This is a genomic window from Polaribacter sp. SA4-12, from assembly GCF_002163675.1.
Taxonomy (GTDB): Bacteria; Bacteroidota; Bacteroidia; order Flavobacteriales; family Flavobacteriaceae; genus Polaribacter.
This window is the reverse complement of sequence record NZ_CP019334.1, coordinates 3,065,586-3,123,256: the sequence shown is the minus strand read 5'-3', so window position 1 is coordinate 3,123,256 and position 57,671 is coordinate 3,065,586. Positions and strand designations below refer to the sequence as shown.

Annotated in this window: 49 protein-coding genes and 1 tRNA gene (2 of these 50 cut by a window edge); 29 read left to right on the top strand and 21 right to left on the bottom strand. The window is 30.1% G+C overall.

Annotated elements, in window-relative coordinates; genetic code table 11:
* The 6 genes from ilvC to BTO07_RS13535 form a co-directional block, all read right to left on the bottom strand.
* A protein-coding gene (gene ilvC / locus BTO07_RS13560) for a ketol-acid reductoisomerase (protein ID WP_087521741.1) crosses the window boundary here: on the bottom strand, positions 1-598 show its beginning. Its footprint begins 878 nt before the window's first position; only the first 598 of its 1,476 coding nucleotides appear in the window; its start codon is at positions 596-598; its stop codon lies off the left edge, out of view.
* 10 nt (positions 599-608) lie between these two features.
* Entirely contained in the window at positions 609-1,139 is a 531-nt protein-coding gene (gene ilvN / locus BTO07_RS13555; protein WP_087521740.1) for an acetolactate synthase small subunit, read from the bottom strand.
* Between the two features lie 102 nt (positions 1,140-1,241).
* A complete protein-coding gene (ilvB, locus tag BTO07_RS13550; protein ID WP_087521739.1) occupies positions 1,242-2,975 on the bottom strand; it encodes a biosynthetic-type acetolactate synthase large subunit in 1,734 nt (577 codons plus the stop codon).
* Between the two features lie 48 nt (positions 2,976-3,023).
* Entirely contained in the window at positions 3,024-4,700 is a 1,677-nt protein-coding gene (gene ilvD / locus BTO07_RS13545) for a dihydroxy-acid dehydratase (protein WP_087521738.1), read from the bottom strand.
* A gap of 563 nt (positions 4,701-5,263) precedes the next feature.
* Positions 5,264-6,385, bottom strand: coding sequence for a 3-isopropylmalate dehydrogenase (leuB, locus tag BTO07_RS13540; RefSeq protein ID WP_087521737.1), 1,122 nt, complete (start codon positions 6,383-6,385; stop codon positions 5,264-5,266).
* A gap of 109 nt (positions 6,386-6,494) precedes the next feature.
* Positions 6,495-7,670, bottom strand: coding sequence for a 2-isopropylmalate synthase (locus BTO07_RS13535; RefSeq protein WP_087521736.1), 1,176 nt, complete (start codon positions 7,668-7,670; stop codon positions 6,495-6,497).
* Between the two features lie 131 nt (positions 7,671-7,801).
* Here BTO07_RS13535 and BTO07_RS13530 point away from each other — a divergent pair, with 131 nt between their 5' ends.
* The 4 genes from BTO07_RS13530 to thrC all read left to right on the top strand — a co-directional run bounded on the left by BTO07_RS13530 (position 7,802) and on the right by thrC (position 14,568).
* Positions 7,802-9,361 (top strand): hypothetical protein, encoded by a 1,560-nt coding sequence (locus tag BTO07_RS13530; protein WP_087521735.1) that lies wholly within the window; start codon positions 7,802-7,804, stop codon positions 9,359-9,361.
* A 318-nt stretch (positions 9,362-9,679) separates the two neighbouring features.
* Positions 9,680-12,118, top strand: a complete 2,439-nt coding sequence (gene thrA, locus BTO07_RS13525; RefSeq protein WP_087521734.1) for a bifunctional aspartate kinase/homoserine dehydrogenase I — start codon at positions 9,680-9,682, stop codon at positions 12,116-12,118.
* Positions 12,119-12,266: 148 nt separating this feature from the next.
* Positions 12,267-13,190, top strand: coding sequence for a homoserine kinase (locus BTO07_RS13520; protein WP_087521733.1), 924 nt, complete (start codon positions 12,267-12,269; stop codon positions 13,188-13,190).
* Between the two features lie 94 nt (positions 13,191-13,284).
* On the top strand, positions 13,285-14,568 hold the full coding sequence (gene thrC, locus BTO07_RS13515) for a threonine synthase (protein ID WP_087522655.1): 1,284 nt from the start codon (positions 13,285-13,287) through the stop codon (positions 14,566-14,568).
* A gap of 65 nt (positions 14,569-14,633) precedes the next feature.
* Here the strand turns inward: thrC and BTO07_RS13510 are convergent.
* Positions 14,634-14,705, bottom strand: a tRNA-Gln gene (locus tag BTO07_RS13510).
* 169 nt (positions 14,706-14,874) lie between these two features.
* Here BTO07_RS13510 and BTO07_RS13505 point away from each other — a divergent pair.
* Both BTO07_RS13505 and BTO07_RS13500 read left to right on the top strand, forming a co-directional pair.
* Entirely contained in the window at positions 14,875-17,952 is a 3,078-nt protein-coding gene (locus tag BTO07_RS13505; RefSeq protein WP_087521732.1) for a glycosyltransferase family 117 protein, read from the top strand.
* 7 nt (positions 17,953-17,959) lie between these two features.
* Positions 17,960-18,601, top strand: coding sequence for a polysaccharide deacetylase family protein (locus BTO07_RS13500; protein ID WP_087521731.1), 642 nt, complete (start codon positions 17,960-17,962; stop codon positions 18,599-18,601).
* A gap of 249 nt (positions 18,602-18,850) precedes the next feature.
* Here the strand turns inward: BTO07_RS13500 and BTO07_RS13495 are convergent, their stop codons facing one another.
* Positions 18,851-19,144, bottom strand: coding sequence for a thioredoxin family protein (locus tag BTO07_RS13495; RefSeq protein ID WP_087521730.1), 294 nt, complete (start codon positions 19,142-19,144; stop codon positions 18,851-18,853).
* A gap of 88 nt (positions 19,145-19,232) precedes the next feature.
* Complete coding sequence (locus BTO07_RS13490) at positions 19,233-20,453, bottom strand: metallophosphoesterase (RefSeq protein ID WP_087521729.1); 1,221 nt, start codon at positions 20,451-20,453, stop codon at positions 19,233-19,235.
* A gap of 143 nt (positions 20,454-20,596) precedes the next feature.
* Here BTO07_RS13490 and polA point away from each other — a divergent pair, with 143 nt between their 5' ends.
* Positions 20,597-23,443 carry a DNA polymerase I gene (gene polA / locus BTO07_RS13485; protein ID WP_087521728.1) on the top strand — a complete coding sequence of 949 codons (2,847 nt, stop codon included), beginning with the start codon at positions 20,597-20,599 and terminating at the stop codon, positions 23,441-23,443.
* 61 nt (positions 23,444-23,504) lie between these two features.
* A complete protein-coding gene (locus BTO07_RS13480; RefSeq protein ID WP_087521727.1) occupies positions 23,505-23,927 on the top strand; it encodes a hypothetical protein in 423 nt (140 codons plus the stop codon).
* Here BTO07_RS13480 and BTO07_RS13475 read toward each other — a convergent pair.
* Complete coding sequence (locus BTO07_RS13475; protein WP_087521726.1) at positions 23,919-25,343, bottom strand: KAP family P-loop NTPase fold protein; 1,425 nt, start codon at positions 25,341-25,343, stop codon at positions 23,919-23,921. The genes BTO07_RS13480 and BTO07_RS13475 overlap by 9 nt on opposite strands.
* A gap of 103 nt (positions 25,344-25,446) precedes the next feature.
* Here BTO07_RS13475 and BTO07_RS13470 point away from each other — a divergent pair, with 103 nt between their 5' ends.
* The 3 genes from BTO07_RS13470 to BTO07_RS13460 all read left to right on the top strand — a co-directional run bounded on the left by BTO07_RS13470 (position 25,447) and on the right by BTO07_RS13460 (position 30,227).
* Positions 25,447-26,172 (top strand): hypothetical protein, encoded by a 726-nt coding sequence (locus tag BTO07_RS13470; RefSeq protein WP_157663352.1) that lies wholly within the window; start codon positions 25,447-25,449, stop codon positions 26,170-26,172.
* Positions 26,173-26,374: 202 nt separating this feature from the next.
* On the top strand, positions 26,375-29,065 hold the full coding sequence (locus BTO07_RS13465) for a chondroitinase-B domain-containing protein (RefSeq protein ID WP_087521724.1): 2,691 nt from the start codon (positions 26,375-26,377) through the stop codon (positions 29,063-29,065).
* A gap of 202 nt (positions 29,066-29,267) precedes the next feature.
* Positions 29,268-30,227, top strand: a complete 960-nt coding sequence (locus tag BTO07_RS13460; RefSeq protein WP_087521723.1) for an L-threonylcarbamoyladenylate synthase — start codon at positions 29,268-29,270, stop codon at positions 30,225-30,227.
* A 91-nt stretch (positions 30,228-30,318) separates the two neighbouring features.
* On the opposite strand, the gene BTO07_RS13455 is transcribed toward BTO07_RS13460, so the two are convergent.
* A complete protein-coding gene (locus BTO07_RS13455) occupies positions 30,319-30,732 on the bottom strand; it encodes a DUF1842 domain-containing protein (protein ID WP_087521722.1) in 414 nt (137 codons plus the stop codon).
* 252 nt (positions 30,733-30,984) lie between these two features.
* Here BTO07_RS13455 and BTO07_RS13450 point away from each other — a divergent pair, with 252 nt between their 5' ends.
* On the top strand, positions 30,985-32,661 hold the full coding sequence (locus BTO07_RS13450) for an RluA family pseudouridine synthase (protein ID WP_087521721.1): 1,677 nt from the start codon (positions 30,985-30,987) through the stop codon (positions 32,659-32,661).
* Here the strand turns inward: BTO07_RS13450 and BTO07_RS13445 are convergent.
* A complete protein-coding gene (locus tag BTO07_RS13445; protein ID WP_087522654.1) occupies positions 32,658-33,197 on the bottom strand; it encodes a hypothetical protein in 540 nt (179 codons plus the stop codon). The genes BTO07_RS13450 and BTO07_RS13445 overlap by 4 nt on opposite strands.
* A gap of 74 nt (positions 33,198-33,271) precedes the next feature.
* Positions 33,272-33,898 (bottom strand): leucyl/phenylalanyl-tRNA--protein transferase, encoded by a 627-nt coding sequence (gene aat / locus BTO07_RS13440; RefSeq protein ID WP_087521720.1) that lies wholly within the window; start codon positions 33,896-33,898, stop codon positions 33,272-33,274.
* 353 nt (positions 33,899-34,251) lie between these two features.
* On the opposite strand from aat, the gene BTO07_RS13435 reads away from it, so the two are divergent.
* Together BTO07_RS13435 and BTO07_RS13430 are read left to right on the top strand one after the other, a co-directional pair.
* Positions 34,252-34,875 carry a YqaA family protein gene (locus BTO07_RS13435; RefSeq protein ID WP_087522653.1) on the top strand — a complete coding sequence of 208 codons (624 nt, stop codon included), beginning with the start codon at positions 34,252-34,254 and terminating at the stop codon, positions 34,873-34,875.
* 30 nt (positions 34,876-34,905) lie between these two features.
* The gene (locus BTO07_RS13430; RefSeq protein WP_087521719.1) at positions 34,906-35,151 is read left to right on the top strand and encodes a DUF1456 family protein; all 246 of its coding nucleotides are present in this window, start codon (positions 34,906-34,908) and stop codon (positions 35,149-35,151) included.
* 110 nt (positions 35,152-35,261) lie between these two features.
* Here BTO07_RS13430 and BTO07_RS13425 read toward each other — a convergent pair whose 3' ends face one another.
* Both BTO07_RS13425 and BTO07_RS13420 read right to left on the bottom strand, forming a co-directional pair.
* The gene (locus BTO07_RS13425) at positions 35,262-35,633 is read right to left on the bottom strand and encodes a DUF3127 domain-containing protein (protein ID WP_087522652.1); all 372 of its coding nucleotides are present in this window, start codon (positions 35,631-35,633) and stop codon (positions 35,262-35,264) included.
* Positions 35,634-35,638: 5 nt separating this feature from the next.
* Positions 35,639-36,499, bottom strand: coding sequence for a flavin reductase family protein (locus BTO07_RS13420; protein WP_087521718.1), 861 nt, complete (start codon positions 36,497-36,499; stop codon positions 35,639-35,641).
* Between the two features lie 78 nt (positions 36,500-36,577).
* On the opposite strand from BTO07_RS13420, the gene BTO07_RS13415 reads away from it, so the two are divergent.
* On the top strand, positions 36,578-37,729 hold the full coding sequence (locus BTO07_RS13415; RefSeq protein WP_087521717.1) for a sensor histidine kinase: 1,152 nt from the start codon (positions 36,578-36,580) through the stop codon (positions 37,727-37,729).
* Positions 37,730-37,901: 172 nt separating this feature from the next.
* Here the strand turns inward: BTO07_RS13415 and BTO07_RS13410 are convergent, their stop codons facing one another.
* The 3 genes from BTO07_RS13410 to greA form a co-directional block, all read right to left on the bottom strand.
* Positions 37,902-38,147 carry a hypothetical protein gene (locus BTO07_RS13410; RefSeq protein ID WP_087521716.1) on the bottom strand — a complete coding sequence of 82 codons (246 nt, stop codon included), beginning with the start codon at positions 38,145-38,147 and terminating at the stop codon, positions 37,902-37,904.
* Positions 38,148-38,171: 24 nt separating this feature from the next.
* Entirely contained in the window at positions 38,172-38,561 is a 390-nt protein-coding gene (locus tag BTO07_RS13405; protein ID WP_087521715.1) for an HIT family protein, read from the bottom strand.
* Between the two features lie 222 nt (positions 38,562-38,783).
* Positions 38,784-39,257 (bottom strand): transcription elongation factor GreA, encoded by a 474-nt coding sequence (greA, locus tag BTO07_RS13400; protein ID WP_087522651.1) that lies wholly within the window; start codon positions 39,255-39,257, stop codon positions 38,784-38,786.
* 105 nt (positions 39,258-39,362) lie between these two features.
* Here greA and BTO07_RS13395 point away from each other — a divergent pair, with 105 nt between their 5' ends.
* Genes BTO07_RS13395 through purE form a run of 3 tightly spaced genes read left to right on the top strand, consistent with a single transcriptional unit; the run spans position 39,363 to position 41,517 of the window.
* Entirely contained in the window at positions 39,363-39,782 is a 420-nt protein-coding gene (locus BTO07_RS13395) for a phosphoribosylaminoimidazole carboxylase (protein ID WP_087521714.1), read from the top strand.
* 53 nt (positions 39,783-39,835) lie between these two features.
* Positions 39,836-40,993 carry a 5-(carboxyamino)imidazole ribonucleotide synthase gene (locus BTO07_RS13390; RefSeq protein ID WP_087521713.1) on the top strand — a complete coding sequence of 386 codons (1,158 nt, stop codon included), beginning with the start codon at positions 39,836-39,838 and terminating at the stop codon, positions 40,991-40,993.
* 44 nt (positions 40,994-41,037) lie between these two features.
* Positions 41,038-41,517 carry a 5-(carboxyamino)imidazole ribonucleotide mutase gene (purE, locus tag BTO07_RS13385; RefSeq protein WP_087521712.1) on the top strand — a complete coding sequence of 160 codons (480 nt, stop codon included), beginning with the start codon at positions 41,038-41,040 and terminating at the stop codon, positions 41,515-41,517.
* A 93-nt stretch (positions 41,518-41,610) separates the two neighbouring features.
* Here purE and BTO07_RS13380 read toward each other — a convergent pair whose 3' ends face one another.
* Complete coding sequence (locus tag BTO07_RS13380; RefSeq protein WP_198342471.1) at positions 41,611-44,079, bottom strand: LamG-like jellyroll fold domain-containing protein; 2,469 nt, start codon at positions 44,077-44,079, stop codon at positions 41,611-41,613.
* Between the two features lie 185 nt (positions 44,080-44,264).
* Here BTO07_RS13380 and BTO07_RS13375 point away from each other — a divergent pair, with 185 nt between their 5' ends.
* Both BTO07_RS13375 and BTO07_RS13370 read left to right on the top strand, forming a co-directional pair.
* The gene (locus BTO07_RS13375; protein WP_087521710.1) at positions 44,265-46,280 is read left to right on the top strand and encodes a M3 family metallopeptidase; all 2,016 of its coding nucleotides are present in this window, start codon (positions 44,265-44,267) and stop codon (positions 46,278-46,280) included.
* A gap of 212 nt (positions 46,281-46,492) precedes the next feature.
* Positions 46,493-47,011: a hypothetical protein gene (locus tag BTO07_RS13370; protein WP_087521709.1), complete on the top strand. Its 519-nt coding sequence runs from the start codon at positions 46,493-46,495 to the stop codon at positions 47,009-47,011.
* Here BTO07_RS13370 and BTO07_RS13365 read toward each other — a convergent pair.
* Positions 47,008-48,177 (bottom strand): glycosyltransferase, encoded by a 1,170-nt coding sequence (locus BTO07_RS13365; RefSeq protein ID WP_442956820.1) that lies wholly within the window; start codon positions 48,175-48,177, stop codon positions 47,008-47,010. The two genes, BTO07_RS13370 and BTO07_RS13365, sit on opposite strands and share 4 nt — an antisense overlap.
* Positions 48,178-48,469: 292 nt before the next feature.
* Between BTO07_RS13365 and lpdA the strand changes: the two genes are divergently transcribed.
* The gene (lpdA, locus tag BTO07_RS13360; protein ID WP_087521707.1) at positions 48,470-49,870 is read left to right on the top strand and encodes a dihydrolipoyl dehydrogenase; all 1,401 of its coding nucleotides are present in this window, start codon (positions 48,470-48,472) and stop codon (positions 49,868-49,870) included.
* Positions 49,871-49,910: 40 nt separating this feature from the next.
* On the opposite strand, the gene BTO07_RS13355 is transcribed toward lpdA, so the two are convergent.
* Positions 49,911-50,522, bottom strand: coding sequence for a DUF4230 domain-containing protein (locus BTO07_RS13355; RefSeq protein ID WP_087521706.1), 612 nt, complete (start codon positions 50,520-50,522; stop codon positions 49,911-49,913).
* Between the two features lie 82 nt (positions 50,523-50,604).
* On the opposite strand from BTO07_RS13355, the gene BTO07_RS13350 reads away from it, so the two are divergent.
* From BTO07_RS13350 to BTO07_RS13315, 8 genes are all read left to right on the top strand, one after another.
* On the top strand, positions 50,605-51,825 hold the full coding sequence (locus tag BTO07_RS13350; RefSeq protein WP_087521705.1) for an acyloxyacyl hydrolase: 1,221 nt from the start codon (positions 50,605-50,607) through the stop codon (positions 51,823-51,825).
* Positions 51,826-51,889: 64 nt separating this feature from the next.
* The gene (locus BTO07_RS13345; protein ID WP_087521704.1) at positions 51,890-53,221 is read left to right on the top strand and encodes an anthranilate synthase component I family protein; all 1,332 of its coding nucleotides are present in this window, start codon (positions 51,890-51,892) and stop codon (positions 53,219-53,221) included.
* Positions 53,222-53,254: 33 nt separating this feature from the next.
* Positions 53,255-53,863 (top strand): hypothetical protein, encoded by a 609-nt coding sequence (locus BTO07_RS13340; RefSeq protein ID WP_087521703.1) that lies wholly within the window; start codon positions 53,255-53,257, stop codon positions 53,861-53,863.
* Positions 53,860-54,093, top strand: a complete 234-nt coding sequence (locus tag BTO07_RS13335; protein WP_087521702.1) for a hypothetical protein — start codon at positions 53,860-53,862, stop codon at positions 54,091-54,093. The genes BTO07_RS13340 and BTO07_RS13335 overlap by 4 nt, the downstream gene beginning before the upstream one ends.
* A 5-nt stretch (positions 54,094-54,098) precedes the next feature.
* Positions 54,099-54,560: a type II secretion system protein GspG gene (locus tag BTO07_RS13330; protein ID WP_087521701.1), complete on the top strand. Its 462-nt coding sequence runs from the start codon at positions 54,099-54,101 to the stop codon at positions 54,558-54,560.
* 42 nt (positions 54,561-54,602) lie between these two features.
* Positions 54,603-55,931, top strand: a complete 1,329-nt coding sequence (gene tilS / locus BTO07_RS13325) for a tRNA lysidine(34) synthetase TilS (RefSeq protein WP_087521700.1) — start codon at positions 54,603-54,605, stop codon at positions 55,929-55,931.
* 48 nt (positions 55,932-55,979) lie between these two features.
* Complete coding sequence (locus tag BTO07_RS13320; RefSeq protein WP_087521699.1) at positions 55,980-57,356, top strand: TlpA family protein disulfide reductase; 1,377 nt, start codon at positions 55,980-55,982, stop codon at positions 57,354-57,356.
* Positions 57,357-57,577: 221 nt separating this feature from the next.
* Positions 57,578-57,671: the beginning of a phosphoenolpyruvate carboxylase gene (locus tag BTO07_RS13315; protein WP_087521698.1), read on the top strand. Its footprint extends 2,486 nt past the window's final position; 94 of the gene's 2,580 nt are visible here — the first part of the coding sequence; the start codon lies at positions 57,578-57,580; its stop codon lies beyond the right edge, outside the window.

Below are 57,671 nucleotides of genomic sequence, written 5' to 3'. Positions count from 1 at the left end.
CACCTGTTCCAACTGCATATGCTTTCGCTTCTGCCCAACCTTTTCCTTGTGGATCATTTTCTGGGTGAACCGCAATTAATGTTGGTACACCAAATCCTCTTTTATATTCTTCTCTAACTTCAGATCCCGGAGACTTTGGCGCCACCATAATTACCGTTAAATCTTCACGAACTTTCATTCCTTCTTCTACGATATTAAAACCATGAGAATAAGATAAAGTTGCTCCTTTTTTCATTAAAGGCATTACTGCTTTTACAACATTTGTATGTTGCTTATCTGGAGTTAAATTAATTACTACATCTGCACTTGGTAACATTTCTTCATAAGAACCAACCTCAAAATTATTTGAAGATGCATTGATATAAGACTGTCTCTTTTGATCGATAGCAGCTTGTCTTAATGTATAAGAGATATCTAAACCAGATTCTCTCATATTTAAACCTTGGTTTAAACCTTGTGCACCACAACCTACAATAACAATTTTCTTCCCTACTAATGCTTCTACTCCGTCTTCAAATTCTGAAGCGTCCATAAATCTACATTTTCCTAACTGCTCTAATTTTTCTCTTAATGTTAATGTGTTAAAATAATTTGACATTTTTATTTATTTAGTTGTTGTATGTTTCTAGTAATGTTGATATTTTCATTTCTTCTTTGGTAACAGCAATACGTCCTGAACGTGTGTATTGCATAATTCCAAAAACGCTTAATTTCTCATGTAAATCAACCAATTCTTGTTTTCTTCCTGATTTTTCAAGAACAAAGAAATTAGTGTTTACAGTTACAATTCTAGCGTAACTTTCTTTAATTATATTCTGAATTTGAGGTTCTTCAAATAACAATTCAGATTTAATTTTAAACAAACCAGAAATCTGATAAATTGTTTCATCATCATTATGATAATACGCTTTAATAACCTCTACTTGTTTTTCTATTTGACCAATGATTTTCTTAATATTTACCTCTGTCATACTTACAACAATAGTAAATTTAGAAACACCTTCAATTTCTGATGGAGAAGTATTTAAACTCTCTATGTTTACATGTCTTCTTTGGAAAATTGCTGAAATTCTATTCAACAACCCAATATTATTCTCAGTATAAACTGATATTGTAAAAAATTGTTTTTCTGTACTCATTTTTTTAAAAGATATTAGATGAAAGATTTTAGAAAATAGACTTAAAATGTCTTAGTCTTCAATTAAATCTCTACTCTTTGTTCTCTATTCCTTGTTCTTCTTTTATTCTAATCTTACGTCTGAAACACTTGCTCCTGAAGGAACCATTGGAAATACATTACCCTCTTTTTCTACACAAACTTCTAAGAAATAGGCTTCTTTACTTTCCATCATTTCCTTAACAGCTGCAGCTAATTCTTCACGCTTTGTAACTTTTTTTGCTTTTATATAATACCCTTCTGCAATTGCTACAAAGTTTGGATTCGTCATTTCTGTTGAAGCATAACGCTTATCAAAAAATAGTTGTTGCCATTGACGAACCATTCCTAAAAACTCGTTATTTAAAACTACTACTTTTACAGCTGCTTTTTGCTGAAAAATAGTGCCCAATTCTTGAATTGTCATTTGATAACCTCCATCACCAGAAATAGAAACCACTTCACGATCTGGAGCCGCCATTTTAGCACCAATTGCTGCAGGCAAACCAAATCCCATTGTACCTAATCCACCAGAAGTAATATTACTTTTAGTTTTATTGAACTCAGCATATCTACAAGCAATCATTTGATGTTGACCAACATCTGAAACTATTGCAGCTTCTCCTTTGCTTTCAATATTTATTTGGTTTATAACTTCACCCATTGTTAAACCTTCTTTGGTTGGGTGTATATCATTCTTTATTACTTTCTCGTATTCTATAGCATATAAGTCTGCAAACTTCTGACACCATTCTGTATGAGAATTTTCATTTATTAAAGGAAGTATTGCTTCTAAGCTTGCTTTTGCATCACCTAAAACAGCTACATCCGTTTTTACGTTTTTATCAACTTCTGATGGATCAATTTCAAAATGAATAACTTTTGCTTGTGTTGCATATTCATCTAATTTACCTGTAACACGATCATCAAAACGCATTCCGATTGCAATTAAAACATCACATTCGTTTGTTAAAACATTTGGCGCATAATTACCATGCATACCAACCATACCTACATTTAAAGGATGTTTTGTAGGAATCGCAGAAGCCCCTAGAATTGTCCACGCAGAAGGAATTCCTGCTTTTTCAATTACTGCTTTAAACGCTTCTTCCGCTTCACTCAAAATTACACCTTGCCCCCAAACAACAAATGGTTTTTTAGCTTCATTTATTAATTTTGCAGCAGCTTCGATAGATTTTACATTTGTTTTAGGAACAGGAACATAACTTCTTACTTTAGTACATTTTTCATAAGAAAAATCAAACTCTTCAAACTGAGCATCTTTAGTAATATCAACCAAAACAGGTCCTGGTCTTCCACTTCTTGCAATGTAAAATGCTTTTGCTAAAGCAGCTGGAATATCAGCAGCTTTTGTTACTTGACAATTCCATTTTGTAACTGGCGTTGAAATACCTACAATATCTGTTTCTTGAAAAGCATCACTTCCTAATAAATGAGAAGGAACTTGACCCGTAATACACACCATTGGTGTAGAATCTATTTGTGCATCTGCAATACCAGTAATTAAATTGGTTGCTCCTGGACCAGAAGTTGCAATTGCAACACCTACTTTTCCAGAAATTCTTGCAAATCCTTGTGCAGAATGCGTTGCACCTTGCTCATGACGTGTTAAAACATGATGAATTTTATCTTGATATTTATATAACTCATCGTAAACTGGCATAATTGCTCCTCCAGGATATCCATAAATTATTTTTATATCTTCTTCAATTAAGCATCTTACGATTGCTTCGCTTCCAGAAATTCTTTCTGTAGCTTTTTTTGAAGTTTCTTTGTTTTTTATGGTTTGTGTTTCCATATTATTATGTTTTAGATTCCTACTTATGTAGAATTGATCGTCTTTTTATTATTCGTCAGTGATACATCCTTTAGATGCTGATGCTACCATTTTAGCATATTTGTACAAAATTCCTTTTGAATGTTTTAATGCAGGTGCAACCCATTTAGATTTTCTTTCTGCAATTTCTTCATCAGAAATTAAAACATTTATTGAATTGTCTTCTGCACTAATTCTAATTTTATCACCTGTTTCTAAAATACCAATTGTTCCTCCAGATTGTGCTTCTGGTGTAATATGACCAACTACAAAACCATGAGTTCCTCCAGAAAAACGACCATCAGTAATTAAAGCGACAGATTTACCTAAACCTGCTCCCATAATTAACGAAGTTGGTTTTAACATTTCTGGCATTCCTGGACCACCTTTTGGACCAACATATCTAATAACGACTACATCTCCTCTTTCTACTTCTCCATTTGTAATTCCTGTATTTGCAGCCTGCTCTCCATCATAAACAACCGCTTTTCCTTCGAAAAGTAATCCTTCGTTTCCAGAAATTTTTGCAACAGCTCCTTCAGTAGCAAGATTTCCGTATATTATTTGAATATTTCCTGACGATTTTAATGCTTTATCCTTCGGATAAATTACATCTTGCTCATCAAATTCAATTGCTTCAACATCTTCTAAGTTTTCTGCTAATGTTTTTCCAGTAACCGTCATACAATCTCCATGTAAATATCCATTTTCTAATAAATACTTCATAATTGCAGGTGTACCACCAACTCCATGAACATCTTCCATTAAGTATTTTCCTGATGGTTTTAAATCAGCAATTAATGGAGTTCTATCTGAAACTTTTTGAAAATCTTCTAATGTAAACTCAATATCTGCAGCATGTGCAATTGCTAAAAAGTGTAGCACTGCATTTGTAGAACCCCCTAAAGCATTTACCAATGCAATTGCATTTTCTAAAGATTTTTTAGAAATGATATCTAAAGGTTTTAAATCTAATTCTAATAAGTTTTTAATTGCTAAAGCGGTTCTTTCTGCTTCAGATAATTTATTAGGATTTTCTGCTGGTATTGATGAATTATAAGGCAAAGCAAAACCCATACATTCTATTGCAGAAGCCATTGTGTTTGCTGTATACATGCCACCACAGGCTCCAGCTCCTGGAATTGCTCTTTTTATAATTTCTCTATATTCTTCTTCTTCTATTTCTCCTGCCATTTTTTGCCCTAAAGCTTCAAATGCAGAAACAATATTTAATTTTTTTCCTTTGTAATTTCCTGATGCAATTGTTCCTCCATACATCATTATTGATGGACGATTTAAACGCAACATTGCGATAACTGCTCCTGGCATATTTTTATCACAACCAACTACAGAAACTAATGCATCATAACTCTGAGCATTCATCACTGTTTCTATTGAATCTGCAATAATATCTCTTGAAGCTAATGAATAGTTCATACCAGAAGTTCCCATAGAAATACCATCTGAAACTCCAATTGTATTGAATCCTAAACCGACTAAACCTGCAATATTGCTTTCCACCTTGACCTCTGCAGCCAAATTGTTTAAATGCATATTACATGGGTTACCATCATAACCAGTACTCGCAATTCCTATTTGCGCTTTTTGCATGTCTTCGTCAGTTAAACCAACTGCGTATAACATTGCTTGTGATGCAGGTTGAGATTCATCTTGCGTCAATCTGCTACTGTGTTTGTTTAGTTTCATTATTGTTTTCTTCAATTTGTTGTCTAAATTAATCTATTTCTCTATTTTTATTGAATATAATTCAATATTATCCTTTAAATTCAGGTCTTAAAAAAATGTATCAAAATACTGATAATCAATTAATTAACACCACTTAAATATGATACTCAATCCTTAAAAAAAATTCATAAAAAAACCTTCCATTTTACAGGAAGGTTGTATTTAAAAATATATTATAAATATCACTTCCTTATCATGTCGTAATAATTACGATGACTATGACAATAGAAATTATATTTAATAAATGTTTATTCATTGGTCAAATATTGTGAATTTTTATTTAATTACACAAATAATTTTCTTTTTTATTATAATTAGCTAGCAAACAAGTTTAGCCCAGATTAACTCCGCTTTAATATTTCTTTTGAGTCGTTGAATGCTCTGCATTTGAAATGGTCTGTTTGAGCTCTTTTTTGCTTTTTCTGCAAAAAAAGCGAGTAATGAAAGCTGGAAATAGCTTCTAAAAAATATTAGATTCCTGTTTTCAAAGGAATGACAGTTTATTCGTTTTTTGATAAAATTTTTTAAATAATGGTACTTTGTCCCATATAAATATTTTGAAAATTTAGATTACTATCTTCTTGATTTTGAATGTAATCCGCAATAAAGTCACCCACTTTTGCAGTAGAAGCTGAATACTGATTTTTAACTTTTAAATCTTGAGTTGTAATTCCTAAATCTAACGATTTTTCTACTGCTCTTTGAATTGCATCTGCTTCGTCGTGCAAACCTAAATATTCTAATAGCATTGCTGCTGATAAAATAGATGCGATAGGATTTGCAATATCTTTTCCTGTTACTTGTGGATACGTTCCATGAATTGGTTCGAATAAAGCGTTTTTTCCGCCAATTGAACTAGACGCAAGTATACCTATTGATCCTCCAGCAACACATGCTACATCAGAAATAATATCTCCAAAAAGGTTTTCTGCTAAAATAACATCAAACTGTTTTGGATCTATAATAATTTGCATTGCAGCATTGTCTACAAACATAAAATCTAAGGTAACATCTTTATACTGTTTTGCTATTTCTGCAACAGTTTTTCTCCATAAACGAGAAGTTTCTAAAACGTTTGCTTTATCAACTAAAGTTACTTTTTTCTTTCTTTCTTGAGCTGCTTGGAAAGCTAAATGAGTTATTCGAGAAATTTCTTCAACAGTATATGAAGATACGTCATAAGCAGATTTACCATCTTTACTTAATTCTTTTTTTCCAAAATACATGCCTCCAGATAATTCTCTATAAATAGCAATATCTGTTCCTAAAATAATTTCTTTTTTAAGTGGAGAGTTTTTTACTAACTTTGGATACGCCTTTACAGGTATTACGTTACAAAATAAATCTAACTCTTGCCTTAATCGTAAAAGACCTTGTTCGGGTCTAATTCTTAGGGTTGGATCATTATCATACTTTAAAGCTCCAATTGCTCCGAACAAAATTGCATCTGCTTTTTTACATATTTCAATTGTTTCTTCTGGTAAAGGGTCACCAGTTGCATCAATTGCACAAGCTCCCATTTTAGCTTCTTTATATATAAAAATGTGATCGTAAACCTCAGCAATAGCATCTAATGCTTTTTTTGCTTGGTTGGTTACTTCTGGTCCAATACCATCTCCAGGTATAACTGCAATTGTATATTTCATACTGTAAGTGTAATCTCTAAATTATTCTGTTATCAAAGATAGTTGATTCTTTTAAATAGTTGGCCTAAAATTCACAACTACCCTTGAAGACAAAGTTCCTTTAGTTTTTTTATGCCATTGCTATCTTAGAAGTTTTACTAACTTCTTTCATAATAGCATGTATATCATCGTCTTTAACTTCTTTTTGCCTATCTGCTGTTTCTAAGAAAGCATCATAAGCTACATCTAATTGTACTTTAGTTAATTCGTAACCAATCTTTTTTGATCTGTAAGCTAAAGCTGCTCTACCACTTCTTGCTGTTAAAACAATAGCACTTTCTGTAACACCAACATCTTCAGGATCCATAATTTCGTATGTTTCTCTGTTTTTAATGACTCCATCTTGATGAATACCAGAACTGTGAGCAAAAGCATTTGCACCAACAATTGCTTTATTTGGTTGCACAGGCATCCCCATACTTTCACGAACCATAATACTTGTATCATACAATAGTTTTGTATTGATACTTGTTTCTAAGTTTAAATATGGATGTTGTTTTAACACCATAACTACTTCTTCTAAAGCTGTATTACCAGCTCTTTCACCAATTCCATTAATTGTACACTCAATTTGACGAGCTCCATTAATTACACCAGCAATTGAATTTGCAGTTGCCATTCCTAAATCATTATGACAATGACAAGAAAGAATTACATTTTCTATACCTTTTACGTTTTCACGTAAATATTTCATTTTTGCTCCATATTCTTCAGGTAAACAATACCCTGTTGTATCTGGAATATTTAATACAGTTGCACCTGCTTTTATAACAGCTTCACAAACTCTTGCTAAATACTCATTATCTGTTCTACCTGCATCTTCTGCATAAAACTCTACATCTTCTACAAAAGATTTTGAATAAGTAACTGCTTTTACAGCACGTTCTATTACTTCTTCTCTAGATGAATTAAATTTAAATTTTATATGAGAATCACTTGTACCAATACCAGTGTGAATTCTTGGATATTTTGCATATTTTAAAGCTTCGGCAGCAACTTTAATATCATTTTCTACAGCTCTAGTTAAACCACAAACTGTTGCGTTTTTTACAATTTTTGAGATTTGAGTAACTGAATTAAAATCTCCTGGGCTCGAAACCGGAAAACCTGCTTCTATTACATTTACACCCAATAAATCTAATCTTTCCGCAATTACTAATTTCTGAGCTGTATCTAACTTACATCCAGGAACTTGCTCCCCATCTCTTAATGTCGTGTCAAAAATTTGAACTTTGTTATCTTGCATAATTTCTGTAAAGATTATCTTATTTAATCTCAAATGTATATATAGAGATTAAAATAAATAGTTATTTTTACAGAACTGTACGATTTCTAATATCATTTACAAAATCATAACAGATTAAACCTCAGTTTTTTATGAGCAAAAGTGTTACATCAGCCAATCAACAAAATGATGCTCTTTTTGTTTTGATTAAGTCTTTAACTAAATCAGAAAAGAGACAATTTAATTTATACGTAGGTAGATTAGGTGGAAACATCGATGCCAAATTTTTCTCATTATTCAAATTTTTAGAAAAGCTAAAAGTATATGATGAAAAGGTAATTATTGGAAGTGGAATTGTTTCTAAACAGCAACTTTCTAACCTAAAAGCTCATTTATACAAACAAATTTTAATTAGTTTACGTTTGAATCCTGCACACAAAAATGTACGAATTCAAATTAGAGAACAATTAGATTTTGCAACTGTTTTATATCAAAAAGGATTATACAAACAGAGTTTAAAATTATTAGAAAAAGCCAAAAACATGGCTTTAGATAATGAAGAAAAAAATATTGCCTACGAAATAGTTGAACTCGAAAAAGTAATAGAAACACAATATATTACAAGAAGTTTAAGTACGAGAGCAAATCAACTCTCTATTCAAGCAAAAGAATTAAGTCAAGATAATGTTATTGCGAGTAAGCTATCTAATTTATCTCTTCAATTATATAGCCATCTAATACAGAACGGTTATGTAAAAAATAAAGAGGAGCTAAAGTTTGTTGATAAGTACTTTAGTGATAGAATGCCAAAATACGATTATCAAACCTTAGGTTTTAGAGAAAAATTATGGCTTTTTAAGGCACATTTATGGCACAGTTTTTTAGTGCAAGATTTTTTGTTGAGTTACAAATATGCTAAAAAATGTGTAGATTTATTTGATAACCAAAAACTAATAAACGTACATCCAGTTTTCTATTTAAAATCTAAAAATTACCTTTTAGAAGCCTCTTTTTTAGTGAAAAAAGTTTCTACTTTTAAAAAAGAATTGACTCTTTTTGAGCACGAAATAGATCAGAAATCAATACCAATGAATACCAATACAGAATTATTGATATTCTTGTATTTTTATTCTAATAAGTTACACCTTCACTTCTTAGAAGGTTCCTTTGAAAAAGGTGAATATTTGGTTGATATTATCAATAATAAGATTGATAAATATAAAAACAGACTCGATAATCACTATATCGTTTTACTATACTATAAGATAGCTTGTCTGTATTTCGGAATGGGTAAAAACAAATTATGCATTACCTATTTGCAAAAAATAATTCGATCTAAAAACATCGGTTCTGCTGAAGATTTACAATGTTTTGCACGTATTTTAAATTTGATTGCACATTATGAATGTGGTTTAGATTATGATTTAGAAAGACAATTTGTAGACACTTACAAGTTTTTATTGAAAATGGAAAACCTACAAGAAGTTCAGAAGGTTTTCTTAGCTTCTATTAGAGATTTGAGTGATGTTTTTCCACATGAAATTAAAAATGAATTCAAGAAGATTCATTCAAAGCTGAAAAAGTTTGAAAATCATCCTTATGAAAAAAGGGCGTTCTTATATTTAGACATTTTATCGTGGTTAGAAAGCAAGATTCAAAATAAACCTATTGCTTTAATTATTAAAGAAAAAACAAATCAACTCACTAAATAGTAGCAAAATAACATTTGAAATAGCCGTTTTCTAACAATACTGTATAAATTACTTAAAAAAAGGAAATAATCTCTACTGAAAGGCTAAAAATTAAATAATACTCCTATTTTTGCTATGTGAATTTATCTAATACACATACTAACTCTTCAAAAACTACAAATGTAGTTTGTATTTCTATGCGCACAATTATTAGCACATCTACAACAATTACCCTTTAGGGGTTCTGCTAAATTCATATCATCATAGGTTATATATTGTTTCGAACAACAGCGAAGCAAACTCAATAAAAAATTAAATTACACTAACTATTCATTCAAAATGAAAGTATTAAAATTTGGCGGCTCATCTGTCGCAACTTCAGAAAACATACAAAAAGTCTTAGCAATTGTTGAGGCAGCTTCTAAAAAACAAAAAATCGCAGTCGTAGTTTCTGCTTTCGGAAAAACGACAAATAATTTACTGGCAGGTGCTAATGAAGCTTTAGAAGACATTATCTCAGCTAAAAAAATCTTAGATGCAATTAAAGATTTGCACTTTGACATAATTGAAGATTTAATTACAAAAAACTTAAAAGAAGTTGATAAAGAGGTTGCTTATCTTTTTGATAGATTAGAATCAATTTATTCAGGTATCTTTTTATTACAAGAGTTATCTGACAAAACATTAGCAAAAGTTTCTAGCTTTGGCGAAAGACTTTCATCATATATCATTGCAAATGCTGCAAAAGAGTTATTTGATGCGAATCATAAAGAAAGTAGAGATTTAGTAATTACAAATGACGAGTACTTAAATGCTCAAGTTAACTTTAAAGTTACTAATAAAAATATAGCTTCATTTTTTGAAGAAAACAAACATCAAGTTACTGTATTAGGTGGATTTATTTCTTCAAATGTATTTGAAGAAACTACAACATTAGGTAGAGGTGGATCTGATTTTACAGCCTCAATTTATGCTGCTGCTTTAAATGCTGATGAATTACAAATCTGGACAGACGTTAGCGGAATGTATACTGCAAATCCTAGAGTTGTAAAACAAGCGTATCCTATTTCAGAAATTTCTTATGAAGAAGCAATGGAATTGTCTCATTTTGGTGCAAAAGTTTTGTATCCTCCAACAATTCAGCCTGCATTAAGAAAAGAAATTGCGATTAGAATTAAAAATACTTTTGACCCAGAAAGCGTTGGAACTTTAATTTGTAAGAACCCTGAAAACGGAAATGAAGTTAAAGGAATTTCTCATATAGAAGATATTAGCTTAATTACTTTAGAAGGTGGTGGAATGATTGGAATTCCTGGATTCTCTAAACGTTTGTTTGAAACACTTTCTGTAGCAAAAATAAATGTTGTTTTTATTACACAAGCTTCTTCTGAACATTCAATTTGTGTCGGTGTTTATGAAGACGATGCTGCAAAAGCTAAAGATCTTCTAGACGAAACTTTTAGCATAGAAATAGACAAGAAAAAAATAAAGCCAATCATTGTAGAAAAAGAATTGGCAATTATTGCTGTTGTTGGCGAGAGCATGAAAAATTACCAAGGTTTAAGCGGACAAATGTTTAGCGCCTTAGGAAGAAATAATGTAAATGTTAGAGCAATTGCACAAGGTTCATCAGAAAAGAATATTTCTGCTGTCATCAATAAATACGATGCAAAAAAAGCTTTAAATATTTTACACGAGCAATTCTTTGAAGAAAGAAAAAAACAATTAAATTTATTTGTAACTGGTGTTGGTAATGTTGGAGAACGCTTTTTAGCGCAATTACAACAGCAAAAAGATTTCTTAAAAGAAAACTTAAAATTAAATATTAGAGTTATTGGAATTGCTAATTCTAGAAAAATGGCTTTTAATGATAATGGTATCGATTTAGATAACTGGAAAGAAGCATTAGAAAACGGAGAGCCAACAACTTTAGATAGTTTTCATAAAAAAGTAAAAGAATCTAACCATAGAAATAGTGTTTTTGTAGATAACACAGCAAACCAACAAGTTTCTGAAATCTATGAAAAATATTTAAGAGATAGTATTTCTGTAGTGACTTGTAATAAAATTGCTTGTGCTTCTAGCTTTGATAATTACAAAACCTTAAAAGAAGTTTCAAGAAAATACAATGCATCTTTCTTATTTGAAACAAATGTTGGTGCAGGTTTACCAATTATAGATACTCTTAAAAATTTAATCAATTCTGGAGATAGAGTTCAAAAAATTCAGGCAGTTTTATCTGGAAGTTTAAATTTTGTTTTCAATAACTTTAATGAGAGTTCAACTTTTCATGATGTTGTTGCAGCTGCTCAAAAAGAAGGATATACAGAACCAGATCCTAAAATTGATTTAAGCGGAGTTGATGTTGCTCGTAAAATTTTAATTTTAGCTAGAGAAAGTGGTTATCAATTAGAATTAGAAGACATCGAAAACAATGCTTTTTTACCTGAAGACAGTTTAAAAACTGATAATAATGACGATTTTTACACTTCACTTACTAAGAATGAAGGGCATTTTCAAAACATTTTTAAAGAAGCAAATGACAAAGATTGTCGCTTAAAATATGTTGCAGAATTTGTTGACGGAAAAGCGAATGTTGGTTTACAACACATTCCTTCTGATCATCCTTTTTATAATTTAGAAGGAAGTGATAATATTGTATTATTTTTCACAGACAGATATCCAGAAAATCCTTTAATCATAAAAGGTGCTGGTGCTGGTGCAGATGTTACTGCTTCTGGTATTTTTGCTGATGTAATTAGAATTGCGAATCAATAAGTTTTCAGTTAGCAGTAGCAGTTTTCAGTAATCAACTTACTGAAAATTATTTCTGAAATTGATAAACTAAAAAAATAAATAAAATGAGTATTTAGTTTTCAGTTAACAACTGACTGCAAACTGAAACTGAATACTGCAAACTGAAATTATGAATTATTTAAAAATATTTGCTCCTGCAACTGTTGCTAATGTTTCTTGCGGATTCGATTCTCTAGGTTTTGCCGTTGATGCAATTGGAGATGAAATGACGTTTACCAAGACAACGGAAAAAGGTGTTAAAATAACAAATATCACAGGTGCAGATTTAACATACAATGTTGATAAAAATGCTGCAAGTGCTGTTGTTAAAAAAGTTTTGAATGAAGCAAATGCCGATTTCGGAATTGAATTAACAATTCATAAAGGTTTTTCCCCAGGAAGTGGATTAGGTAGTTCTGCTGCAAGTGCTGCTGGAGCTGCTTTTGGCGCAAATCAATTATTAGGAAATATGTATTCTGATTTAGAGTTGACAAAATTCGCTATGTTTGGTGAAGAAGTTGCTTGTGGAACTCCAATTGCAGATAATGTTTCTGCAGCTATTTATGGAGGTTTCGTTTTAGTGAGAAGCTACAATCCTTTAGAAATTATAAAACTACCAGTTCCTAGTGAATTGAGAGTTGTTGCGATTCATCCACAAATAGAAGTAAAAACAAAAGACGCTAGAGATGTTTTACCTACAGAAATTGCGTTAAAAGACGCAGTTACGCAATGGGCAAATGTTGGTGGTTTAATTAGCGGTTTATATACTGATAATTACAATTTAATCAGTAATTCTTTAGTCGATATTGTTGTTGAACCTCATAGAAAAAAATTAATTCCATTTTTTGACGATGTTAAAAATAGCGCAACAAAAGCAGGTGCTTTAGGAGCTGGAATTAGTGGTTCTGGTCCAACAATTTTTGCTTTATGTAAAGGTGATGAAGTTGCAGAAAACGTTTACAAAAGCATAGAAGAAAGTTATAAAAATACTGGAATTAAATTTGAGATGTTTATTTCAAAAGTGAATCCAGAAGGAATAAAAATATTAGAATAATCGTCATTACGAAGGAAGAATGACTGAAGTAATCTCTTTCTAACAAATAGATTGCTTCGTTTCTCTCGCAATGACAGACAAAATCAAAAAAAAAATGAACTATTACAGTTTACATCATAAATCACCAATTTCAACTTTTAAAAACGCAGTTGTTCAAGGTTTAGCAAAAGATAGAGGAATCTATTTTCCTGATAATATCACGAAACTTTCAAAAGATTTTATTGAAAACATTTCTGATTATTCGAATCACGAAATTGCTTACAAAGTAATAAAACAATTTGTAGGTGATGAAATTCCTGCTGAAAAATTAAAAGACATTGTTGCAAAAACGGTTTCTTTCGATTTCCCTTTAGTAAAGGTTGATGATAATATTGCTTCTCTAGAATTGTTTCACGGACCAACAATGGCTTTTAAAGATGTTGGCGCTAAATTTATGGCACAATGTTTAGAGTATTTCAATAAAGATAGTGATGATGAAGTTACTGTTTTAGTAGCAACTTCTGGAGATACAGGAGGCGCAGTTGCAAATGGCTTTTTAGGAGCAAAAGGCGTAAATGTTGTTATTTTATATCCTTCAGGAAAAGTAAGTGATATTCAAGAAAAACAATTAACAACTTTAGGTCAGAATATTACTGCACTAGAAGTAGATGGCGTTTTTGATGATTGTCAAGAAATGGTGAAAACAGCTTTTTTAGATGAAGAAATCACAAAAACATTAACCTCAGCAAACTCTATAAATGTTGCACGTTGGTTACCACAAATGTTTTACTTTTTCTTCGCTTATAAAGAATTACACAAAAAACATAAAGATTTAATTTTTTCTGTACCAAGTGGAAACTTCGGAAATATTTGTGCAGGAATTATGGCACAAAAATTAGGTTTACCTATTAAACACTTTGTAGCATCTACAAATGTGAATGATACGGTTCCTAATTATTTAGTTGACGGAGTTTACAAACCAAAACCATCTAAAGCTACTATTTCTAACGCTATGGATGTTGGTAACCCAAGTAACTTTATTAGAATACAAGAATTGTTTAATAATGATTTAGAAGCTCTTAAAAGCGCTTTTTCTTCGTATAGTTTTTCTGATGATGAAACTCGAGAAACAATGAAAAAAATCTACAACAATTCTGGTTATGTTGCAGATCCTCATGGTGCTGTTGGTTATTTAGGTTTAAAAAAGCACGGATTAAAAGAAAACGAATTTGGTGTTTTTCTTGAAACTGCGCATCCAGTGAAGTTCTTAGATGTTGTTGAAGAAACTTTACCTGTTAAAGTAGAAATTCCAGAACAAATTAAAAAAGTAATAAATAATACTAAAGTGGCTATAAAAGCTTCAACTTATGAAGATTTGAAAGCTTATTTAATGAAATAATCAAATACGTTATTTCTATAAAAGTAAAAAAGTCCTAACAAATTAAATTTGTTAGGACTTTTTTGTTGGCCTACAAGGACTCGAACCTTGAATGTCGGTACCAAAAACCGGTGTGTTACCAATTACACCATAGGCCAATGCGCTAATGCGGGTGCAAATTTAATCCATTTTATAGAACTTGCAAACATTTTTTAATATTTTTTCAATTTAACAAACATTTATGATGAATTTGTCACGTATAAAAACAGTTCTCAACTAATTTTATTCATATTTATTAGTAAATTCGCCACACATTATCAAACAACTATGACATCAGCAAACTTTAAAAAATGGAACATCATCTTAGGATGGGCTACATTTGCCATTGCTTTAATAACATATTCCTTAACATTAGAGCCAACTGTGAGTGCTTGGGATTGTGGAGAATATATTTCTACCTCTGTTAAACTAGAAGTAGGACACCCTCCAGGAGCACCTTTATTTCAAATGTTAGGAGCATTTTTCGCAATGTTTACCTCAAGTTTAGATCAAATTGCTAAAATGGTAAACTTTATGTCTGCTTTAGCAAGTGCGTTCACCATTTTATTTATGTTTTGGACGATTACGAATCTATCTAAAAAACTAGCTTTAAAAACAGGTGGGTTTTCCGAAGGAAAATACATTGCAATTTTAGGTAGTTCTATTGTAGGTTCTTTAGCGTATACATTTTCTGATAGTTTTTGGTTTAGCGCTGTAGAAGGTGAAGTGTACGCAATGTCATCATTTTTAATGGCTTTATTATTTTGGCTAGGTTTAAAGTGGGAAAGCGAAATACATACTGCTAGAGGTAACAAATGGTTAATTTTAATCAGTTTTGTAGTAGGTTTATCATTCGGAGTACACATTCTTTCGTTATTGGTTATACCAGCAATTGTAATGCTGTATTTCTTTAAAACGTATAAAGAAATCAATTTAAAAACCACTGCAATTGCAACCGTAATTTCTGTCGTTGTTTTAATGTTTGTCTTTAAATTTTTATTTCCTTTTACATTGAAGTTCTTTAGTGCATCAGAATTGTTCTTTATCAATTCAATTGGAATGCCTTATAACTCTGGATCTATTATTGCTGCACTTATTTTAGTCGCTTTATTCTATTTCGGATTAAACTTTACACGCAAAAAAAACAAAGTACATACAAATACATTAATTCTTTCTGTATTATTTATTATGATTGGTTTTTCATCTTGGATGATGTTACCAATTAGAGCAAATGCAAATACTACAATTAATGAAAACGATCCTTCAAGTGCAAGAGAATTATTAGCATATTATGAACGTGAGCAATATGGAGATGCTAATGTTTTTTATGACACATATTACTCTAATTCTTATGAAAGAGAACAGGATGCAAATAAACCTTACAAGGATGACAAACCTAAGTATGAGAAAAGAAATGGCAAGTACGAAATTGTAAATAATTACGAAGGCGTTATACCTAATTATTCTGATAAACATAAAGGTTTTATACCAAGAATGGTAAACTCTGCTTCAGAGAAAATGTACAAATCTATTGCTGGTATTCCACAAAATAGCAAACGTAGACCTACATTTGGAGAGAATATAAAGTTTATGATGAGCTATCAATTTGGCTACATGTATGGACGTTATTTTATGTGGAATTTTGTTGGAAGACAAAATGATATACAAGGAAACTTAGATATTTTCAATGGAAATTGGATTAGCGGAATTGATGCTCTTGATGAAATAAGAATAGGTTCTCAGAAAGATTTACCTTCTCAAGTTTTAAATAATAAAGGAAGAAACAAATACTACTTCTTACCTTTAATTTTAGGAATCATTGGCTTGTTATTCCAAATAAAATGGGACAAAGAAAATTTCTTTACACTATTTTTATTCTTTGCTTTTACAGGTTTTGCTATTATTTTTTACACAAACCCTAGACCATTTGAGCCTAGAGAAAGAGATTACGCAATTGTAGGAAGTTTCTACATTTTTGCAATTTGGATTGGCTTAGGAGTATTTGCTTTGTATGAATACTTAAAAAACTTTGCAAACAAAAAAACAGTTGCAATTGCAGTTTCTGTTGTTTCACTTTTAGCAGTACCAACATTAATGGCTTCACAAAACTGGGATGATCATGATCGTTCTAACAGATACACAACACATTTAAATGCGCAAGCTTATTTAGAAAGTTGTGACGAAAATGCAATTATGTTTACCATTGGAGATAACGATACGTTCCCACTTTGGTACATGCAAGAAGTAGAGAATATTAGAACTGATATTAAATTAGTAAATACGTCACTTTTTGCTACAGATTGGTATATTGACCAAATGAAGCGTGCAACTTATGAAGCACCTCCTATTCCATCACAACTAGAACACGATCAATATAAATATGGAACGTTAGATGTTGCATATTCTTTAGAGCATCCTCGTTTTAAAGATTCTGTGATGACCATTAAAAACTTTATGCGTTGGATTGCTTCTGATAGTGACGCTACGTATGTTGAAACTGAAAATAATTCTAAAGAAAAATTTTATCCAACAAATAGAATTAGAATTCCTGTTAACAAACAAAAAGTGTTAGCAAACGGAATTGTAGCTCAAAAAGATGCAGATAAAATTCTACCTTATATTGATATTACTATTGATGATAGAGCCTTATTTAAAAACCGTATTTTAATGTTAGATATTCTTGCCAATAACGATTGGGAAAGACCTATCTACTTTACTGGTGGCGCAAATGCGGATGAAGAATATATCTGGTTAAAAGATTATTTACAATTAGATGGTTTAGCTTATAAATTGGTACCTATTAAAACACCAATGGCTAAAAAGAGTTTGTTTGACATGGGAAGAATTGACCCAGAGAAAATGTATGCAAATATTCAAAAATGGAATTGGAGAAACATTAATGATGGTAAAATCTATTTAGACGAACAAACTAAAAGAAATTCAATTTCTATGCGTAATAGTTTAATGCGATTATCTGAAGCTTTTGCTAAAAAAGGAGATACTTTAAAAGCAATTGAAGTCTTAGATTTAAGTTTAGATAAAATGCCAATTCAAGATTTTGATCATTATAGCTTATCTTTGGGATATCCAGAAATGTATTTAAAGTTGGGTAATGTAGAAAAAGGAAGACAAACCGTAGAAACTTTAATTACTTTGTTTAAAGAAAAAGCAATTTGGTTGAGTACTTTTTCTGAACAAGACACAGATTTAATTTTTGATGAAATTGATACAACTTTATACATGTACAGAAACATTATTGGTCAAGTTGAAAAAGAAGGAAAAGACGACAAATATTTAAGTAAATTACAAAATGAATTTATTGAAATTGTAAAGCTTTTTAGGCACTTAATGCCAGATGAAGAATAAGTTTTAAATGAAACAATATTTCCCCAGAACGCCACGTTTTATAATGAGATTCTTCTCAAAATATACGTGGCGTTTTCCATCTAATAAAAAAGAAATTTTTCTCACTTTTGATGATGGACCCACTCCAGAAATTACCGAATTTGTTTTATCTGAATTAAAAAAACACCACGCAAAAGCTACTTTTTTTTGTATTGGAAAGAACATAAAAAATCATCCTGAAATATTTAAGAAAATTATTTCTGATGGTCATTCTATAGGAAACCACACACAAAACCATTTAAAGGGCTGGAAAACGAACACTGAAGATTATATTGATAATATTTTAGAGTGCAACAAAACAATTACACAATTCAACGATTCAACAATTAAACAGCAATTGTTTAGACCTCCTTATGGAAAAATCAAAAAATCGCAGGCAAAAGAGTTACTAAAAAGAGATTACAAGATTATTATGTGGGATGTTTTATCTGCTGATTTTGATATTACAATTTCTAAAGAAAAGTGTTTACAAAATGTACAGGAGAATACTAAAGAAGGAAGTATTATTGTTTTTCATGATAGTGTAAAAGCTGCTGAAAGAATGGAATATGCGCTTCCAAAAGTTTTAAAAACCTTTTCTGATAAGGGGTTTGTTTTTAAAGGAATTTAATGTTTTTTATTCTTGAGGACTTAGAAATTCACCCTCTCCTTTTTTATTATTAATTGACTTACTATGGATTCCTGTTTTCACAGGGATGACAAATAGTTTCTAAATAATAATTTGATATTACATTCAGAGATTGCTTCGTTTCTCGCAATGACAAATAGCCAGCAAACAAGTTTAGCCCTGATTGAAACGACATCCTTTTTTATTTTTCATAAAAAAGATATAGTGGAAAGCAGGAAATAGCTTCTAAAATTAAATGTATTGTTGCACCAAACCGATTAAAGTATTTGCATCTTGAATACCTGTTTGACGCCATTTCATTTCGCCATTTTTATAAATCATAAAAGTAGGATTTCCTTTGACACGCAAGGCATCTGCGAGTGTTTCGTTCTTTGTAATATCGATCTTAATTACTTTGGCTTTATCACCCAAAGCTGCAGCAACATCTCTTAAAGTGTGTACTGTGTTTTCTGCATCGTTATAATCTGTATAGAAGTCGATTAGAACAGGCTTTTGAGCACTAATTAATTCTCCAAATTTTGCCATAATATAAAGTTTTTAAGGGGGGAAAAACGTATAAACAGTTACTGGTTAAAGAACAAAGATATATAAAAGCATTTAAATAGTCTGATTATCAGGCTTTTTTCAATTCTATAACGGTAATTTCTGGCCAAATACCAACGCGACCAGGAAATGCATGATATCCAAAACCTCGGTTTACATTTATATATCGTCCAAACTCTTCGTACAAACCTGCCCACTGTTTGTAAGCAAATTTCGATGGACTCCATTTAAACCAACCAGGAATTTCGATTCCCATTTGCAAACCATGTGTATGACCACTTAGCGTTAATTGATAATTAAAATCGTCTTTTTTAACGATATGTTCCCAATGACTTGGATCGTGAGACATTAATATTTTAAAATCTTCTTTGTTAATACTGGAAGATGCTTTTTCTAAATCTCCTGCTTGGTTGAATCCTTTTCCCCAATTTTCTACACCAACAAGCGCTATTTTTTGTCCGTCTTTTTCTAAATAACGGTGTTCATCTAATAATAAATCGAAACCTATTTCTTTATGAATGTCTTTTACTCTCTGAAAATTATCAACTTTATCTTGCGGATTTGTCCACTCCATATAATCACCATAATCGTGATTACCAAGAATTGCATACTTACCTTCTTTTGCTTCTAATTGAGAAAAAACATCAATCCAATCATCCATTTCATCTGCTTTATTGTTTACAATATCTCCTGTAAAAAGCATAATGTCTGATTTCTGTTCGTTGATTAAATCAACTCCATATTGTATTTTCTTTTTGTTAGTGAAACTTCCAGAATGAATATCTGAAATTTGAGTAATTGTATATCCATCAAAAGCATCTGGCAAATCTTTAAAACTTAACTGATATTTTAAGACTTTGTAATTGTACTTTCCTTGAATAATTCCATAAATAAATGATGCAAATGGAATTGCCGCTAAAAATAATGCCGACTGAGAAATAAACTTTCTTCTTCCTGCTATTGGTTTTGTTTCTTCGGATGAGATAAAAGAGAATAACTTAAAAATTCCCCTGTAAATATCTTCACCAAACATTGCTATTAGAATAACTAATTTTGGTAATAAGACAGTCAACATTACGCCCATTGCCATTTGAAATTGGGGCGTTTGACCTTGTGTTTTATCGTATGTAATTGCAACGTAAAAGAAGTTTATATATACTACAACACTTATTAGAATCCAAGAATATCTAATTATTTTACTATTTGATACTGTTTTTAATGCTTGAAAAGCATAAAATTCTAAAGCAAGAACAATTACAAATAAAATAGTTAATCGAATAATCCAACGCATACAAAGTAAGTCTTTTAAAGATTTTGACAAATATACCTGTTAAATAATGAATGAATTTTAACGTCTTGTTAAAGTTTTGTACCTTTCTCCGATCTCTAAAAAACACTGTTTTAGAGATCGTTTTAAACTACTAAATCCATAAAATGTCAGATCAAAAAAGAGTTTTTTTAGTTGATGCTTTTGCATTAATTTTTAGAGGATATTATGCTTTTATAAAGAACCCAAGAATTAACAGTAAAGGTTTAGATACTTCTGCAATTATGGGGTTCATGAACTCTTTATTAGATGTAATAAAGCGTGAAAGACCAGATCATTTAGCGGTTTGTTTTGATAAAGGAGGAAGTGTAGACAGAGTAGAAATGTTTGAAACTTATAAGGCTAACAGAGATGAAACTCCAGAAGCTATTAAGTTAGCGATTCCTTACATTCAAGAAATTTTAAAGGCAATGCACATACCAATTATGGTAAAAAATGGTTTTGAAGCTGATGATGTAATTGGAACTTTAGCAAAACAAGCAGAAAAAGAAGGTTACAAAACTTTTATGGTAACGCCAGATAAGGATTTTGCACAATTGGTTTCTGATAATATTTTTATGTACAAACCTCGTTTTGGTGGTGGATATGATATTTGGGGAGTACCAGAAGTACAAGAAAAATTTGGAGTTACAGATCCTTTACAAGTGATTGACTTTTTAGGAATGATGGGAGATGCTGCAGATAATATTCCAGGTTTGCCAGGAGTTGGAGAAAAAACTGCCAAAAAGTTTTTAGCGGCTTATGGTTCTATGGAAAACCTTTTTGAAAATACACATGAGCTAAAAGGTAAAATGAAAGAAAAAGTAGAAGCTTCAAAAGAATTAGGCTTACTTTCTAAAAAATTAGCAACCATAATGTTAGATGTGCCTGTAACTTTTGAGGCAACAGATTTTGAATTAAATCATCCAGATGTAGAAAAGGTTACCGAACTTTTTAATGAGTTAGAATTTAGAAATTTATTAACCAATTTTATTAGAACTTTTAGTGTTGAAAATGCTAAAAAGACAAATTCAGCAGAAAATAAAACAGAAGAAACTTCTAAAGTTGCTGCTAAAAAAGCAGCTCCGATACCTGAAGGACAATTCGATTTATTTGCTGCTCCAGGAACAGGTTCTGTTTCTGAAGAAGCAATTTCATCAGGATTTAAGACTATAAAAGATACCAGTCATTTTTATCAACATATAGATTCGCCTTTATCAAGAAAATTATTTTTACAGAAATTAGCGAGCCAAACTTCTGTTTGTTTTGATACTGAAACTACGGGTTTAAAAGCTTTAGAGGTTGAGTTAATCGGAATTGCATTTTCTTTTGAAGCTGGCAAAGGATATTATGTTTCCTTCCCAGAAGATCAAGAAGAAACAAAAGCTATTTTAGAAGAGTTTAGACCGTTTTTTGAAAGTGATATTGAAAAAGTTGGTCATAATTTAAAGTATGATATCAAAGTTTTATCAAATTATGATATGCCTGTAAAAGGGAAATTGTTTGATACGATGATTGCGCATTATTTGATTAATCCAGATATGCGTCATAATATGGATATCTTGGCAGAAACGTATTTAAATTACCAACCAGTTTCTATTGTAGATTTAATTGGTAAAAAAGGGAAGAACCAACTTTCTATGCGAGATGTTCCTATTGCAGATCAAACAGAATATGCTGTAGAAGATGCAGATATTACGTTTCAATTAAAAGAACACTTTACCAAAGAATTAGAAAGCGGTAATGTTACCAAACTTTTTAATGAAATAGAATTGCCATTAGTTTCTGTTTTAACAGCGATGGAAATTGAAGGAATAAACATCAATATAGATTTCTTAAAAGAATTATCTGTTGCGTTAACGGATGACATCAACAGATTAGAAAAAAACATTTACGAACAAGCAGGAGAAGAATTTAATATTGCTTCACCGAAACAATTAGGAATTGTCTTGTTCGAAAAAATGGAATTGGTAAAGAAACCTAAAAAGACAAAAACGGGTCAATATAAAACAGGTGAAGATATTTTATCTGCTTTAGCAAGAGAGCATAAAATTATTAGAGATATTCAAGAATATCGTCAGTATAAAAAATTATTGAGTACTTATGTAGATGCGTTGCCAAATGAAGTCAACCCAAAAACAGGAAGAATTCATACTCAATACATGCAAGCAGTAGCTGCAACAGGTAGATTGAGTTCTAATAATCCGAATTTACAAAACATACCAATTAGAACAGAACGTGGTAAAGAAGTTCGTAAATCGTTTATTCCAAGAGATGAAAATTACGTTTTATTAGCTGCGGATTATTCGCAAATAGAATTAAGAATTATTGCTGCTTTAAGTGAAGAAGAAAACATGATAGAAGCTTTTAAAAATGGTGAAGATATTCATGCTTCTACCGCTGCAAAAGTTTTTAATGTTCCTTTAGATGAAGTTACTCGTGAGCAAAGAAGTAATGCCAAAACGGTAAACTTCGGAATTGTTTATGGGGTTTCTGCTTTTGGTTTAAGTAATCAAACGGATTTATCTAGAAGTGACGCTAAAGAGTTAATTGATACTTATTACGAAACGTATCCGAAGTTAAAAGCATACATGTCTAAGCAAGTAGATTTTGCTAGAGAACATGGTTATGTAGAAACGGTTTTAAACAGAAGACGTTATCTAAAAGACATCAATTCTAAAAACGGAATGGTTAGAAGTGGCGCTGAAAGAAATGCGGTAAATGCACCAATACAAGGTTCTGCAGCAGATATTATTAAACTAGCAATGATTAATATTCACAATCGTTTTCTAAAAGAAGGTTTTAAATCTAAAATGCTATTACAAGTACATGATGAATTGGTTTTTGACGCGCATAAAGACGAATTAGAAACGATTACACCAATTATAAAATACGAAATGGAAAACGCTTTTAAAATGAGTGTTCCTTTAGATGTTGAAGTTGGAATTGGAGAAAATTGGCTACAAGCTCACTAAAATTAACACTATCACACTGAGCTTGTCGAAGTGTTTTTCTTAAGAATATTAAAAATAAAAAATGGAAGTAGATTACCTTGATGATATAAATGGTCATGACCAAAATATTGTTCGACTATATAACTTTAACAAAGCAGAAGCGATTCTGTTTAGAGATCTTTTAATAGATACAATTATTGATAAAAGGCAAAAATTAGATTTATCTCAGATAGATTTTATTGAACCTCGTAATTGTAATTTAATTTTCGGATTATTTAAATCTGATGAAGGGATTTTAACGAAAGATAATGAAACTTTTTTCTGCATTTTAACTTTAGATGGTTTCAACAAAATGATAGAATTGATAGAACCTTTTTGTAAAAAAGAATCTAAAGGGTATCAATATTTATATGATATTGACAACCCTACTGATTTAATGTTTTGTCCTTCGGCAACTTATGATGAAGATGATGATTTACTTGAAGATGATGATTTCTTAAATTAGGTTTGAAATAATCTTCTTATAATTAATTAAACTTATTTCCATATTCTTTAAATCATTAATAAAATTCAACTCGTTCTGAAACATAAAAATAGAAAAATAATACTCATAACTTTTTATCTCTAAATTAAAATGTTTAGTAAAAGAATCTCTGTCCCCAAATATTAAAGAACTAATTGAATCAACCTTATTTGGTGTAAAATTTGCTAAATAAAATCTAAAAAGAACTTTATCTTCATAATTACCAATTTTTTCCCCTCTTAAAGATTCTTCTTTTAAATAGTTTAATAAGTGATTACTAGAAATACTTTTTATCTGACTTTCGTCAAGGTTAGACTTTTTCAACGAATCCGCGTAATTAATTCTTTTAGCACTCAAATTAAACAATAATTTGAAATTTTCAGGTTCAAACTCACTTAAAATCAATAAATATAACGTTAAGTATGTTTCAAATAAAGTTCCTGAGTTATTATGAATAATATTGGGTAGAACTAAGTTATCAGAAGACTCACTTTCTTTTAATCTTTTAATTATTAAATATTTATTTAAAATTTTCTTTATTCTTCTTGGGTTTTTAAAATGAAGATCATCAAAAAAATCACTTATTAAATCTCCTATTTTTTTTCCTTCAACAATTTCATCATCATTAAAATATTGTTTCACCAATTTTGAAGCATCAACAGTTTCTGGCATCGAAAAAGAAATATCAAAAACCTTTTCTAAATACTCATTTGCTTTTACAATTTCACCATACTTCGTTTTTACAGCTTCTCTTATTGCCTTTTTATCAATACCACACAGAAAAATAGTTTTCTTCCCATATGTAAAGAAGAGTTTCATCGCAGAAAGTAGATTCAAAATATTTTCGGGTTCACATCTATCTAAATCATCAATAAAAACAATATTATAGTCAGGTGATTTATCCTTTGTTGTAATTTTATTCTCCCAATCTATAAAGTCAGCTTTAAATTGTTCTTTCAATTCTAAAAAAGAATCTTCTTTTACTTCTTCTAAAATTTTATCTGTATTAATATTTACAATTGGAGTTTTAATAGTTAAAGATTTTGCAAAACCTTCAAATAATTTCCTTGCATTCTTTATTAATCCATCGGTAGATGAATTCGTATCTTTTGTTAGGGTTTCTAATAGAGAAAGTGATAAGTTCTCATCACTTTCAAACTCCCAAGATTCAAAGAAAAAAGTATTGAACGAACCTTTTAATTCCTTTTCTAAATACTTCATCAAAGTACTTTTTCCACTTCCCCACTCACCATAAATAGAGAATATTTTCATTTGAGAAAATTCGTGTTTGTTGTGCAAAAAGAATGATCTTAGAAGATTTCCTTTTTCAATGATTCCGATATAATCATTTTCAGTAGTTAAATTTTCAATAGGTAAATTGGGTAGCAATTTTGACATTTTCTTTTTTAGTAAAAGTACTAAAAATAGGGTTTACAAATAAAAATCCTTTGTCTTCATATAGATTTATCTATTTTTATAAAACTATAATTTATCCATAAAAATGAAAACTAAAATTAGATGTTTTTTATTACTAGTTTCTATCATCACTTTTTCAAATTGTGGAAGTATTAATACTTTGTTTATGAAAAGTACAACGCCTTTTTTAGATAATTTTGATGATAAAACCAAATTTGAAAACAATTGGATAGACAATTCATGGAAAAGTCCTGCTTCTTATTCCTTAGAAAATAAGCAACTAAAAATAACTACAAGAGCTAATTCTATAGACAGAGTTAAAGTAAGAAGCAAAAGAAAAAACTTTACAACAGGTATTTATAAATGGCGCATTTTTGTTCCAAAATTTAAATTGTACGAACAAGTTAGTATTGGTGCTTTTTTATATCACAACCAAAAAGAAGAGTTTGAATTCGATTTTGAAATTGGTTCGGGACAAAAATTAGATCGAGAGAAAATCAACTTAAAAGCTGATGAAGGAATTGTATATTGTGTTTCTCAATTTTCACCTTCAAGCTCAAGTCATTTTGCCGTAAAAATGGATACTTATTCCGAATTTAAAATGGAATTGATTGATGTTGATGGATTTTATTTGGTAAAATGGTACATTAATAATCAATTGGTAAAAACATTACAGACCAAAGTAAAAAGCAACATCAAATTTAAAGTGCACAATAGTTTAGAGAATTTGCATTTTATGGGTGATGTAAAAACAACTTCAGAAAATTATGTTCTTTTTGATTCTTTTAGTTATGAAACGAATCTGCAATAATTTCTTTTTTAGTCAAAGTACTAAAAAATAGGGTTTACATATAAAGATCTTTTCTCTTTATGTAGACTCATAAATTTATAATTTATCCCTGAGAAATGAAAATTAAAATTTCAACTATATTTTTTTTAATTAACAAAATTATAAACTATATTTGGTAAACCAAATTGGTAAACCAATTTAATTTACTAAAAAATATACTAAAATGAAATTAAAAATTACTAAAACTAAAAGTAGCTTATTTAAAAAATTTCATATTAAAATCTTCATATTATTATTAATTTGTAATTATAATACATTTTCTCAAAATACTCATAACATTGATGGAGACGATGAACTTGAAGCTTTTGACTTTTCAACTCTAGGAGCAGGAGATACAGTTATTTTAGCAGACGGAACCTATACTTCAGAAGATAGACTAGTAATTAACCCTACAACTGGTACATCAGATTCGCCAATTACAATTAAAACGGCAACTCCTGGAGGAGTTACATTTACCAATGGTATGCCAATGAGTATCGCTGGAGATTATATTATTGTTGATGGTTTTTATTGGAAAGGTGGTTATGGAACTAGTAATTTTATTCAATTTAGAAATGGTTATGTTTTTGCGAATCACAGTACAATTCAAAATTGTGTAATTGATGGTTTAGGAGTTGAAAATGCCGAATTAATGGAAGGTTTATCACCGGATGACCCAGAAGACACACCAGCAGTAGTAAAACATAGATGGATTGTTTTATATGGAACTTATAACACCGTAACTAACTGTTCACTTATGAATAAAAAAACTGCAGGTGCAATGATATTAGCTGAGTATGAATATAATGCATGGGAACCTCCTTATAATGAACCTGAAGATGGTGAGCCAAATAATGGTTATCAAACTGTTAATAACCGTTGTGAAACAGTTGGTCATATAATTACTAATAATTATTTTTATAATTTTGAAAAAATACTTGAGCTTTATGCTGATTATGTAGTTGATGGAAACTTATCAAATGCAGGAGATAGTGAAACCATTAGAATAGGAACAAGTGAATATCAAAATGTAAATAGTGTTGCCACAATTAGCAACAACTATTTTGTGAAGGCTGATGGTGAAAATGAAATTATTACGAATAAAAGTTATGGTAACAAATATACCAATAACACGTTTAGACGCTGTAGAGGTTCTTTAGTACTACGTCATGGTTCGGATGCTACTGTTGATGGAAATTACTTTTTAGGAGAAAACACCGAAGGTACTGGAGGAATTAGAATTGTTGACAGTAACCATAAAATTACGAATAATTATATTAAAGATTGTATTAATGTTGATTCTCAGGCCCAGTGGAATAATGGTATCACATTTTTAGGAGGAGGTGATAATGCTGATGTTGATTGTTCTTCTACAGGTGTTTCAAACGGGTATCAAAAAGTAGTAGATATAAACGTTTCTAATAACACAATTATAAACACGAATTCTCCTTTTTACTACAACACAGCTAAAGGATCAAACGACCCAACAGGTATAATTGAAAATAACTTAATTTATTTTGCTGATGGTAACTCAAATTTAACTGACGTTATTACGGGTGATTATAATGATCTTGGTACTGCATTATCTTACACTGGAAACGTTTATAATGGCACTTCTTTAGGCGCTACTAACACTGGTCTTTCTGAAGATACAGGAATTACTGCTGCTGCTGATGGTGAAATTTTCACTTTTTCAGGAGCAACAGGTAAAGGTGCTAATATGGGTACTTATGCTCCAACAACTGATGATATGGTTGGTTACGGAGTTGGAGCGTGTTTTGTAGATTATTCAGGTACTAATATTCTTGATGGTGATTGTACTATTGTAATTGGTGAGACTTTAACCGTTAGTAGTTTACCAACGCTTACTCAGGTTGCAGCTAGTTACGATGTTTCTGTTACTGCCAATGTAAGTTGGACTGCAACGTCTAATGATAATTGGATAACTATTGATATAAGTTCGAGTTCTGGTAATGAAAAAGTTGTAGTTACGGTTACAGAAAACACAAATACAAGTAGTAAAACTGGCACGGTAACTTTTACTCAAGATGCAGGAGGTGATGATATTATAAGAACGTTAACTGTTACTCAAGAGGCTGCTGCTCGTACAAATTTAATCAATACAGGTGTGTCTGGTGATCCTGTTACAATACATTCTTTTTCAAGTGATAATAGCTCTAAATCAGAAATAGCAACGAATACTTTAGATAAAGACATGAGTTCTGTTTGGACTGCAGAAGATGGAAAAGTCTTAGATGGAGATTATAAAGGTGATGGAGAATATGTTATTTACGACTTAGGAGATGAATATACTTTAGATTTCATTCAATTCAATACCACAAATAAACCTGATTCTTTCGGAATTCAAATATTGGTATCAACGACAGGTACAAATGTTTCTGATTTCTCAATGGTTTTACCGACTTCTGATGGATTGTTATTTACAGAAACTGGTACAACAGAGTTTAATGAGTTTGAAGTTGATACAGACGCTCGCTATGTAAAATTAATAGGTTACGGAAGGTATAATATTAATAGAGATAATAGAGAGAGTGCTTGGTCTGCTATTGGAGAAATTGAATTCTTTGGAACATTGTCTACATTATCAAACGATGAATTTACTCTTTCGGAATTAGGGGTAAACTTATACCCTAACCCTGTTAATCAAGGTAAATTATATATCAAAAGAGCTTCAAACGATTTTAACACAGTTAATGTGTTTTCTGTTTTAGGTAGTAAAATTTTACAAGTTCAATTAAACTCAAATGATTTATTAGAAGAAATAGATTTGTCTTCTTTAAATTCAGGGTTATATTTTGTTGAAATTAGCAACGGAAAGGAAAAAGCAATTAAAAGAATATTAGTAACCGAATAATTATACAAAAGAGTAATATTAAAAAACAGTTATCTAATTTAGATAGCTGTTTTTTTTTGGTAAAAACATTTTATTTAGGTGATTAAAAAGGTGTATTTCTCTTACAATATGAATAAAATAATTTTCACTTGTAACTATATTTTAAGACTAGATATTTTTTTGAAAAATCTAGGTATTTTATACGTAATTTTGCAAACGAATTATGAGCATTATTTCTAAAGACATACAAAAAGCAATTACGCTATTAACCAATGAAGAATTGGTTGCAATACCTACTGAAACAGTTTATGGTTTAGCAGGTAATATATTTAGCGAAAAAGCAATAAAATCTATTTTCTCAACAAAGAAAAGACCATTTTTTAATCCGTTAATTGTACATATTCCTTCTATTGATTCATTGAAAGATATTGTAATTCATGTTCCTGAAAAGGCAAAGTTATTAGCAGCTGCTTTTTGGCCAGGTTCTATGACTCTGGTTTTAAAAAAGAGTGATAAAATTCCTGATATTATAACAGCAGGAAAAGACACAGTTGCTGTTCGTGTTCCAAATCATCCTGTAACTTTAGAGTTATTAAGACAACTTCCTTTTCCTTTGGCAGCACCAAGTGCAAATCCTTTTGGAAGTATCAGTCCTACAAAACCAGAACATGTAGAACGTTATTTTAAAAATGATATTCAGCAAGTTTTAGATGGTGGTTCTTGTACAAACGGAATTGAATCTACCATTATTGGTTTTGAAAATGAGGAACCAATAATTTACAGATTAGGTGCTTTAGCTTTAGAAGATATTGAAGCTGTAGTTGGTGAAATTAACATCAAAAATAAAGAAGAAGTAAGTCCTGATGCTCCTGGTATGTTAGCAAGACATTATGCGCCTTCTACTCGTACTTTCTTGGTTGATGATGTTGCTAATGAAGTTAAAAAACATCAAGGAAAAAAAATTGGAATTCTTGTTTTTAAAGACTCCTTAAACGATGCTTATTTAACAGAAATTCTTTTATCTGAAAAAGGTTCTATGCAAGAAGCTGCATCAAAATTGTATGATTCTTTACACGAATTAGATCATCAAAAATTAGATGTAATAATTACAGAAAGATTTCCTGATAACGGTTTAGGAAAATCTATTAATGACAGATTGCAACGCGCAACTTTTAGTTTGTAAAAATAATACAGGAAAACCAACATTTCTTAAACATCAATTTTCCTGCAATTATTTATTGAATTAATTTACAATACTAAAATTGGTTCGGTTTTTAGTTATCAGATTTTACTGGTACATCATCGATATTTGAACTACCATAAGTAAAACCTCCTTGTCCGTTCCAATCATTATCAATTGCCATATGTGCAGAGAATTTACCTAAATAAGATCCAATTGCTGGTGGTGGAAATGATACAAAATATTCACCTTCTAAACTTACAACTTTAGTTATTTTACCAAATCCTGTTGCTCTAATTTGTCCTTTTACATTTTTAACAACAATATTACTTGTTGGTCCAGAAATTGCTTGCGTAATTTCTACGGTCCCAGAAACACTGTTTGCTCCAGGTACAACTACTAAAGAAAAGTGAGCAATTGGTGCTCCTGGCATTCCAACATTTCCTATTGTCCCTTTTGTTAAATATGCTCCTACTAATGCTGTTGATTTTGCTGCTGTATTACTCATTATATTAAGTTTTATTTTTTATCCTACTCTATTTTAAAGGTTTTTCGGTTTCACCTTTGTAAATTATAATTGCGGCCTTTCAACTAAATATTACACCACAAAACTAGATAAATAAACAAGTGTTTTTCAAAGTACTAATACCTGTTTTAAGAAACCAGTACAAGCATTCAAGTGAAAACAATTGTTTCTTTATCCTTTTTAATTATTCTCGATACGTCTATCTTTGCGACACATTAAGTAATTTACTCTGAATTGAATTCTAAACATTTTATCAAATTTTCTAGCCCAATAAAAGAAATTGAACTTCCAGAAAAGTTTACATTTCCATTTTATTACAAACCTCATTCTTTGGCAAAAATTGCCACAAAAGAAATTCAAGAATACTTAGAAAATAAAACTGATTTTACACATAATTTTGGATTATCCGAGGATGAAACAACATTGCCAATTGGTAAAATGTTTGGTGTTTTGGTTGTAAAAAACAACCAAAATGAAATTGGATATTTGGCTGCATTTTCAGGAAAACTAGCTGATAAAAGTTTACCTAAAAAGTTTGTTCCACCTGTTTTTAATATGAGAACAGAAGGTAGTTTCTATATTAAAGGGGAAAAAGAAATAGACGAGATAAACATACAATTGTCTGTTCTAAAAAAGGATTACAGTTATTTATCTTTAAAGAAATCGCTTAAAAAAATATCAAAAAGTATTGATGATGATTTAGCGTTGGTTAGAAAAAAGATGAAGCTTAACAAAGCTGATAGAAAAGCTAGAAAGCAACATGGACAAGCAACTTTAAGTGAACCTGAATTTAATTTACTGAACACAAAATTAGTTCAAGAAAGTTTTAACGACCAGTTTTTCTACAAAGAACTACATGAATATTACGAAGATAAAATTGCAAAAAAAAGACAGGAACTTACTGTTTTTGAAGACGGAATTGCATCGTTAAAAAAGCAGCGGAAAGAAAAATCGAATTATTTACAACAAACACTTTTTAGTAAATATGCTTTCTTAAACAAAGAAAAGAAAAAGCGTGATTTGTTAGATATTTTTGATAATCCAGCAATAAAACCACCTGCTGGTTCTGGCGAATGTTCTGCTCCAAAGCTTTTACAATATGCTTTTTTAAATGATTTAACGCCTATTTGTATCGCAGAATTTTGGTGGGGAATTTCGCCAAATTCAGCAATTAGACAACATAAAAACTATTACCCAGCTTGCCAAGGTAGATGTAAACCTATATTAGCACATATGTTAGAAGGTGTTGAAATGGATGACAATCTATTATTAGAAAATTTAGCAGAAAAACAAGATTTAGAAATTGTTTATGAAGACGATGTTTTACTGGTTGTAAACAAGCCTACTGAGTTTTTATCTGTTCCTGGTAAAGATATTACAGATTCTGTTTATACACGTATTAAAGAGAAATACCCAAATGCGACTGGTCCATTAATTGTACATCGAATAGACATGTCTACTTCTGGAATTTTATTACTGACAAAAACCAAAGAAGCGAATAAAGTTTTACAAAGTCAGTTTATAAAAAGAACTATTAAAAAACGGTATGTTGCTTTATTAAATGGAGAATTAACTGAAAATAGCGGAACCATAAAACTTCCATTACGAGTAGATTTAGATGATAGACCAAGACAATTAGTCGATTTTGAACATGGTAAAAACACTGAAACAAATTGGGAAATCATCAAAAAAGAAAATGGAAAAACGAAAGTTTATTTCTATCCAATTACAGGACGAACACATCAATTAAGAGTGCATGCTGCTCATAAAGACGGATTGAATACACCTATTGTTGGTGACGATTTGTATGGAAAAAAAGAAAACAGATTGCATTTACACGCTGAGTTTATTGAGTTCTCACATCCAGAAACAAATAAAATAATGAGTTTTACGGTTGCTCCTGATTTTTAGAAAAAAGAGAAACCGATTCCAAAAGAAATACTATCTAATCTGTTATTTTCAAAACCATAAATTGCTTTACTATGGAAATCTAATCTAACAATTGTATTCCATCTTTCTTCACCAGCTAATTGAACCCCAAAACCGATTCCATAATAATTTCCATCAGGATAATTAGAAGAAGGCGTCCACATTTTACCGTAACTTACTTCTGTAAAAAAAACATCATCATCACTTTCTGAAATATTATATTTTAAACTTCCATAAGTAGGAAACGCACTTACTGCGTAATTCCAATGGTAATCAAAACCAGTATTAAATGCGATGGCAACTTTTCTCTTAAACTCATAACCGAAACCAACTCTAAATAATAATGCCGAAGGTACAATCAAAGGTCCATTATCATCATCAGAACCAATTTCATAGTCTTCATTAATTCCTAGTGTAAAATTTACATCTCCTGTAAAAAAAGGTCTTCCTATTTTATCTTGTGATAATAAAGTTGATGTTGAACAGAAAAGTAAAACTAAGAGTCCTAATTTTTTCATAATATAGTTTTGGGTTGCTACAATTGAAACAACAATTATTCCAATTTTTACTATTCTCAAAAAAAATATAAAAACTACGCTTTCAAAATTTTTAAAAAAGAATCTCTATCAATTTCTCTTGCACCTAAACTTTCTAAATGCTCATTATAAATTTGACAATCGATTAATGTGTAATTTTTCGTTTTAGCTAAATGTATAAATGCCAATTTAGAAGCGTTAGAAATTTTACTAAACATACTTTCTCCACAGAAAATAGTATTTATCTCTAAACCATATAAACCACCAACTAACTCGTCGTTAAGCCAAATTTCTATCGATTTTGCAACTCCTGCTTTATGTAAGTTGATGTATGCCTGCTCCATATCATCAGTAATCCAAGTTCCAAAACCATCACTTCTTGTAATGTTCTTACAATTATAAATTACTTCTTTAAAAGCCTTGTTTTCAGTTATTGTAAACTCATTATTCTTAATGACTTTTCGCATCGATTTTGATACTTTTATTTCATTCGGAAATAATACCATTCTTTCGTAGGGACAATACCAAACAATAGGATCTCCTTCAGAAAACCAAGGAAAAATTCCGTTTTTGTAAGCATACGTTAATCGTTCTTCAGATAAATCTCCACCTAAAGCAATAATGCCATCATCCGTAGTAAGTTCATAAGGAGGGAATTCTATGTCTTCTGTTAGCCAAATCATTTTGCAAAAATAGTTAACAAAAAAACCTCATCAAAAATTGACAAGGCTTTTCTTAAAAATATTGGGGGAATATTAATTTTGTATGACAATCATTTTTGATTGCTTCTCTTTTTTAGAGCTTAATAAATAAACAGAAATTAAACCTCAGAAAAATTAAACTTACTACTCGTTTTTGGGAAAAATAAGTTTGTTTTCATTGTTTTTTTCGGTAAACCAATCTGGTTAACCAAATGTATGAATATTATTTTAATTATTAGCTTCTTAAAATTATATTAATCTACGTTAATTTTAGTGTTTATATGCTAGAAGTCCCTATTTTTGCAAACTATTTTAAGAATGGATGGATGTCTAGAATGACGAAGAGAAAAAGAATAAAGACTAAAAAGGAGAGAGCTAAATTAATGCATAGCTACTACTCTAGAACTGGCTTTTATATGTTTATTTGGGAAAGCCTTAAAAAAGCTTTTATCCCAATAGTATCTGTTGTTGTAGGTCTTTTTTTAATAAACAGCTATGTTTATAATATTAATGAAGGTTTAGAATCTATTACAGAAACGTTTTCTAAACTCGGTATTTTTTCTTTCTTCTTTTCTTCTGAAACGCTTTTAGGATTAATTCCGCCAGAAATATTTATAGCTTGGACTAAAAAAACATCAGAACCAATTTTAAACTTAGCAATACTTGCAACCCTATCTTATAGTGGTGGTTTACTTTCTTATTTTATAGGAAAAATGGTATTAAAAATAGATACTGTAAAAACTTATTTAGAAGTAAAAATGGCCAAACACCTAAAGAATTCTAAAAAGTGGGGAGGTTTCTTAATTTTAGTTGGCGCCTTATTGCCTGTACCTTTTTCAATTTCTTGTATGGCTGCTGGTATGATTAAATATCCTTTTAAAAATGTTGTTTTATTTGGATTGTTTCGTTTTGCGAGATTTGCAATTTATGCCTGGGCAATTTTTCAAGTAGTTGATTAAATTCAGATTAAAAATAATTATATTTACATTATGGGATTAACAAATAATGACATTTTAAAAAAACTACGTGTAGCTCATAAATTACGCGATACAGATATTGTAGACATTTGCGCTTTGGTAGACTTTAAAGTAAGCAAAGCAGAATTAGGTGCTTTATTTAGAAGTGAAGATCATGACAAATATGTGGAATGTCAAGATCAAATTTTACGTAACTTTTTAAACGGACTCGTTGTTCATTTACGTGGACCAATGCCTAAAAAGGGAGAAAAGAAGTAGTTTTAGATTTAAGAAACAAGACGAAATTTTATAAAAAAAGAGTGTAAATTTAGTTTACACTCTTTTTTTTATATCTAGAAATCTAACTTTCTAGTAATCTATTTTATTTCCTAGAAAGGTAAATCGTCTGGTTCTGCATCAGAAACATCTGCTGCTGGCTGAAATTGATCTACTGGAGGTAAGTTACTACCAGCTCCTGCTGCTTGAGATAAATTCTCAATTCTCCATCCTTGAATAGAGTTAAAGTATTTAGCTTCACCTTGTGGGTTAATCCATTCTCTACCTCTTAAATTGACAGCTACTTTTACATCTTGTCCAACAGAATAGTTGTTTAATAAATCACACTTATCTTGTGTAAACTCAATCATTATCATTTGAGGATATTGATCATCTGTTGTAACTACTAATTCTCTTTTTTGAAATCCGTTAGCTCCAAAAGTCTGAACGTCTCCAATTAATTTTACTTTACCAATAACTTCCATAGTTTCTAATTTAATAAAAGTACTTTCCAAGCACTTTCTACATCATTCTTTGTTAAATACGCTTGCGCAAATGTATGTTTTTTTGTGGTTTCAAGTCCAATAAATTCAGGATGTTCTTTCCTAAAGTTATCAACATCGTCCTTTGTAGGTAATTGTTCTACATTACCTAACACACCTAAATTATTACCTGTTAAAACTATACTGTGCCTAATTTCTAAAGGAATTTCATCAACACCAATACCTAAAGTAGCAATTGGTTTCTGAATTTCGAAAAAGCCATCTCTTGCTCTTGTATAGTAGTTCCCCCCTGCTCTTGCAACCAAATCAATCTTATGTTGATCTATGCTTCCATCATCCGCTAAAACGTCATCAGAAACATGAATTTTCACGACTTCACAAATAATTAAATTCCCTGCTCCTCCTTCACTTCCAGTAGCAATAATCTCATTTACTTTGCATTCAAATTGCACAGGAGATTCTGCTACTCTAAAGGGTTTTATTTTATCAGAAGGCAACATTGTAAAACCTGCTTTTTCAAACTCATTTACACCCTCAGGATATTCCGTACTACTTAAAGACATTTGTTGTACAATTGCATAATTCACCACATTTATAACAACTTCTTTGGTTGCTAAAGCATTATCTAAAGTGTGTTTTGTTGTATTATCTCTAACTCTTCTTGCTGGAGAAAAAATTAATAATGGCGGATTAGTACCAAACACATTAAAAAAACTGAAAGGTGATAAATTAGGATTTCCTTCTGCATCAATTGTACTTGCAAAAGCAATTGGTCTTGGTGCAACAGCACCTAATAAATAACCATGTAACTGTTTAGTAGAAATCTCTTTTGGATCGATAGAAAGCATACATAAATTTTTAGTTAGGTAAATATACTATCAAATCTTTAAACGAGTTATATAGTGGAAACCTTTATATTTGTTTTAATGAAAATCTTCTCAAACACACTTTTATTTAAACGAATTACCATTGTTGTTTCGTTTGTTATTGTTTCTTTAATTTTATGGAATACCTATACTTTCTTTCAAAAGTTTAAACACGAAGAACGAATTAAGATGGAAATTCTTGCCACTGCTCAAAAAGAAATAGCAACTAATACAAATTTAGATGCCAATGTAGATTTGCCTTTAAAAATACTTGAGAATAACAATAATATTCCAATGATCTTGGTAAATGAGAACGGAGAAATAGAATATTCTCAAAACCTTGATGCTAAAAAATCTTTAAATCCAAAATATTTAGAGAAGCAATTGGCAATAATGAAGGAAGAAAACGAGCCTATTGAAGTGAGCTATCAAGGAAAAAATAGGCAGTTTATTTATTATCGAAATTCAGATTTATTAAACAGATTAACGTATTACCCAATTGCTTTAATTTTAATTTTAGTCCTTTTTCTAAGTGTTATTTATATGTTTTACAGCTCTAATAAAGTTGCTGAAACTAATAAACTTTGGACAGGTATGGCAAAGGAAACTGCACATCAAATAGGTACACCTTTGTCTTCTTTATTAGGTTGGATTGCTATTTTAAAAATGGAAAAAGTAGATGATCAATATGTCGAAGAAATACAAAAGGACGTTAGTCGATTAAATACAATTGCGAATCGTTTTTCAAAAATTGGTTCTGCACCCGAATTGAAAAGAGAAAACATTGTTGCCATCACAAAACAAGCTTTCGATTACTTAGAATCTCGAAGTTCTAAACAAATATCTTTTTCGTTTACATCTGAAGAAAATGAAATTTACAGCAATCTAAATACAGAGTTATTTGGTTGGGTTATAGAAAACCTCATCAAAAACGCTATTGATGCCATGTTAGGAAAAGGCGAATTGAAAGTGAATATAGAAAACACTTCTAAAAAAGTAAAAATCACCGTTTCTGATACCGGAAAAGGAATGCCTAAAAAATTATATAAGCAAATTTTTAAACCCGGTTTCACAACCAAAAAACGTGGTTGGGGATTAGGTTTATCACTTTCTAGACGTATTGTTTCCGATTATCATAAAGGAAAAATATCTGTTCAGAAATCGGAAATCGGTAAAGGAACTACTTTTGAAATTTTGTTGGATAAAGTTTAGTTTTTTAAGAAGCTATTTCCTGCTTTCCACTATATCTTTTTATTTGTCATTGCGAAGTTTACTTTTTTGTAAACTGTGGCAATCTCATAATTAAAACAGATTGCTTCGTCCCTTTAGTAATAAAAAGGATGCCATTTCAATCAGGGCTAAACCTGTTTGCTAGCTATTTGTTTTAAGTAAAACTAGATACTACTCTAAAAACTTGAATAACCAATATCATTAAGCTAATGAAAGTTAATGTGAATACAATTCCCAAATTATTCCAATAACTATACAAGCTACGTTTTTCCATATCTACATTATAAGCTTTTGGTAAAGCTGTCTTAATTAAATAGACAGAAAGTAAAAAGAATATAATTCCAGTAATTATAGGAAAACCTTCTAAAACATAAAAAAAACCTCTAAAAAAATCTTTCAACAATTCTTTCACTGCAAAATATTATTACTCAAATTTATCAGCAATACTTTTAGCTAACCCAACAAACTCATCATTAGATAGCTTTACTTTTTGATGAAACTGAATATCTGCCATTGCATTTAAAGGAATTAAATGAACATGTACATGAGGTACTTCTAAACCAATTACACTTTGTCCAACTCTATTACAAGGAACTGCTTTTTCTAATGCTTTTGCAACTCTGTAAGAGAAATCCATTAAACTTAAATATTCTTCTTTAGATAAATCGAACAATTTATTTACTTCCTTTTTAGGAACCACTAAAGTATGTCCTTTTGCATTTGGATTAATATCTAAAAAAGCAATAAAATTATCATCTTCTGCTACTTTATAACAAGGAATCTCTCCGTCAATTATTTTTGTAAATATGCTCATCGTATTAATCTTTGGTTGTTTGTTTTTGTTCTGAAGTAAATATAAAAAAGAATTCGGGTTCTAGCAATGCTAAAACCCGAATTTATAATTTTAAAATTCTATTAATTTATAGAAAAACGTAAATAGTTTATCAACTAGTTTAGCCCTGATTGAAGTGACATCCTTTTTTTATTTTTCTTAAAAAAAGATATAACGGAAAGCAGGAAATAGCTTCAAAAAAAATTATCTAGAAATATTTACAATTTCAAATTTCATAATTCCATTAGGAACCTGAATCTCTGCAATATCGCCAACTTCTTTACCTAATAAACCTTTACCAATTGGTGAGTTTACAGATAATTTTCCATTTCTAACATCAGTTTCAGAGTCTGCTACCAAAGTGTAAGAAAACTCCATTCCGTTTGCTACATTCTTAATCTTTACGATCGAATGAATCAATATTTTAGAAGCATCTAACTGAGATTCATCTATAATTCTTGCACTAGAAATTACATTTTTTAATTTTGCAATTTTAAATTCTAAATGAGATTGTTCTTCTTTTGCTGCATGGTATTCTGCATTTTCACTTAAATCACCTTTATCTCGTGCATCTGCAATTTCTGTAATTACTCTTGGTCGTTCAACTTGTTCTAGCTGTAACAATTCATCTTTCAATTTCCTTAATCCTTCTGCTGAATAATATGATATTTCACTCATGATGTTTAAATTTAAAAATCCCATTACCTAATAGGAATGAGATTGTCTTACAAATGTACAAAATATTTGTAAATTGCAGTCGTTATTAAGTTAACAAAGATACTTATGATCAAAAAAACACTTCTTTTATTTTCTTTTTTAACCTTATTTAACTGTGTCGAAGATAATCTTCCAGAAAACTGTGTTCGCCCATTTAGTTTTTCTCAACAATACTATATAACATCTCTAAGAACCGTAAATAGATTTGCCGAAGTTTCAGGTGGTTTAAAAGGAATTCTAATCATTAATGTTGGGCTCGATAGATATATCGCCTACGACAAAATATGCCCAAATAATGATTGTACTTCAGCTATGGTTTATGACGAAAATAGGCCTAATATTTTAAAATGCTCTTGTGATGGAAGTGAATATGGTTTAGGTATTGGAATTGGTGGAGCACCCCAAACTGACGGTTTTGATTGTCCTGCGATAGAATATAATGCTGTAAAACTCAGTGAAGACAATTTTCTAATCAGTAGCAATTAATAGTATAATTAAATTGAGTTGCTTATTTTTGCCCAAACACAACAATATTCAACGTGAAAAACTATTTTTCTTCAGATTTTAAACTAGGTGTTCTTGGTGGTGGGCAATTAGGTAGAATGCTTTTAGCAGAAACTCAAAAACTAGACATACACACTTCTATTTTAGAAAGTAATAAAAACGCACCTTGTGCAGAAATTTGCAACACATTTGTAATTGGAGATTTATTAGATTTTGATGCCGTTTATAACTTCGGAAAAACAGTAGATTTATTAACTATTGAAATTGAAAATGTAAATCTTGATGCTTTAGATAAACTTGAAAGTGAAGGTTTAACGATATTTCCTAAACCAAAAGATTTAAGAATTATTCAGAGTAAAGCTGTACAGAAAAAATTTTATGTAGCAAATCAGATTCCTACAGCAGAATTTTCTCATTTTGTAAATTCAACTGAAGTTAAAGACGCATACGAAAAAGATTTACTTGTATTTCCTTTTGTTTGGAAAGCGGCTCGTTTTGGTTATGATGGTACAGGAGTTAAAATTGTTAGAACTACTGACGATTTAGAAAGCTTACCAAATGTTGAATGTATTACTGAAAAACTAATTCCTTTTAAAAATGAATTAGCTGTTATTGTTGCAAGAAATGCTAAAGGTGAAGTAAAAACATATCCTGTTGTAGAAATGGAGTTTCATCCAGAAGCTAACCAAGTAGAATATGTTATTTGTCCTGCAAGAATAAATTCTCAAGTTGCTGAAAAAGCAAGAGAAATTGCTTTAAAAGTAGTGAGTGATTTAGATTTTGTTGGCTTATTGGCTGTAGAAATGTTTCAAACTGTAGATGATAAAATCTTAGTGAATGAAGTTGCTCCAAGACCACATAATTCTGGGCATTATTCAATTGAAGCAAGTTATACAAATCAATTTGAACAACATTTAAGAAGTATCTTAAACCTTCCTTTAGGAAATACTGATAGTAAAGTTGCCGGAATTATGGTAAATTTAGTTGGTGAAGAAGGTTTTTCTGGTGATGTAATTTATCAGAATATAGAAAACATTTTAAAGATTGATGGAGTTACGCCTCATATTTATGGGAAGAAAGAAACACGTCCGTTTCGTAAAATGGGACATGTTACTATTGTAAATCCTGATATTGATATCGCTAGAAAAGTAGCACAAGAAGTTAAAGAAACAATTAGAGTAATCTCTAAATAAAACAAAATAGTTTCCTGTTTTCACAGGAATGAAAAATAGAAATTATGGTAGGAATAATAATGGGAAGCGATTCTGATCTTCCAATAATGCAAGAAGCAATTGATATTTTAGAGAGTTTTAATATTGCAATAGAAGTAGATATTGTATCCGCTCACAGAACTCCAGAAAAGCTAGTTGACTATTCTAAAAATGCACATAAAAGAGGTATAAAAGTAATTATTGCTGGTGCTGGTGGTGCAGCGCATTTACCAGGAATGGTAGCTTCTATGAGTCCGTTGCCAATAATTGGAGTTCCTGTAAAAAGCAGAAATTCTATTGATGGTTGGGATTCTATTTTATCAATTTTACAAATGCCTGGTGGTGTACCCGTTGCAACTGTAGCTTTAGATGGCGCAAAAAATGCCGGTATTTTAGCTGCTCAGATTATTGGAGCTTCGGATGAACTTGTGTTAAATAAAATTATAGCTTACAAAGAAGAATTAAAACTGAAGGTTGAAAAAGCTTCAGAACGTGTAAGGAAATAATCATTTTTTTATAAAAGCAAAAAACTCAGAATTGAATTCAATTCTGAGTTTTTTAGTTTTATATATTTATACTATTTAAAAATAGTGTTTGATTTAATTAGCAATCATTATTTTTTTATTGAATACACTGTTATCTTTCAATGTAGCAGCTACAATATAAATACCCGTTGACAAATTAGAAACATCTTTAGTTTGCGCTCCTAAAAAAGCAGCTACTTTTCTTCCTTGAATATTGTATAAAGAAATTTCTTTAACGTTATCTACATCAAAATCATATGCTACTATTAATTCTTTTCCTCCATCAACGTATACTGTAAAATCTTTAGAATCAATTTCTTCAACTGTAAAAGATTGTTTTCCTTCAGTTTTACCTGATATCGATTTTCTCTTCTTTTTTGTATAAATCACCTTGAATCTTGTATTGTTTTCTCCAATAGAATCAATAGTAAACGGATAACTTCTTTGCCTTAAATCTACAGTAATCTTATTTTCTGTATCTCTTAAATAAATGTAATAATCTTCATCAATTAATTCATCTTGAATTCCGATTGAATAGCTCCCTACTTTATCAACAACAAAACCTAATTTAACCACTTTTTTATCTCTTTTTAAAACTGGTAATCCTTGTATAGAAACTTTGTCAATTCCCTTCACTAAAGAATAAAAGCCTAATGATTTTTCATTAATATCAAATTCTGCATCAAATAATCTATCAATTCTATTGGTAGCTCCTTTTAAAAAACCAACTAAAATTGTATTAGTTTTACCTTCATGATTGAACGTAAACCATGATCTTCCATCTTTATTTAATGTTTCTTTAGATGCTGTTCCTCTAAAAAATTGAGTATTATTAGCAACTATTTGATGTGTTGTTTTAAAAGTTATCTTACTATTAGAAGAAGTTTTAACGAAGAAACCTTGACCTGTCCCAATTTTACCTGTTGCTGTATTTGAAGTACCACCAGTTAAATTATATTGCAAGTAATCTGAAACATTATTATCTCCATTTTCAGCAGTATTTTGGTTCCAAAAATATACAGTACCATCTATGTCTGCATTATCTGTATCAGCTGCAATTAAATCCCAATCAATAGCAGAAGCATATGGATTACCTACCAAATTATCTCCAGCTAAAGACCATACATTGTTCGAATCGGTACTTGCTAAATTGGTATTATAAAAAACGTCTACCTCAACATCACCTTCATTAATTTTCCCTGTAAAGGTTCTTAATTGACCACCTAAACCTTCATTCTGAATTGCATAACCAAGTCCTGTTTTTAAGTTCGAAGCACCATTATAAACCCAGTCTGCATTAGAAACTCCTGCTCCAAAAGAATATATAAGTTCTGCATCAGGAAAAATTACACTTGGGCTAGAATTCGCTTCAATTAATGGAGAACTCCAATAAGAATAAAAATCATTACCAGCATATGTAGGTGTTTGCCTTTTAATATTAAATGTACCAGAACCAGCTATTGTAGTATTACAACTATGAAAAATTAAAGCTCCTCCATCTTCAACTGTAATAGTACCATTGTTTGTTAATTCATAAAATATATTTAAAGTTGCGCCACTTTGAACAATCATTTCTGCACCAGAATTCACCGTAAGTCTACCTATTTTCACTTCAGTTGTTAAACTAGGAGTGCCATTCTGAATAATTACTGTTTGTGTTTTTGTTACATCTGGAAAGGTAGTTCCTAACCAATTTGCAGCAGTATAAAAACTTCCACTTCCACTCGTCCAAGTATAAGATGTTCCACTTCCATTTGCTGTAGTATCTGCATTAATGGCACCATTATTATTTGAATCATAAATCATTGAATCTCCATCTTGATAAGCAACTAACTTATCTACTAAATTTGATATTATATATTCAGATTTATTAGTATTTATTTCACTTTCACTTCTTGCAGTATTCCAAATTCTTAATAAAGAAATATTTCCTTCAAAATTATTACTTGCTGAATTCTGCCCAGTAAAAGTTCCATTATAAGTTCCTATTCCACTTCCACCCCAACTTGCATTAGCAAATGTAGAAGGGTATCTAATATTTCCTCCATTTCTTCCAATTGAAATATTTCCAGAATGCTTACTTACTTGTAATCCATCTTGCTCATCTTGTTCTACACCATCAAGAAACCATTTAAAAGTAATGTCTGGTGAAGTTGTATCTTCAATTGTAAAAGCAATATGTGTCCATTTATCAACTGCAATATCTCCAATTGCAGATCTAAAAAAACGTCTTCTTGCAGCAGTATTTGCATCATTTCTATACCCACCAACATACACTCTTCCATCTTCAATAAAGAACATAATAACATTTACCTGGGCTCCTTCTTCATATAACACTTGCCTTGTTGAAATATCTGAAGGCTTAAACCAAAACTCAACAGTTCTATTTCTTGTATTCTGTAAATTAATTGCATCTGTATTGGGTATCGTTATATAATCGTTTGTTCCGTTTCCTGTAAAACCAGCAGAACAAGGTATTTGTGCCATTACAATATGAGTAATAAATAATAATATAAGCGAGAAATGATTTTTAATGTTTTTCATAATTCTGTTGTTTCTCTTTTCAATTTCACAAGAAAAGAAGTATGCAAACATAATAATAGAACAAAGTTAAAACTCTAAAATTTCGTTGAATGGAATTGTTTATCCGTTAAACAGATGTTTTTTGGTTGATTATTGATAAAAAATTGATAGAATATCTATATTTGACTCTTATTTAAATAAAACACATGAATTCTCTTTTACAAGATTTTAATACACCTCCATTTTCTAAAATTTCTAATGATGATTACAAACCTGCTATTAAAAAAGCAATTGAAATTGCAAAATCTGAAATTGATGAAATTATAAATAATTCTGATACACCAACTTTTGAAAACACAACGGTTGCATTAGATTTTACAGGTGAAAAATTAAATAGAATTACTAGTATTTTTTTCAATTTGAATTCTGCAGAAACAAACGATGAAATTCAGAAAATTGCACAAGAAGTTTCTCCTTGGTTAAGTGAATTTTCAAATGATATAACTCTTAATGAAGATTTATTTAAAAGAGTAAAAGTTGTTTTTGATGTTAGAGAAACTTTAGATTTAACTCCAGAACAAGAAATGCTTTTAGATAAGCAGTACAAAGGTTTTGCCAGAAACGGTGCTAATTTAAAGGAAGCTGATAAAAGCAAACTTCGTGAAATTGATGCGAAACTTTCTAAACTTTCTTTAAAATTTGGAGAAAACGTATTGGCAGAAACCAATGCTTTTGAAATGCATATAACAGATGAAAAAGATTTAGCAGGTCTACCAGAAAGTGAAAAAGAAGCCGCTAAAGAAGTGGCAAAATCTAAAGATAAAGAAGGTTGGGTTTTTACGTTAGATTACCCAAGTTATATTCCTTTCTTAACCTACGCAGACAATAGAGAATTGCGTAAAGAAATGGCAATTGCTGCTGGTAAAAAAGCGTTTCAAGATAATGAATTTAACAATGAAAAAACAGTCCTAGAAATTGTAAATCTTCGTCATAAAAGAGCAAATTTACTTGGCTATAAAACACATGCTCATTTTGTTTTGGAAGAAAGAATGGCAGAAACACCAGAGAAAGTAATTGAGTTTTCTAATAATTTATTAGAAAAAGCAAAGCCTGCTGCTCTAAAAGAATTTAAAAACTTAGAAAATTTTGCTAAAAAATTAGACGGAATTGATCAACTTCAAAAATGGGATGGTTCTTATTATTCAGAAAAACTTAAAAAGGAGTTATTCGATTTAGACCAAGAGTTATTAAAACCTTATTTTAAATTAGAAAATGTTATTGATGGTGTTTTTGAAATTGCAAATCGTTTATATGATTTAAAATTTGAAGAAGTTTTTAACATCGACACCTATCATGAAGATGTTAAAACTTATAACGTAACAGATATAAATGGAAATTTTGTTTCTGTTTTTTATGCTGATTTTCATCCAAGAAAAGGAAAAAGAAATGGTGCGTGGATGACTTCTTACAAGTCTCAACAAATTAAAAACGGAATTAACGAAAGACCACAAGTTTCTATCGTTTGTAATTTTACAAAACCAACCGAAACAAAACCGTCATTATTAACTTTTAATGAAGTTACAACCTTGTTTCATGAATTTGGCCATGCATTACATGGGATGCTAGCAAACACAACTTATAATAGCTTATCCGGAACTTCTGTTTCTTGGGATTTTGTAGAATTACCAAGTCAAGTTTTAGAAAACTGGTGTTACGAAAAAGAAGCGTTAGAATTGTTCGCAAAACATTTTGAAACTGGAGAAGTTATTCCAATGAAATATGTTGAAAAAATTAAAGAATCTGCAAGTTTTCATGAGGGAATGCAAACATTAAGACAATTAAGTTTTGGTTTATTAGATATGCAATGGCATGGTCAAGATCCATCAGAAATAAAATCTGTAAAAGAGTTTGAAAACAATGCTTTTGCAAACACAAAATTATATCCAGATGTTGCAGAAAACTGTATGAGTACTGCTTTTTCTCATATTTTTCAAGGTGGATATTCCGCAGGGTATTACTCTTACAAATGGGCAGAAGTTTTAGATGCAGATGCTTTTGAATACTTTTTAGAAGAAGGGATTTTCAATAAAGAAGTTGCTACAAAATTTAAAGAAAATGTACTTTCTAAAGGTGGTACAGAAAAACCAATGATTTTATACAAGCGATTTAGAGGTAAAGAACCAAAACCTGATGCTTTATTAAAAAGAGCAGGTTTAATCTAATAGACAGCGAGTAGTTATCGTAACAAAATTAGTACAAAGAATGAAATTTATGCCTTTCTAAAAGCATGAGTTTCATTCTTTTTTTGATGTAAACAACACCTACAGTGTAAATTAAGAAATTCACCTATTGAGTTACCTTACATTGTTAGATACATTTGTACTGTATTATTTAAATACATAAAATAAGTACTAACATCAAATCCCCATTAACGATGAAACTACAATATATTTTACTCTTCTTACTCTTAACAAAAAGCACCCTGTTTTTTAGTCAAAATACTTTTGATTTAGCAGTTCACCATGATACTAAATTCTTTTTTACTGGAGATGAAAGAGGTAACCATGCAGGAACATTAGATCTTCTTATAAAAGTAGAAATCCCTATCGTTAAATTCATTAAAAGTTACATCGTTGTTTACCCTCTATTAGAACATGTAAACCTACATACTGGTTCTTTAAAACGATATGCATTAGGTTTTGGATATATTCGTGAAAATCTATTTTTAAAAAAATTAAATATAGGCGTATTCCCAAATTTTGGAACTATAAGAAGATTCGACAACACCACAACCAGTTTTGGTTTTGATTTTGAAATTTCTTATCAACTTTTTAAAAGACTCTCCATAAGTTATATTCATCAAATTGTAGAGAGAACAGACTTAAAGTTTAAATATAATGAAAGCTCGTATATAAGACCTAGTAGTTTTATTGGTTTTAAAGTTCACTTTTAACTTTTATTTTTTACTTCAATCCATTTACTCATATACTTTGTAGCTTGCAATGTTTGATGCTGCAATAAATTTCCTAAAAAGTTTTGAGTTCTATGCCTATCTAAATCCCCTTGAATTTCTTTTATTTTGTTGATAAAAAGCACTCCTATTTTCTCTTTATCATAGATTTGATTGATAATTTCAATTCCCTTTTCTTGAGATGATATCCAAAGTGTTTCATCAGTATATAACTGAACAGTTTTTTCTGAAAATTTAGAATAATCAGCTTCTATAAACCCATTCCAAGGCAATGTATTATGCATTCCTTCTGCTCCAATTTCTGATGTAACACTTGGCGTACCACAAACCATCGCTTCTATTAACTTTCCTTTAATTCCTGCTCCAAAACGTAAAGGTGCCAAAACTACTTTAGCATTTCTCACAACCTCTTTTGCATTTCCTGCAAAACCTTTAATAATAAATCCTTCCTTTTTATTATGTAATTGATTTATTTGTTGATTTACATACGCCCCATAAATATGGACCTCAGCTTTTGGAAGTAATTTTCTAATTTTACTCCAAATTTGAGTTTTTAAAGTTAAAACAGCATCAACATTTGGCTTATGAAAGAAATTACCAATAAAAATAAAGTGTTCTCTTTCGTCAAAAGACTTCCATTTTTTTGTTTGATGTTCATCAACTTTATCTAATAAAAAAGGCAAGTAATAAAGAATTTTTTCATCAATCTTAAAAACATCTTTTAACAAATCCATTTCAAAAGTGGAAATAATTAAACTCATATCACATCTTAAAATGGATGCAATTTCTCTTTTAGCATCATCAGATTTTAATAAAGCTTCTGTTGTAAACGCTTCTCCTTTTTTTAATTGTTGATGTCTCGTCTTTCGTAAGAAATGTAAATCTTCAGTATCTAAAATCCGAATTGCTTTTGGGCAATTTTCTGCAACTCGCCAACCAAATTGTTCTTCCATCATAAAACGATCGAATAGTACAATTGTTGGTTGTAGTTCTTTTATAAAATCATCAAAAGAAGCATTGTTTAATTCAATTGAAACTTCATCGATTCCTAAAGAACTTAAATTGGACGCTTTTTCGCCTTTTTGAGCAGGAGAAGCAAACGTAATTTTATAATCTTGTTGTAAAAATTGTTCAATAAGTTGTAGCATTCTACTTCCTGCTGCAGAAGAATTTGGTTCTACCCAAACATAACCAATTATTAATACTTGTTGTTTATTCAATTATTTAGAATTCAATTGTTGTTTATAATCTGCTGGTAATTCATTTTATTAAGCAAAATAACTAATCAATAATTAAAGCGAAAAATAAAAAGTAATCTATAATTTCCAGATAGTAAAACTACTGAATTCTCACTTTATTCTGTGAAAATATCCGTATTTTTGTCAACTATTACTAAAAAACAAACCGAAAGATTAAAGATTACGCAAAACAAACACACTCATGAAATACGATATTATTGTAATTGGATCAGGACCTGGAGGATATATTGCAGGAATTAGAGCTTCACAATTAGGAAAAAAAGTAGCACTTGTTGAAAAATATTCAACTTTAGGAGGAACGTGTACAAATGTAGGTTGTATTCCATCAAAAGCTTTGTTAGATTCATCACATCATTTTTATGATGCAACTCATCATTTTGAAGAACATGGTATTTCTGTAGAAAATCCATCTTTCGATTTTGGTAAAATGATTGGTCGTAAAGATAAAGTTGTAGAAACTACAACTGGTGGAATTAAATACTTAATGGACAAAAACAAGATTGATGTTTATGAAGGTTTAGGTTCTTTTGAAGATGCTACACATATAAAAGTTACTAAAAATGATGGTTCTTCAGAAATAGTTGAAGGAACAAACATTATTATAGCAACTGGTTCAAAACCATCTACATTACCTTTTATCTCTCTTGATAAAGAACGTATAATTACATCTACAGAAGCTTTAAAATTAACTGAAGTACCAAAACATTTAATCGTTATTGGTGGTGGAGTTATTGGTTTAGAGTTAGGTTCTGTTTATAAGCGTTTAGGTGCAGATGTTACCGTAGTAGAATATGCTCCGAAAATTACACCTACAATGGATGCTGATGTTTCTAAAGAACTTACCAAAGTTTTAAAGAAACAAGGTATTAAATTCGCAGTGAGTCATGGAGTTACTGCTGTTGAAAGAAATGGTGATGAGGTTACTGTAAAAGCAACCAACAAAAAAGGAGTTGAAGTAGAATTTAAAGGAGACTATTGTTTAGTTGCAGTTGGTAGAAAAGCATATACTGAAGGTTTAGGTTTAGAAAAAGTTGGTGTAGAAGTTAATGAGCGTGGGCAAGTTGCTACAAACGATCATTTACAAACTAACATTTCTAATATTTTTGCAATTGGTGATGTTGTTGCTGGTGCAATGTTAGCTCACAAAGCGGAAGAAGAAGGTGTTGTAGTAGCAGAATATTTAGCTGGTGAAAAACCACATATTGATTATAATTTAATTCCTGGAATTGTTTACACATGGCCAGAAGTTGCTGCTGTTGGTAAAACGGAACAAGAATTAAAAGATGCTGGAGTTGATTATAAATCAGGTAAATTTTCTATGAGAGCTTTAGGTAGATCTCGTGCAAGTGGAGATATTGATGGTTTTGTGAAGATTTTAGCTGATAAAAATACGGATGAAATTTTAGGAGTTCACATGGTTGGTGCACGTGTTGCAGATTTAATTATGGAAGCTGCAGTTGCTATGGAATTTAGAGCATCTGCTGAAGATTTATCTAGAATTTGTCATGGTCACCCAACATATGCTGAAGCTGTAAAAGAGGCTGCAAAAGCTGCTTGGGATGGTAAACCTTTGAATGCTTAAAATAAGATAACATACTATTTAAAAAATCTCGAAATAAAATTTATTTCGAGATTTTTTTATTTTCATCAATAGCTTCTAAAGCTGTGTAATCTAATTTCCACCCAATTGTTTCTACTAAACTCTCTATTAATAAAATAGCTTCTAAAGCTTCCTTATTTGCAAGTTCAATTAAATTGCTATTCGGTATTTTATTTAAGACATATTCTTTAGCTTCCTTATTTAAAGCTGATAAATCTTCTGTATCAAACTTGTTTAAATAACCATTTTGAATATCATAAAACTTAGTATCTGTTTCTATTGATAAAACTTCTGGTGATGGAAAATCCGATAAAACAATTTCCTTTTTCTTAATATCTGAATGCATTTTTATTTTCCTGAAATCGAAACCAATGTGTGCTTTTGCAGTAATTAAAATAATTGCTTTTTTCTTACTTACAATGCTTCCCCAAAATTTCTCTTTTGTGTTTTCATGATGATAAATTTCTGAGAAATCACCTTCAACAGTAATCAATTTTGATACTTTTCTAATTTTATCTAACAAAATAACGGATTGTTTTTTTGTTAAACTTTTTTTGTTTGATAAAGAGAATTTCTTAGAGATAAGATATGAAATTCCTAAACCACTAATTAATCCTAAAATAATTAATTCCATTTTGTAAAGATAGTATAGAATAAATAAAAGCAAACTTTGTGCCAATGCTTTTTCTTTTTACAAAGTTTCTTATTTTTATGCCATGAAAAAAATTGCTATCGTATTTTTTACTTTCTTCATTTGTTTAAATTTAATCAGTCAAGAAAATACAAACCCAAAATCGCAACCTTCTAACTTTTTATCGAAGTCTTATTATAGTATTAATTTCGGGGGAATCTTTTATCCATTTTCTAATGGAAATTTAATTGACGGCTACTCAAGTGAATCTTTATCTAGAAATTATTTTTCTGGAAGAATGTTATTAGGTTATAAAATTCAACCAAATTTAGCAGTTCAATTTGGTACAATAAGACCTGCAGCTTGGTTTAAATACGATAATGTAAATGGTATTGGTTATGAAAATAGCGTTTGGATAAATGCTTGGTCATTGTCATTAAAGAAAAACATAAACCTAAATAAAAAGCTTTCTATTTATGGTGAAGCTGGTATTGCAAACGTTACAAGAGTTGGGTTTTCAATAAACGAAAAAGTAATTTATGCTAATGCTCATTATGCAAGTTTACTATATGGTTTTGGATTCAATTATAAGTTAAATGAAAAATGGCGTTTAAATTTATTCGGAACATTTTTACCAAAGTCAACAAAAGAAAATCAACCTTCTATTTCTCAAGTTTCTTTTGGTTTTGAATATCATCTTAATAAATTATCCAAAGAAGTCGTTGAGAAACACGAAAATAACGGACATTTCTTTCCCAAAAACATGGTTCAAGTTAGTTACGGAACAAGCAAAATTGGTTTTGGCGCAAATCGTTTTTTCGGAATGAGTTTAAAGGTTGGTAACTTCGAAAGTTTTGGAGTTCCTGTGTTTTGGGTTGGAGAAGTGAAAGCTGAAAACTCTGTTTCTGTAACGTATCAAAGATTGGTTTTTAGAACAGAAAAGATTTTTTCTTTAGATTGGGGAGTAAGTGTTACCGCTTTTAATACAGAAGCAACCAATGAACAAGTATTGGCTTTTTCTATTTTTCCAACAATGCGTTTTTATTTTTTGAGAAGAAAAGGGTTTGATATGTATGCAAATTACTCATTAATAGGACCAACATTGTTAACAAAAGGAAATTTAGATAATTTAAATGCAGGTCCTAAAATCACGTATCAAGACACAATGGGTTTAGGTATTTTCTTCGGAAAAAAGAGAAGCTATAATGCAGAACTTAGAATTATGCATTATTCTAACGGTAATATTTTTCCGCAAAACGCGGGAGTTGCAGTTCCAATTCAGTTTACGTTAGGAAAAACATTTTAAACTTCTTCAAATTCTAAAGAAATGATTATTTCAAACCAATAAGAATCGTATTTTTGACGAAAATATGCAAAGAACAATTCGCACTTTTTCTGTTGATGATATCATTGAATTCAAGAACAATTTATTGTCTTGGGCGCAACAGTTTGAAACTGTACTTTGGTTAGATTCGAATAACTATCATCAAAAGTATTCTAGTTTTGATGGTGCTTTGGCTGCGGATGATTTTACATCGATAAAAACAGATCATTACAATGCTTTCGAAAAGCTAAAAGAATATCAAACCATTACCAAAGATTATATTTTTGGTTATATGACCTATGATCTTAAAAATGATGTTGAAAGACTTTCTTCATCAAATTTTGATGGTTTAGAGTTTCCTGATTTATATTTCTTTCAACCTAAGAAACTAATTTTCATCAAAGGAAATGATGTTGAATTTCATTATTTAAGAATGGTTGATGATGAAATTGAAAGCGATTTTGAAATTATTCAAAAATTTAAAGATTTAAAGATTGAAGAATTAGGTTTCGACTCCGCTCAACCAGACATTCAACAAGAAAACATCAAAATAAAACTACGAATCCACAAAGATGAATATCACGCTAAAGTAACCAAGGTTTTAGAGCATATTCATAGAGGAGATATTTATGAAGCCAATTTCTGTCAGGAATTTTATGCTGAAAATTCGACGATAAATCCTGTTGAAGTTTACAAACACCTCAACCATATTTCTGAACCTCCATTTGCTTCTTTTTTAAAGTTAGACGACAAGTTTGCCTTGTGTGCTTCACCAGAAAGATATCTTAAAAAAGAAGGAACAAAAATAATTTCTCAACCCATAAAAGGAACCGCAAAAAGATTGATAAGCGAATTTGATGACGCTCAATTAGCTTTAGATTTACAGCGTGATGAAAAAGAGCGTGCAGAAAATGTAATGATTGTAGATTTAGTTAGAAACGATTTATCTAAAACAGCCAAAATAGGAAGTGTAAAAGTTGAAGAATTATGTAAAGTATATTCTTTTAAACAAGTACATCAATTAATATCTACAGTAGTTTCTGAAGTTGAAGAAAACACACATCCTATAGACATTATTCAAAGTACGTATCCAATGGGAAGTATGACAGGAGCTCCAAAGGTTTCTGCTATGAAAATCATAGAAAATCTAGAAGAAACGAAGCGTGGTTTGTATTCTGGAACGATCGGGTATTTTACACCAGATAATGATTTCGACTTTAATGTAATTATAAGAAGTATCTTATATAATGAAGAAAAAAAATACATTTCGTATTCTGTTGGTGGCGCAATTACAGCAAAATCTATTGTAGAAAAAGAATATGAAGAGTGCTTGCTAAAAGCAAAAGCAATGAAGTATGTTTTACTGAATTCTAAGTAAATTAGATTTTTTATATTTATAAAAAAAAGAAAAATGATTAAGTTTTGGGCTTCTAAAAACACTAAAAACCTTGATATTGTTTTAATTGATGAAAGCAATATTTACAAGGGAAAAATTAAAAACGAAGATTTAAATAACTTCTCTAAGCAAGTAGAAAACAATAAAGTTCCTGAAGGATTATTTGGTATTCCTTTTCCCTATATAACTAGAATTGAAAGTCAAGAAGGCAAAAAAGATATTAAAGTATATTTCAATAGTGATTCTGAGGAAGAACTGATTTCTAAAAATTCAGAAATAAAAAAAGAAATATTTAATTATTTAAAAGAGGTGATTCCTAATATGAATTACACTAAAAAAACACCTTCTTTTTTTAAATATGTAAAACCTCAATTATTTGCCATATTATTTACTACAATTATATTTTTATGGTCATTATATTATGCCATTCAAATCGAAAGCGGTGCAGAATATGTGCTTGAAGGAAGAGCAGGTTTACTAGCTTTAATTTTTACAATTGGCTTGTTAGGTGTTGTAAAGGTTGTACTTTTATTCATTTCCTTAATAGGAATTATAGTTTATTCTTTAATTAGAAAAAATAAAACGAGATCAGAAATAGAACAATTAAATAGATTTAATAAATGATCATAAACCAAGAAGAACTTTTTCAAAAAACTTTAGAGAGTTTAGAAGAAAAACCAACAGAACAAAATATGTTTAACATGTTTTTAAAGCTGTACCCAAAAGAATGGAAAGCTTTAAAAGTTACGTTTTCTAAATTTAACAGAAGTAAACAATTTGGTAGAACGATTCCTTTAGCAAAGCCTGAAGTTTCTATCAGAAAAGACATTCGTGTTTGGTTGAGTAAACAATAGAATTAATGTCTGATTTAATTTCATTTATTTTAGAAATTTTCCTTGAAATTAAGTATTGGATAAAACATGGAAAACAACGTAAACACGAGAAGGAAAACAACCTTCCAAAAAGTGTTGTTTGGGCTCCTTATACAAAACAATTTATAATCATTTTTATAATTTTTATTCCTGTTTGTTTTGTGTTTATTTTTTTTAATTCTATTGGAGAAAATGAAAAAAACACTAAAAAAAGAATAATGAAGGTTTCTAATTTATTAGAGGCAGAAAAGAAACAATTTGGAAAATATCCTTCAGAATTAAAAAATATCATCAGAAATAATCCATTGAGAAAAAATATAGAAATAGATTCTTGGAAAACTACTTTTGTGTATACTACTTCTAATGATAGAAAAAGTTACCAATTGATTTCTTTAGGAGGAGATCGAAAACTAGGTACAAAAGATGACATTTTACACTCTTCTAAATAAAATAGTAGCAACACATTTAAAAATAGTATTTTTGAAGTACAAATGCTAGAAAAACTCACAAATCACATCAACAAGAATCTTCCTTTTTTAAAGGATAAAAAACTATTAATCGCCATTTCTGGCGGAGTAGATTCTGTGGTTTTAACACATCTTTTATCAACATTAAATTTTGATATATCTCTTGCGCATTGCAACTTTAATCTTCGCGGAAAAGAAAGTGATTTAGATGAAGAGTTTGTTGTGAATTTAGGAGAAAAACTAAACCTCAACGTTTTCAAAATTCAGTTTAATACAGAAGAGTTTGCGAAAGAAAATAAGCAATCTACACAAATTGCAGCAAGAGAATTGCGTTACAATTGGTTTCAAAAATTAATTGAACAAAATTCTTTTGAATACGTTTTAACAGCACATCATGCAGATGATAATTTAGAAACTTTTCTAATTAATTTAACGCGTGGTTCTGGTTTAGATGGTTTTACAGGAATCCCTGAGATTAACGGAAATATTGTTCGTCCGCTTTTAAAGTTTTCTCGTGAAACAATTTTATCCTTTGTAAAAGAAAATAATATCAATTGGAGAGAAGATAAAAGTAACGCATCAACAAAATACATCAGAAATAAAATAAGACATAACGTGCTTCCTGTTTTAAAAGAAATCAACCCGAGTCTTTTAGAAACGTTTGCAAAAACAACAGAGCACTTAAAAGAAAGTCAGCAAATTATTGAAGACCGTATTGAAAAGGTAGCATCAGAAGTTATTCAAAAAGATTTCTCGACTGCGCTCGAAATGACAAAAATTAATATTGAAAAAATCAATCAACTTTCTAATCCGAAAGCGTATTTATATCAACTTTTAAAAGAATATAATTTTACAGAATGGAATGATGTTTATCAATTACTTTCTGGGCAATCTGGTAAACAAGTTTTATCTAAAACACATACTTTATTAAAAGATAGAGACTTTTTATTGCTGTCTGAAATAGATTTCTCGGCTGCGCTCGAAATGACATTTCAGATACAAAAAAACACATCTGAAATTACAGCACCAATTCATCTTAAACTTGAAGAAGTACAAGAAAAATCAACAGAAAATAAACAAACCATTTATGTTGACAAACAGGATTTAGTTTTTCCTTTAAAACTAAGAAAATGGGAAAATGGCGATTTTTTCTATCCTTCAGGAATGACAGGTAAAAAGAAATTAAGCAAGTATTTTAAAGACGAAAAATTCTCGCTTTTAGAAAAACAAAATACTTGGTTGCTTTGCAATAAAAATGGAGATATTATTTGGGTTGTTAATCACCGACAAGACAACCGTTTTTTAGCAAAAGAAGCATCTAACAATCTTTTTAAACTTTCCTTGATTCAATAACTCAAAGGTTTTGTATCTTTAAATCTTCAATCTAATAACACCCTATTTATGAAAAACTTATGGCTTCTTGTTGCGCTTGTAACAATCGTCTCTTGCACACCAGAAAAGAAAGTAGATTACACTATTATTACTGGTAAAATTGAAAATGCTAAATCTAATAAAGTCACTATTTTTAGTGCATTTGATAGAGATGCTAAAATTGAAATAACTTTAAAGGAAGATGGTACTTTTAAAGACACTTTAAAAATGGATACAGATTTTTATATCTTTCGTCAAGACAGAAATTTAACAGAGATTTTTGCTCCTAAAAATGGTGATTTAAGAATTGAATATGATGCAATAAAGAAAGATTCTACGATGCAATTAATTGGTAGTTTAAGCGCTATTAATACGTACATACTTAATAAAGAATCGGTTTCAAAAGCTACTAGAGGAGATCAAAAAGAAATGTTTTTAAAAAATGAAGAAGATTTTAAAGAACATCTTTTAAAAATAAAAACAGCTCAAGAAGATTTATTATCAAAAGCAAACGGAATTTCTGATGATTTTAAGACGAGTGAGCTTAGGAGTATCAATTATGAGTATTTATCATTTTTAAGTAATTATCAAACTTATCATGGTTATTATATTAAAGATAAAACTTTTAAAGCTTCAGAAAACTCTTTAAATGAATTGAAGACTGTAGGTTTAGAAAATGAAAAAGATTTTCTTTTTTCGCAAAGTTATAGAAGTGTTGTAAGCTCTATAGTGCGTAATAATGCCAATGAATTGGTTAAAAAAGATTCTATTACAGATGATATTGCTTATTTAAAAACGGTTTCAAAAATAAAAAACGACATCATTAAAAATAAGTTATTGTTTGACGATGCTAAATACGGAATTACGTACACTGAGAATTTAGAAGAATACTATGCTCTTTATTCTAAAAATTCTACAAATGAAGAAAACAATAAAAAAATTGCAGAAGCATACAAAAAATTAAAAGCTCTTTCTAAGGGAAGTCCGTCTCCAAAATTTGTGAATTATGAAAATAATGCTGGCGGAAAAACTTCTTTAGATGACTTAAAAGGAAAATACTTGTACCTAGATATTTGGGCTACTTGGTGTGGACCTTGTATTGCAGAGATTCCTTCTTTAATAAAGTTAGAAAAAGAATTTCATAGTAAAAACATTGAGTTTGTAAGCATTTCCATTGATAGAATAAAAGATCATGAAAAATGGAAAAAGATGATTATTGATAAAGAACTAAAAGGAATACAGTTGTTTGCAGATAATAATTGGGATTCTCAATTTATTAAAGATTATCTGATAAAAGGAATTCCGCGTTTTATATTGATAGATCCACAAGGAAATATCATTAATGCAAATGCACCAAGACCTTCAGATGAAAAATTAGTAGAGACATTAAAATCTTTAAAATTATAAGTTCATCTTATTTTAATATTCAGAAAACCTTCAATAAAAAATTGGAGGTTTTTTTGTGTTTAAAAGGCTCAAAAAAAACAAGGAGCAACAGAAATTAGATATTTGATAAAATTTAAGTGTAATTTATATCGTTTTCGTAAATAAATCAATGATTATTCATTAAAAGGTAGGTTCAATCACTTCTGTTTTTTGTAATTTTATTCCCGTAAAAGCAATATAAAATGAACAACTTACCTAAGTTAGATCGATTTAATGAAAACGTACTGTCTAAATATCAAATTTATAACAGTATTTTCACAACGCTACCTTTTGACA

Bases quoted from the DNA above. Each gene is read 5' to 3' on its own strand.
- ilvN (WP_087521740.1), bottom strand. From the start codon at position 1,139: ATGAGTACAGAAAAACAATTTTTTACAATATCAGTTTATACTGAGAAT.
- ilvB (WP_087521739.1), bottom strand. From the start codon at position 2,975: ATGGAAACACAAACCATAAAAAACAAAGAAACTTCAAAAAAAGCTACA.
- ilvD (WP_087521738.1), bottom strand. From the start codon at position 4,700: ATGAAACTAAACAAACACAGTAGCAGATTGACGCAAGATGAATCTCAA.
- leuB (WP_087521737.1), bottom strand. From the start codon at position 6,385: ATGAAATATACAATTGCAGTTATACCTGGAGATGGTATTGGACCAGAA.
- BTO07_RS13535 (WP_087521736.1), bottom strand. From the start codon at position 7,670: ATGCAAGATAACAAAGTTCAAATTTTTGACACGACATTAAGAGATGGG.
- BTO07_RS13530 (WP_087521735.1), top strand. From the start codon at position 7,802: ATGAGCAAAAGTGTTACATCAGCCAATCAACAAAATGATGCTCTTTTT.
- thrA (WP_087521734.1), top strand. From the start codon at position 9,680: ATGAAAGTATTAAAATTTGGCGGCTCATCTGTCGCAACTTCAGAAAAC.
- BTO07_RS13520 (WP_087521733.1), top strand. From the start codon at position 12,267: ATGAATTATTTAAAAATATTTGCTCCTGCAACTGTTGCTAATGTTTCT.
- thrC (WP_087522655.1), top strand. From the start codon at position 13,285: ATGAACTATTACAGTTTACATCATAAATCACCAATTTCAACTTTTAAA.
- BTO07_RS13505 (WP_087521732.1), top strand. From the start codon at position 14,875: ATGACATCAGCAAACTTTAAAAAATGGAACATCATCTTAGGATGGGCT.
- BTO07_RS13500 (WP_087521731.1), top strand. From the start codon at position 17,960: ATGAAACAATATTTCCCCAGAACGCCACGTTTTATAATGAGATTCTTC.
- BTO07_RS13495 (WP_087521730.1), bottom strand. From the start codon at position 19,144: ATGGCAAAATTTGGAGAATTAATTAGTGCTCAAAAGCCTGTTCTAATC.
- BTO07_RS13490 (WP_087521729.1), bottom strand. From the start codon at position 20,453: ATGCGTTGGATTATTCGATTAACTATTTTATTTGTAATTGTTCTTGCT.
- polA (WP_087521728.1), top strand. From the start codon at position 20,597: ATGTCAGATCAAAAAAGAGTTTTTTTAGTTGATGCTTTTGCATTAATT.
- BTO07_RS13480 (WP_087521727.1), top strand. From the start codon at position 23,505: ATGGAAGTAGATTACCTTGATGATATAAATGGTCATGACCAAAATATT.
- BTO07_RS13475 (WP_087521726.1), bottom strand. From the start codon at position 25,343: ATGTCAAAATTGCTACCCAATTTACCTATTGAAAATTTAACTACTGAA.
- BTO07_RS13470 (WP_157663352.1), top strand. From the start codon at position 25,447: ATGAAAACTAAAATTAGATGTTTTTTATTACTAGTTTCTATCATCACT.
- BTO07_RS13465 (WP_087521724.1), top strand. From the start codon at position 26,375: ATGAAATTAAAAATTACTAAAACTAAAAGTAGCTTATTTAAAAAATTT.
- BTO07_RS13460 (WP_087521723.1), top strand. From the start codon at position 29,268: ATGAGCATTATTTCTAAAGACATACAAAAAGCAATTACGCTATTAACC.
- BTO07_RS13455 (WP_087521722.1), bottom strand. From the start codon at position 30,732: ATGAGTAATACAGCAGCAAAATCAACAGCATTAGTAGGAGCATATTTA.
- BTO07_RS13445 (WP_087522654.1), bottom strand. From the start codon at position 33,197: ATGAAAAAATTAGGACTCTTAGTTTTACTTTTCTGTTCAACATCAACT.
- aat (WP_087521720.1), bottom strand. From the start codon at position 33,898: ATGATTTGGCTAACAGAAGACATAGAATTCCCTCCTTATGAACTTACT.
- BTO07_RS13435 (WP_087522653.1), top strand. From the start codon at position 34,252: ATGACGAAGAGAAAAAGAATAAAGACTAAAAAGGAGAGAGCTAAATTA.
- BTO07_RS13430 (WP_087521719.1), top strand. From the start codon at position 34,906: ATGGGATTAACAAATAATGACATTTTAAAAAAACTACGTGTAGCTCAT.
- BTO07_RS13425 (WP_087522652.1), bottom strand. From the start codon at position 35,633: ATGGAAGTTATTGGTAAAGTAAAATTAATTGGAGACGTTCAGACTTTT.
- BTO07_RS13420 (WP_087521718.1), bottom strand. From the start codon at position 36,499: ATGCTTTCTATCGATCCAAAAGAGATTTCTACTAAACAGTTACATGGT.
- BTO07_RS13415 (WP_087521717.1), top strand. From the start codon at position 36,578: ATGAAAATCTTCTCAAACACACTTTTATTTAAACGAATTACCATTGTT.
- BTO07_RS13405 (WP_087521715.1), bottom strand. From the start codon at position 38,561: ATGAGCATATTTACAAAAATAATTGACGGAGAGATTCCTTGTTATAAA.
- greA (WP_087522651.1), bottom strand. From the start codon at position 39,257: ATGAGTGAAATATCATATTATTCAGCAGAAGGATTAAGGAAATTGAAA.
- BTO07_RS13395 (WP_087521714.1), top strand. From the start codon at position 39,363: ATGATCAAAAAAACACTTCTTTTATTTTCTTTTTTAACCTTATTTAAC.
- purE (WP_087521712.1), top strand. From the start codon at position 41,038: ATGGTAGGAATAATAATGGGAAGCGATTCTGATCTTCCAATAATGCAA.
- BTO07_RS13380 (WP_198342471.1), bottom strand. From the start codon at position 44,079: ATGAAAAACATTAAAAATCATTTCTCGCTTATATTATTATTTATTACT.
- BTO07_RS13375 (WP_087521710.1), top strand. From the start codon at position 44,265: ATGAATTCTCTTTTACAAGATTTTAATACACCTCCATTTTCTAAAATT.
- BTO07_RS13370 (WP_087521709.1), top strand. From the start codon at position 46,493: ATGAAACTACAATATATTTTACTCTTCTTACTCTTAACAAAAAGCACC.
- BTO07_RS13365 (WP_442956820.1), bottom strand. From the start codon at position 48,177: ATGCTACAACTTATTGAACAATTTTTACAACAAGATTATAAAATTACG.
- lpdA (WP_087521707.1), top strand. From the start codon at position 48,470: ATGAAATACGATATTATTGTAATTGGATCAGGACCTGGAGGATATATT.
- BTO07_RS13355 (WP_087521706.1), bottom strand. From the start codon at position 50,522: ATGGAATTAATTATTTTAGGATTAATTAGTGGTTTAGGAATTTCATAT.
- BTO07_RS13350 (WP_087521705.1), top strand. From the start codon at position 50,605: ATGAAAAAAATTGCTATCGTATTTTTTACTTTCTTCATTTGTTTAAAT.
- BTO07_RS13345 (WP_087521704.1), top strand. From the start codon at position 51,890: ATGCAAAGAACAATTCGCACTTTTTCTGTTGATGATATCATTGAATTC.
- BTO07_RS13340 (WP_087521703.1), top strand. From the start codon at position 53,255: ATGATTAAGTTTTGGGCTTCTAAAAACACTAAAAACCTTGATATTGTT.
- BTO07_RS13335 (WP_087521702.1), top strand. From the start codon at position 53,860: ATGATCATAAACCAAGAAGAACTTTTTCAAAAAACTTTAGAGAGTTTA.
- BTO07_RS13330 (WP_087521701.1), top strand. From the start codon at position 54,099: ATGTCTGATTTAATTTCATTTATTTTAGAAATTTTCCTTGAAATTAAG.
- tilS (WP_087521700.1), top strand. From the start codon at position 54,603: ATGCTAGAAAAACTCACAAATCACATCAACAAGAATCTTCCTTTTTTA.
- BTO07_RS13320 (WP_087521699.1), top strand. From the start codon at position 55,980: ATGAAAAACTTATGGCTTCTTGTTGCGCTTGTAACAATCGTCTCTTGC.